A 54820-nucleotide genomic window follows, 5' to 3' on the forward strand; every position below is an offset into this window, starting at 1 on the left:
GACAACCCCGACGAGCCGCCGCTGTTCGTCAGCGTCAACGTGGCGGTCCGCCAAGTGTGGGACTCCGACCTGGTGACGGACGTGGCGGAGATCCTCGCCGAGACCGGGCTCGCGCCGCACCTGCTCCAGCTGGAGCTGACCGAGTCCGCGGTGATGGGCTCGGCGGGACGGCCGTTGCAGGCGCTGCAGGCCCTCAGCGACATGGGCGTGGGCATCGCCATCGACGACTTCGGGACCGGGTACTCCAACCTCGCCTACCTCAGCCGGCTGCCGGTCTCGGTGCTGAAACTGGACGGGTCCTTCGTGCGGGGCTTCCAGTACGAGGGCCAGGGCTCCCCGCCCAACCCGGCCGACCAGGTCGTCGTCGAGGCGATGATCGACCTCGCCCATCGGCTGGGGCTGACGGTCACCGCCGAGTGCGTGGAGACGTCCGCGCAGGCGACCCGGCTGCGCAGCATCGGCTGCGACACCGGGCAGGGGTGGCTGTACTCCCGTCCGGTGTCGCCGGATCGTATCTCCGAGCTGCTGGGCACCGAGTCGCACGGCACCGAGTCCTACGCGGTCGGCAACCCGTAGGCGTCCGCGACCAGTTCGTAGGAGCGCAGCCGGAGTTCGCCGCGGTGGGCGTGGCTGGTGAGCATCAACTCGTCGGCGCCGGTGCGCTTGTGGAGGTCGTCGAGGCCGGTGCGGACCTCGTCGGCCGTGCCGTGGACGATGTTCGCGGTCCAGGAGTCGACGAACTCCCGCTCCAGCGGGCTGAACTCGTGGGCCTCCGCCTCCTCCGGGGTGGGGAACAGGCCGGGGCGGCCGCCGCGCAGCCGGACCATGTTGAGGCCGGTGGCCAGGATCTGACGGCGCGCTTCGCGCTCGTCGTCGGCGGCGAGCACCGAGACGCCGATCAGCGCGTACGGCTCGGCGAGCGTCTCGGACGGCCGGAAGGACTCCCGGTAGAGGTCGAGGGCCGGGACGGTGTTCTGCGCGGAGAAGTGGTGCGCGAAGGCGAAGGGCAGCCCGAGCAGTCCGGCGAGGCGGGCGCTGAAGCCGGAGGAGCCGAGCAGCCAGATCGGCGGCCGGTGCGCCGACTGCACCCCGCCGGGGGAGGTGCCCTGGATCGGGCCCGGGATCGCGTGGATCCGGCGGTAGCGGTGGCCGTCGGGGAAGTCGTCGTCCAGGAAGCGGGTGAGCTCGGCGAGCTGCTCGGGGAAGTCGTCCGCGCCCTCGTGCAGGGTGGCGGTCCGGCGCAGGGCGGCGGCCGTCGCTCCGTCGGTGCCCGGGGCGCGGCCGAGGCCGAGGTCGACGCGGCGCGGGGCCAGCGCCTCCAGGGTGCCGAACTGCTCGGCGATGACGAGGGGCGCGTGGTTGGGCAGCATCACACCGCCCGAGCCGAGCCGGATGCGGTCGGTGTGGGCGGCGAGGTGAGCGAGGATCACGGCGGGCGAGGAGGAGGCGACGCCCGGCATCGAGTGGTGCTCGGCGACCCAGTACCGGTGAAAGCCCCGCGACTCGGTGAACCGTGCGAGGTCGACGCTGGTGCGCAGGGCGTCGGCGGCGGTGCTCCCGGAGCCGACGGTGACCAGATCCAGCACGGAGAGGGGCACCGGGGCGGTGCCCCGTACGACACCGCGAATCCCGTCCGCCACCGTCGCCGCGTTCCCGCTCGGGTCCGCCGCCGTCTCGTCCGCCACCGTCTCGTCTGCCGCCACGGGGGTCCTCCTGTTGTGGGCCGTGTGCTGTCCTCGGGGCACTAACAGGAGGCTGTCTCCGTTTATTCCCGGGAAGGCGTCAGACCTGTACGAGCGGCTCGCGGGTGAACAGCGTGCCCAGCTCAGGCGCGTTCACACGGCGGTCGGTGAGGCGTAGGGCCTCCCAGACCGTGACCTGGCTGGCGGTGAGGATCGGCTTGCCGAGTTGCTTCTCCAGGGCTGGGAGGAACGCGGCCGTGTGGAGGGCCGTGTCGGGGAGGAGGACCGCCTGGGCGTCCGGGGAGTCGGCCGACCGGGCCAGGGCGGAGACCTCTGCCGCGCCCCAGGTGCTCACCTCGGCCGCGGTGGCGATGCCGGCGCTGTGGACGCCGGTCACCTCCAGGCCGCCCGCGGCCAGGAAGTCGGCGAACAGGGCGGCCGTGTCCTGCGGGTAGGTCGCCCCGACCGCGACCCGGACGGACCCGAGTTCGCGGGCCGCGTGCACGAAGGCGAAGGAGGTGGAGGAGGCCGGCATCCCGGCGGTCGTGGCCAGGGCGCGCACCTGCTGCTGGGCCCCTTCCCAGCCGGGCACGAAGCTGCCGCTGGTGCAGGCCCACACGATCGACTCCACGCCCGCGAGCCGCAGCTGCTCGACGCCCTTCGCCAGCCGCTCCGGCGCGCCCTCCACCGAACTCTCGTCCGTGTGGACCAGATCCAGCCGGACGTCGCTGCCCAGGAGCTGTTCGATGCGGGGGTAGTCGTCGTCGGCCGAGTGGCCCGGATAGAGGAAACCGAGTGCGGTCATGTCCAGCTCCAGCCTTCCTGCTGCCGACGGCGCTTGATACCGTCCCACCGCCCGGGTACCCAGTCGGCGCAGCGTCGCCCACATGGTCACCTGGTTGGCCGAGACGGTCGGCAACGAGTCGTGGGCGCGGGCGTGTTGACGACGGCCTGCTCGGGTGCGAACGTGGTCAATCCGTGCACGTCAGGGATCACGTCAGGCACGTGCTCACCAGCGAGCTCACCGGCGAAGGGGCACCGGATGGCCGACGTCCCCACGCTCCTCGTCCTCGACGCCGAACCGCTGCCCCGGCTCGGGCGGCTCACCGGGCAGGTCCGGGTGCTGCACACCGACGAGGCCTCGCTCCCCGCGCGACTCCCCCAGGCGGACGTCCTGCTGGTCTGGGACTTCGCCTCGCAGGCGGTGCGCGCCGCCTGGCCCGGCGAGGGGCCCCGGCCGCGCTGGGTGCACACCGCGAGCACGGGCGTGGACCATCTGATGTCCCCCGAGCTCGCCGCGTCGGACACCGTGGTGACCAACGCGCGCGGGATCTTCGAGGAGCCGATCGCCGAGTACGTCGCCGCGCTGGTCCTGGCGATGGCCAAGGACCTGCCGCGCACCGTGGAGCTTCAGCGGCGGGGCGAGTGGCGGCACCGGGAGAGCCGGCGGGTGGCCGGGACCCGGGCCGTGGTCGTCGGGTCGGGGCCGATCGGGCGGGCGATCACCCGCACGCTGAAGGCGCTCGGCATGACGACCGCGATCGTCGGCCGGGTCCCGCGCACCGGCATCCACGGCCCCGAGGACCTGGACCGGCTCCTCGCCCGCGCCGACTGGGTGATCGCGGCCGCCCCGCTCACCGAGCAGACGGCCGGCATGTTCGACCTGCGCCGGTTCGGCGTGATGCAGCCCTCCGCCCGGTTCGTGAACATCGGCCGCGGGCAGCTGGTCGTCGAGGACGCGCTGGTACAGGCACTGGAGCGGCGCTGGATCGCCGGCGCGGCCCTGGACGTCCTCACCGCCGAGCCCCTCGCTCCCGACAGCCCGTTGTGGCAGGTCCCGGGGCTGCTGATCTCACCGCACATGAGCGGCGACACGGTCGGCCGGCGGGACGAGCTCGGCGCGCAGTTCGTGGATCTGTTCGAGCGGTGGGCGGCGGGCCGGCCGCTGAAGAACGTCGTCGACAAGCAGCGCGGATACGTGCCCGGACACTGACGGTGACGCCGACGGTGACCCTGACGGTCCCCACACTCCCCTCACAGAGCACCACCGCATAAGTCGTGTGGACCCGGGTAGCCGCGCCGCCATGGCTCCACCGACCAGACACGCAAGTCATCGCACACACACGACCAAAACCTCACGCCGATCGCTGCTCGCGGGGGTGGCGGCGCTCGGCGCACTGGGCACGGCAGGCTGCTCCAGGGTGGCGACGGCGTCGTCCGCGCCCGGCGGCGATCTGCTGGAGCGGCTGCGCGCACAGGGCGTCGTGCGGCTCGGGATCGCCGGTGAGATCCCGTTCGGCTACATCGACAAGGACGGGCAGCTCACGGGTGAGGCACCCGAGCTGGCGAAGGTGATATTCCAGCGGCTCGGGGTGGCGAAGGTGCAGCCCGTGCCCACCGAGTTCGGATCGCTCGTCCCGGGGCTCGGCTCCCAGCAGTTCGATGTCGTGGCCGCCGGGATGTACGTCAATCCGGAGCGCTGCGAGCAGGTGATATTCGCCGACCCGGACTATCAGATGCTGGATGCCTTCATCGTCCGCAAGGGGAACCCGAAGGGGTTGCACACCTACCGGGACGTGGTGGAGAAGGGCGCGAAGTTCGCCACCGGGACCGGGTACGCGGAGATCCGGTACGCCGTCGAGGCGGGGTACGCGGAGGGCGACATCCTCATCGTGCAGGACCAGGTCGCCGGGCTGAACGCGGTCGAGGCGGGGCGGGCCGACGTCTTCGCCGGGACCGCGCTCACCACCCGCGAGGTCGTCAGGAAGTCGTCCAAGGCCGAGTCGACCGAGGGCTTCGCCCCGCTCGTCGGCGGCAAGCCGCATGTCGACGGGGGCGCGTTCGCGTTCCGGTCCACCGAGACCGGGCTGCGGGACGCCTTCAACGTCGAGCTGCGGAAGCTGAAGAAGAGCGGGGAACTGCTGCGGATCCTGCGGCCCTTCGGGTTCACCCGGGCCGAGATGACCGACCTGACCGCGAAGGAGCTCTGCGGCCGATGACCTCGGGACTCTGGGAACTCGTCCTCAAGGGGATCTGGACGACCGTCCAGCTGCTGGTGTTCAGCGCCCTGCTGGGGGCGGCCGTCGCCTTCGTCGTCGGGATCGCGCGCCTGCACCGGCGGTGGGTCGTCCGCTTCCTCGCGGGCTTCTACATCGAGGTGTTCCGCGGGACCTCGGCCCTCGTGATGATCTTCTGGGTGTTCTTCGTGCTGCCGCCCGCCTTCGGCTGGCAGCTGGTGCCGATGTGGGCGGGCACGCTCGCGCTGGGGCTGACGTACGGCGCGTACGGCGCGGAGATCGTGCGCGGCGCGCTGGGGGCCGTCGACCCGGCGCAGCGGGAGGGCGGGATCGCGCTCGGGTTCACGCCCGGGCAGCGGATGCGCAGGATCCTGTTGCCGCAGGCGGTGCCGGAGATGATCCCGCCGTTCTCCAACCTCCTCGTGGAACTGCTCAAGGGCACCGCGCTGGTGTCCGTCATGGGCATGGGCGATCTGGCCTTCAGCGGCAATCTGATCCGCCTCGCCCTCCAGGAGAGCGCGGAGATCTACACGTATGTGCTGCTCATCTATTTCGTGATCGCGTTCCTGCTCACGCGGGTGATGCGAGGGCTCGAGAACCGGCTGAAGGCGGGTGTGCGATGAACTGGGACTGGGACGCCGTCCGCGACTTCATGCCGTTGTTCCGGGACGGACTGCTCGTCACCCTCCAGGCGCTGGTCCTCGGCTCGCTGATCTCGTTCACGCTGGGTCTGGTGTGGGCGCTGCTGATGCGGCTGCCCAGCCGGTGGGTGCAGTGGCCGGTCGGGATCGTGACCGAGTTCGTGCGGAACACCCCGCTGCTGGTGCAGTTGTTCTTCCTCTTCTATGTGCTGCCCGAGTGGGGGCTGACGCTGTCGGCGATGACCACCGGGGTCGTCGCGATCGGGCTGCACTACTCGACGTACACGATGCAGGTCTACCGGGCCGGCATCGAGGCGGTGCCGGCCGGCCAGTGGGAGGCGGCGACCGCGCTGAACCTGCCGAGGGCGCGGACCTGGCGTGTGGTGATCCTGCCGCAGGCGGTCCGCCGGGTCGTTCCGGCGCTCGGCAACTACGTCATCTCGATGCTCAAGGACACGCCGCTGCTGATGGCGATCACCGTGCTGGAGATGCTCGGCCGGGCCCGCCTCTTCTCGCAGGAGCACTTCCGGTTCACCGAGCCCCTCACGGTGATCGGCGTGGCCTTCATCGTCATCTCCTCTCTCGCCTCCCTCCTTCTGCGCACCCTGGAGCGACGCCTTGTCCGTTGACACTCTCAAGCAGCCCGCCGACACCCCCGAGACCACCGAGCTGATACGGCTGGAGCAGGTCACCAAGCGGTTCGGCGACAACACCGTCCTCGATCACCTCGACTTCTCCGTGCGGCCCGGCAGGCACGTCACGCTCATCGGGCCCTCCGGCTCCGGCAAGACCACGATCCTGCGGCTGCTGATGACCCTGACCAAGCCCGACGAGGGCACGATCACCGTCGACGGGCAGCAGTTGTTCCCGGCCCCCGAGAAGCGGGTCCGCGAGATCCGCAAGAAGATCGGGATGGTGTTCCAGCAGTTCAACCTGTTCCCGAACATGAGCGTGCTCAGAAACGTCACCGAGGCCCCGATGACCGTGCTCGGCCTGTCCGCGGACGAGGCGGAGGCGCGGGCGCGGGAGCTGCTGGACCTGGTGGGCCTGGCCGACAAGTGCGACGCGAGGCCGTCCCGGCTGTCGGGCGGACAGCAGCAGCGGGTCGCGATCGCGCGGGCGCTGGCGATGCGACCGCAGGTGCTGCTCCTGGACGAGGTCACCTCGGCTCTGGACCCGGAGCTGGTCGCGGGCGTCCTGGACGTCCTGCGGGACATCGCCCGCACCACGGACATCACGATGCTCTGTGTGACCCACGAGATGAACTTCGCCCGGGACATCTCCGACCAGGTCCTGATGTTCGACGCGGGCCGGGTCGTCGAGGCGGGCCCGCCGGAGCAGATCTTCGGCTCGCCGGAGCAGGAACGGACACGGGAATTCCTCAGCGCGGTGTTGTGAGGCCGCGCGTTCGCCGCAAAGCAACCTGCCCGTAGCATATGCCAATGGGTCAGTACCGCAGTTGGGCGAGCCGAAGCTGCAACACATTCTCGCCAACAACCCCTCCCCCCGGCCCCCTTGGCCGTTATCGTGGAAGGTGATTCGCTGCCAGAAAAGCGACCAGGGGGGAAACCGTGGCGCTGAAGCACGAGCCGACCGCGCCGTCCCACTCGACCCAGGAAGCACTGCGCGTCCTGGAGACGGTGGCGCGGCACTCCACCGGCGTCACCGACGCCGAACTCGCCCGCCAGACCGGCCTCGCCGGGGAGCGCCTGACCCCGCTGCTGCGCATGCTGCGCCGCGAAGGCTACGTCGAGCAGATCGCCGACGGGGCGTACGTCACCGGCGACGCCCTGACCCGCCTGGGTTCCGCGCACCAGCGCGAGCAGGCCGTGCACGACAAGCTCCAGCACACGCTCGACCGGCTCCGCGACTCCGTCGGCGCGGCCGTCTACATCAGCCGGTACGTGGACGGCGAGGTCACGATCACCCAGTACGCCGACGGCCCCGCCACGCCGTCCGTCAACGAGTGGGTCGACTTCCGCTACTCCGCCCACGCCACCGCGCTCGGCAAGAGCCTGCTCGGTCAGCTCGACCACAACGGCCGGCGCGACCACCTCTCCCGGCACAAGATGGCCCGGCTCACCTCGCGCACCATCACCAGCGACAAGCTGCTGCTCTCCCGCCTGGAGTCCCAGCCGCCGACGGTCCCGGTGCTCGACCTCCAGGAGTACGCGATCGGCACGGTCTGCGCGGCCGTCCCGATCACCGCCGGCTCCACCGCGGGCTGCCTGGCCCTCTCCCTGCCCGTCGCCCACGCCCACCGACTCCGCCAGGCCGCCGAGACCCTGAACAGGAACGCGGCACCGGTACTGCTGTCGCTGGCGATCTAGGGCCTGCCGTGGGACCTGCCCTATGGCCTGCCCTATGGCCTGCGCGGCCGGCGGTCAGAAGCACCCCTGAGAACCGGGTAGTATTTTCTCCGTCGCCAGCCGCCGCAAGCGGAGGGCGAGAGTCATGCGCCGCTAGCTCAGTTGGTTAGAGCAGCTGACTCTTAATCAGCGGGTCCGGGGTTCGAGTCCCTGGCGGCGCACAGATGAAGGGCCTCTCGTGAAAACGAGGGGCCCTTCGGCTTGCCCCCGGCTTCTCCGACTTGCTCACCGGCCTGCTCGCCGACTCGCTCGCCGACTCGCTCGCGGGCTCGCTCGCCGACCTGCTCCGCCGCCTCCCGCTCCGAGAGCCTGCGGTAGACGGACTCGCCCGGCGGTCGCCACCACACCGGCTCCGCGCACCGCACCCCCTCCCTCCGCAGCCGCGCCCGGTGGATCTTGTTCGTGGCCGTGACGGGCATCCGCTCCACCACCCGCACGAACCGGGGGGCCATCTTCGTCCCCAGGTCGGGCTGGGCCAGCAGGAACTCGGCGAAGCCGAGCGGATCGAAGGTCCCGGCCAGCGTCGCCATCACCTGGTCCCCGGTCACCGGGTCCGGCACCGCGTAGACGGCGACGGCGACCGCCCCCGCGTAGCGGGCGAGGATGTTCTCGATCATCGCCGCGGCCAGGTTCTCGCTGTCGACCCGAAGCCGGTCGTCGGTACGGCCCGCGAAGTAGAGGAAGCCGTCGGGGTCCCGGTAGAAGAGGTCGCCGGTCCAGTACTCGCCGTCGGCCCGGCGTCGCTCCGCCTCCGCCGCCGGGTTGCGCCAGTAGCCCTCGAAGGGGTTCGGCCCCCGGTTGACCAGCTCCCCTATCGCCTCGTCGCCGTTCAGCAGCCGGCCGCTCGCGTCGAGAACGGCCGGCGGACACTCGGCTCCCGTCTCCGGGTCGAGGACGACGAGCCCGGGCCCCGCCCGTCCCACCGCGCCCGTCGGCGTCCCCGGCGACCACTGCACGGCCGCCCCGCCCTCCGACGAGCCGTACCCCTCGACCAGCCGCACCCCGAACCGCCGTTCGAAGGCCGCCGCGTCCACCGCACCCGCCTCGGTGCCGAAGCCGAGCCGCAGCACATGGTCCCGGTCCTCGGGCCCCGGCTCGGTGGCCAGGACGTACTGGATCGCCCGGCCCACGTACGTGAAGTACGTCGCCCGGTAGCGCCGGACGTCCGCCAGGAACCGCGACGCCGAGAAGCGCCGGCGCAGCGCGACCCCGGCCCCGGCCGCCAGCGCGGGTGCCCAGTCGGCGATCACCGCATTGCCGTGGAACATCGGCATGCAGACGTAGTGGACGTCGTCCGGGCGGACGGAGAACTGCCCGGCCAGCGAGCGCCCGGCGGCGGCCAGCCGGCCCTGGGTGCAGATCGCGGCCTTGGGCGCGCCGGTCGAGCCGGAGGTGAAGTAGAGGAGGAGCGGGTCGGCCGGGGCGGCTCGGGAGGGGTCGGGGCGGGCGGCGGCGTACGGGGCGAGGAGGGCGTCGTACTCCGCGGTGCCGGTGATCAGCAGCCGGACCCCGCGCAGGTCGAGGCCCTTGAGGAGGGAGAGGTGGGCGGGCTCGGTGATCAGCAGCCGGCACTCGGTGTGCAGGATGTCCCGGGCCAGTTCGGGGCCCCGCCGGGTGGGGTTGATCCCGGCGACGGCCGCGCCGGCGAGGGCCGCGGCGGACAGCCAGAGCGGGAACTCCGGGGTGTTGTCGAGCAGCGCCCCGAGGTGCGCCGGCCCCTCCCTGGGCAGCAGCTCGGCGAGCAGCGCCGCGCGGGCGGCGGCCCCGGCCGCGATCTCGTGGTGGCTGAGGACCAGGTCCTCGAACCACAGCCCCGGACGGTGGTCGTCCCACCGCGCTGCCAGCAGTTCCGCGACGGACTCCATGGCGGGCACGGTAACTGACATGCCGTCAGATGTGGAGGGGGCCTGTCCCTGTGACCTGTCCCTGTGGCCTGCCCCTGTCCCCTAGGTGACCGCCAGGAGGACGATGACGCCGGTGACCACCGCGAGGGAGGCCAGAGCGATCGCCGTGCCCGCGATGTCCCTGCCGGGCTGCGGCGCGGACGCGGTGGCCCGCTCCGGCTCGCGCGCCGCGTAGTGGACGAGGATCTCGTCGCCGACGGCCCGCTCGCGGGGCCCGCCGCTCTCCTCGAAACGGACGGTGCGACCGTCGCGGGCGGTGAACTCGTACGCGTACCACCGCGTCCGGGTGGCCACGGTGCTGATCATCTCCGTGGTCTCCCAGGCCCGGACCACCCGGCCCGGCGCGGTGAGCCCGCTCCGCCAGGCGGCACGCCGCTGCCGGACGCGGCGCACCAGCGCGACCGCGGCCACGAGATAGAGGGCGATCATGAGCGCGACGAACAGGCCGGTGGCGTCCACTCGGTAGGCACCCCCGCTCCGACGGAGAGATCCGCGTGCGCCGGCACACGGCCGACGGCCCTGGACGGCGCACGCGGAGGCTACCCACGCGGGGTCAGAACGTCACGTCCGAGCAGGCGTAGAACGCGTTGGTCGTGTCGGCGATCGTCCACACCGCGACGATCATGTGACGTCCGCTGAGCCCGGACGGCAGCGTGCCGCTGTGCGAGAGGGTCGAAGGGGGCCGCTGACCGTTGTAGGGCACGGTCAGGAACGGGGTGAGGTTGAGGTCGGAGCGGGCCAGGTTGTGGTTCTGGTTCCAGCCCGACTTGGTGACGTAGTACTTGAAGTCGGTGGTGGCGTGCATCGCGGTGAACTGCCAGCGGAAGGTGTAGCTCTGGCCGCCGGTCACCTTGGTGGTCGGCCACGCCCCGCCCGAGGGGGTCTTCGGGCTGTCGAGCTGGGCGAAGCGTGTGTTGTTGCCGGAACAGATCCGGCCGTCCGCCGCACCGGAGCCCGGGAAGCCCTTCGGGCCCTCGACGCTCTGCGGTTCCCACTGGATGTCGCCGCAGTTGGTGACGGAGCCGTTCTGGCAGAGCTTCTGCCGGCTGATGGGGAGGTCGGTGTAGCCGTGGCCGCTCGCGCCCCCGGCGGTGAGCACGAAGGCTCCCGCCGTGGTGAGCCCGAGCGCGGCCGCGTACCACTTGGTCTTTTTGCGCATGCTGCCGCTCCTGGAGAACGTGGGGAGTTCAGTGAGGAGTTCCTGCGGAGCTCCGCGGGAGTTCGGTGAGGAGCTCCGTAGGCTGTGCGCGCACACGTCTTCAGGTCTAGACCAAGTCTGAGGTTATGGGCGTTTCTTGAACATGTCCATACCAATCACAGGACCCGATTCAAGAGGACCCGATTCAAGGGGTCTGCTCCTGCCGTCCCGAGCAGAAGGCGACCGTCAGGTCCTTCACCAGCGCCTTGCGCTCGTAGTCGTCGAGTTCCACGAGCCCCCGCATGGTCAGCCGCGTCACCGTGTCCTCCACCGAGTCGACGACCGACGTCAGCACGGTCGCCCGCTGCTGGGCGTCGAGCGCCGCGATCCGGCGGCGGTGCATCGCGGCGGCGACCTCGGGGGCGTACTCGACCCGGACCGGCCGCACCGAGAACACCTCCAGGCCGATCGCGCCCGCGTCCCGCGCGACCAGCCGGGTCAGCGCGTCCCCCGCCGCGTCCGCCGAACCCCGCCCCGCCCCCGGCGTCTCCACCGGGATCCGGGCCAGGGCCGCCTCGACGCACTCGCGCAGATACGTCTCGTGGTCCTCGAGACCGAGCGTGGCCCGCGCGGTGTCCCGCACCCGCCACACGACCAGGGCCACCACCCGCAGCGCGACCCCGCTGCCGTCGGCGGCGGGCATCGGCTCGCTGCGCCAGTGCCGCAGCCGCACGTCCACCCGGCGGCGCAGCAGCAACGGGTTCACCCACAGCAGACCGGTGCGCCGCACGGACCCCCGGTAGCGGCCGAACAGACCGAGCACCCAGGCCCGCCCGGTCCGCCCCCGGGCGAGGCCGCCGAAGCCGAACAGCCCCAGCGCGCCCGCACCGGCGTAGGCCGCCCACTGCTCCGGACCGAGCCCGGCCCCCGCGAACTCCGGCAGCCGCAGCGCCTGCACCACCAGCGGCGGCAGCACCCCGGCCCACCACGAGGCGGCCAGGCACCCGGCCGCCCCGCAGGTCCCGGCGAGCACGCCCACCGCGCCGGGCAGCACCCGGGCCGGCCGCTCGACCAGGTCGGGGTCGACCTGCGCCACCGGCCGGGGCTTGGCCTGCATGGGCCGGCGCAGCCGCGGCTGCTCGCCGGTGCCCGTCCGGCTGCCCACCACGGCGGGCCCCAGCGGCACCGGCCGCGGCTCGGGTTCGTCGCGGAAGAGCAGGTGGACGGGGATCTCGGTCGTCGCCTCGTTCTGGATGAGCCGGGTGGGCCTGGTGGGCCCCTCGGGCTCGGGCGTCTGTGAAGTGGTCGTGTTCATTGCGTGCCTCCAGCCTCCGCGCCAGATACGCCATGAGTGTGAGTGGAACTACAGGGGCGAGTGATTCAGCGAGTGGTTCAGCAGGTGGTTCGACGAGTGGTTCGACGTGTGGTTCGACGTGTGGTTCTACGAGAAGAGCCGACGCCAGGTCTCCGGGCCCGGGTAGCCGTCCGCCGCGCCGCCGCGCCAGCCCTGGGCGCGTTGGAAGGCCTCGACTCCGCGTCGGTCCGGCTCGCCCCAGCGCGGTCCCGGACCCGTCGTGTAGTACTTGCCGAACCCTTTCTTCACCAGCTGTCGCCCCAACTGCGCGACATAGGGGCTCTGCGCGCCGGGCCGGAACACACCCCGGCCCGGGTACGGGGGAACGCGCGACGCCGAGGGAGGGGCGGGCGCGGAAGAGGCGGGCGGGGCAGAAGCGGGCGGGGTAGAGGCGGGCGGTCCGGCCACACCGGTCGCCGCGATGTTCCTGCCCTGGCCGGTGACCAGCAGCGACCAGGTCCGCGGGCCGGGCAGGCCGTCCGCGTCGGGGCCGCTCCAGCCCTGGGCGCGTTGGAAGGCCTGGGTGGCCCGGCCGTCGGCGTTCGACCAGCGGGGTCCGGGTCCCGCGGGGTAGAAGCGCCCGCCGCCGCGCTCGATGAGGAACTTGCCCAGCAGGGTGACGTACGGGTTGTTCGCGCCGGGCCCGAAAGCGCGCCGCCCCGGGAACTGCGTCGTCGTCATGGCGACCCCGGAGCCGGGCCGGTACCCGCCACCGCCACCGCTCCCGCTCCCGTTCACGCTCTCGCTCCCGTTCACGCTCAGACTGCTGTTGCTATTGCTGCCAACGCTGCTGTTGCCATTGCCGCTGTTGGCCACCTGCTGCGCGGTGCCCGGCGCGGGCGTCGTCAGGCCCTTGTAGCGGTAGGGGATGTAGCGGTCGGAATTGCTCCAGTACGCGTATGGCGTGGCCTGGCGGCGGGTGGTCGGACGGGTCTGCTCATAGACGATGTAGTAGCTGTGCGTGTAGTCCGTCCAGCCGCCGAAAATGACGACGTGCGAGCCTTTCTCGGGGTCGGACGGATTGTGGAACAGCAGAATGTCGCCGGGCTGGAGTTCCTTCCTGGAAATCCGCGTCCCGTACTGGTGGAGACTGCCCGTCCACTCGTTCCCCGACAGGTTCCAGGCCATGGAGACGAAGCCCGAGCAGTCCTGCCGGTAACCGTCGTACCAGTAGGTGCTCATGCTGTACGGCACCTGCGCCAAAACCCAGTCCTTGGCCCTTCTGATGATGTCCGACCGGGTCGTCGGGGGCGTTCGGACCGGTCCCGCGAGCCCGCCGGGCCGGGCCGGCTGCCCGGCCGGGCCGTGCAGCGGCGCCTTGCGGCCCTGGGGGGTGTCGGGCTCGTCACCTGCGGGAATGCCGGGCCGGTCGGGGGTCTGCGGGGCGGCGAGAGCGGGCCCCGCGTGGACGGCGGTGAAGGCCGCGGCCGTCGCGGTGGCGACGACCAGAGCGCGGTGGGCGACCGGGCGGCCGCCGAACGGGGCGGGCGGTGAATTCGGGTTCGTCCGACGTCGCGATACGCATCCGGGGCAGTCGCAGTCGCTCTCGGGATCGAATTCCTCGAATACCGGAGTCTCCATGCGATTCCCCTCACACTCCAGATGGAAATGTCCGCGCCTGTGCACGTTCGCCAGTTTCTCAACTGTCTTCCCGACGCGCATGCTGACGGTCCGAATGATGTACGCGGCACCCGCCCGGCCCAGTGGCCCGGCGGGAGGGGCCAGGGACTCGGGGCGGGATGGTCCTGGGCACCGTCGGGGGTCCTGTAGAGTTGTCGCGTCAGCAGGCGCCGCTAGCTCAGTTGGTTAGAGCAGCTGACTCTTAATCAGCGGGTCCGGGGTTCGAGTCCCTGGCGGCGCACCGACACCGAAGGCCCCTCGCGAAAGCGAGGGGCCTTCGGCATTGCCGGCTTTCTTTCCGCTCCCGTGGCTCGGGCGGCTCCCGTGGCTCGGGCGGCTCGCGTGGCTCGGGCGGCTCCCGGGGCTCGGGCGGCTTCCGTGGGCCCTTCGCCATCTAGGCCCCGGCGTACATCCGTTCTACAGTCGACTGGACGGCCCCGACCTCTGGTGGGCCCTTCACCTACCGTGACTTCGCAGCCTCCCGCGCCGGACGCCCGGGTTACTCCCGCAGCCCGGGCGCGCGCGGTCGAGGACCGGTCCGGTCGGCGGTTTCGGGGGAGCGGGCCGCCGACCGGGCCTGGTGGCCGCGGAGTCGGTGCCCGGACAGGCCCTAGACAGCCGTGCCGGTCAGGTACGCGGAGACGATCACGTTGGCCGTGTAGCTGTGGCTGACCCGGTCGAAGGCACCGCCGCAGGTGATGAGGCGCAGTTCGGCGCGGCCCGACTGACGGGGTCCGTAGGCCTGCCGGGCGTCGAAACGGTCGCGCTGGACGACCGTGACGTCGTCCACGGTGAATTCGGCGACCTTGCCGTCGTCGCGGACCACCCGTACCGTCTCGCCGGCCTTGAGCGTGCTGAGCTTGTAGAAGACGGCGGGCCTGGTCTCGGTGTCGACGTGCCCGACCAGCAGGGCGGTGCCCTTGGCGCCGGGTTGCGCGCCGTCGGCGTACCAGCCGACCACGCCCGCCTGGTCGAAGGGCGGTGGGTCGACGGCCCCCTCGGCGTCCAGACCGCGGGCGACGACCGGAGCCTGCACGCCCAGTTCGGGTATGTCTATGCGTTGCGGCAGCGCCTGTCCCAATGGGTGGGCGGCGGGCGGGAGTTCGACGTCCGGCGGACGGCCCACCGCTGCGATGTCGCCGGTGGCCGGGGCGGATATGCCGTGCCGTACGTCGGTCGCCTCGCGCCCCCACAGCCACAGCCCGAGCAGCAGCATCGCCCAGGCCAGGCCCGTGAGGAAGCGACCGGAGGAACGTTCGCGGTCGGACATGGCTCAGTCCGCCCTGTGTCTCCGGCGCAAGCCGCGGAACACGACGGCGGTCGCGGCGACGCCCACGAGCACCAGACCGATGACCGCCTGCACGGTTCCGGGCCCGCGGCTGTCCACCCGCACCCGGGCGTCCTCGGCGGCGGCGAGCGGGGCGGTGCCGCCGCCTCCGGCGTGGACCGGGGCGACGGGGGTGGCGGTGACGGGGGAAGTGCCGGGCGGGGTCAGCCCGTCCGGCTCCGACAGTCCGGGAGACGTCAGTCCGGGAGACGTCGGCTCGACGATCTTGATCCGGCCCTTCACCTTGAAGTCGACGCAGGTGATCTGCACGTCGTAGGTGCCTGCCGTGATCGAGGAGCGGACCTGGGTGTCGCCGGAGAGCGTGCCGCCCGAGCCGACGAGCCGCACGTCCGTGACGAAGACGGCGGAGACCGCGGTGGCCGTCCTGCCGACGCAGCCGCTGACCTTCAGCGTGACCTGGGCGCCGGGTTCGGGCGTGGACGGTGTGACCGAGACGCTGCCGCCGCCGTCCGCGCCGCCTTCGCCCGAGGCGTAGGCCGTGGGGATGAGCACCGCGGCGGCGACCGCGACACCCGCACAGAGAGTGACTTTCAGTGAACTCATCGTGAACCTCCAGCTATCTGGAGACTCCCCCGCCCCGACCCGATGCGCACCCTCAGGCGGGGTCTCGCTACTCCGTACGGGTCCGATTCGCTCCGTCACGGGTTTCGGAACCGTCCATGACGGGTGTCGGATCCGTCCGGGTTTTTGGTTCCGTCCGGGTTTTTGGTTCCGTCCGTGCCGGGTTTCAGATCCGGTCGACGAGGTCCGCGATCGAGTCCACGATCTTCGACGGACGGTACGGGAAGTTCTCGACCTGCTCGGGCCGGGTCAGACCGGTCAGCACCAGGTAGGTCTGCATCCCGGCCTCGATGCCCGCCAGCACGTCGGTGTCCATGCGGTCGCCGATCATCGCGCTGGTCTCCGAGTGGGCGCCGATGGCGTTCAGCCCGGTGCGCATCATCAGCGGGTTGGGCTTGCCCGCGAAATACGGGTTCTTGCCCGTCGCCTTGGTGATCAGCGCGGCGACGGCTCCGGTGGCCGGCAGCGGGCCCTCGGTGGAGGGGCCGGTCTCGTCCGGGTTGGTGCAGATGAAACGGGCGCCGTCGTTGATGAGCCGGACGGCCTTGGTCATCGCCTCGAACGAGTAGGTGCGGGTCTCGCCGAGCACGACGTAGTCCGGCTCGTGGTCGGTGAGGATGTAGCCGATGTCGTGCAGCGCGGTGGTCAGGCCCGCCTCGCCGATGACGTACGCCGTACCGCCCGGCCGCTGGTCGTCCAGGAACTTGGCGGTGGCCAGCGCGGAGGTCCAGATGTTCTCGACCGGCACGTCCAGGCCCATGCGCTGGAGGCGGGCCTGCAGGTCGCGCGGGGTGTAGATCGAGTTGTTGGTCAGGACCAGGAACGGCTTGCCGGACTCACGCAGCTTCTTCAGGAAGGCGTCGGCGCCGGGGATCGGCACACCCTCGTGGATGAGCACACCGTCCATGTCGGTGAGCCACGACTCGATGGGCTTGCGGTCTGCCATGTGCGGGATCTCCCTGCCGTACGCGAGTACGCGGTCGTTGCGTGTGTACGCGGTCGTTCGCGTGTACGCGGTCGCTGCGTGCGCCCCACCCTAATCACAGGCCGGATCTTGTGGGAATGGCCGCTTTCGGACCGTCCACGGGCTGGGACGCGGGCAGGGCTCGGGCAGGGCGCGGGCAGGGCTCGGCCCCGGTTCAGCGGCGTCGGCGGGCCAGGAGGAGAGCCGCGCCCGCACCGAGGAGACAGACGGTGCCGGCGATGAGGGCGGCGGGTGAGGAGAGGCCCGTCATGGCGAGCTCCTCGGCCTCCTCGGCGAGGGAGAGCCGGCCGGTCTCCGTGGCGGAGGGCCCGGGGGTGGGGGTGCGGGTGGAGGGAGCGGTGGGGGTCCCGGCTGCGGCGGGGGCGGAGTCCGAGGCGGCCGGGTCGGGGACGGCCGGGGCGGGATCGGGCTCGGGCTCGGGGTCGGAGTCCGAGCCGGAGTCGGAGTCGGAGTCGGAGTGGCGGTCGGCCTCGACGGCGAAGCGGTAGTCGTTCGACTGCCCGATCCAGTCGCCGTCGTCACCGTGCCGCTGGACGACGGCCGCGTTGGCGGTGACGGCGTTGGGCGCGGTGTCCGAGGTGAGGGCCAGGCGCAGCTTGACGGTGAGGGTCCGACCGGGGCCGACGGTGAAGCCGGGGAAGGGGGGAAGGTCGTCCGGGTCGGCGTCGGGTTCGGCGTCGGGTTCGGCCTCGGGGTGGTCGGAAGCGTGGTCGTCCACGTCGTCGTCGGTGAAGGCTCCGACCAGCTCGTCGTCGTCCGTGGGCTCGAAGCGGACCGGGTGCGGTAGTCCGCCGGCGTAGAACTCCAGGCGGGGCTGGGTCGGCTTCAGGGCGCGTTCGGCGTCGACGAGGACGACGACCGGGTGGATCTCGGTGCAGGTACGGCGGGTGGTGTTGGTGAGATCGAGGTACCAGACGCCGAATCCGCCTCCGGCCCGGTAGGAGTCCGGGCCGCCGTGGAGGCGGGTGGTGAGGGGGAAGCCACCGGCTTCGGGGCCCGAGCAGCTCGGGCCGGCTTCCGCGTGCGCGGGCGCGGGAAGGAGGGCGGCGGCCGCGGCAAGACAGAGGGAGACAGGCGGGCACAGTCGCATGAACACGTGAGCCTGCCGGAGGAATAGGCACAAACAGCGACGGCACACCGCACGACCGTACGAATCCCCTCGTTCAGGCGTACCCCCTCCGGGAGGCGAGGCGGGGTCGGGACGTGCGGTCGGCGTGGGGGTGGAGGTGGAGGTGCGGTCGATGTGGGGTGGGGTGGGGGTGGGGTGATGGTGGGGCGGGGGTGGCCGGGGGTCAGCCGTCGGGTCTTCCGAATACCGGGGCCAGGAGGAGTTGGGCCGCTCCCTCCGCCACGCCGCGCGCTCCGCCGGGGGCGAGGCGTACCGGTACGGCGGCCTGCGACGACCCCTCGCGGCGGGCGCGCGCGTCGAGGACGGTGGCGACTCCGCGGACGAACCGCTCCGGCGCCGCCGCGATCGTGCGGCCGCCCAGCAGTACCGCGTCGATGTCGAGCAGGCCGGCCAGGTTCGCGGCGCCCTCACCGAGCACGCGTGCCGCCTCGGCCACGTCACCCCGGGCGATGGCCGCGAGGCACAGCGCCTCGATGCAGCCGCGGTTGCCGCAGGGGCAGGGCGGCCCGTCCAGCTGGATGACCTGGTGTCCGAACTCCCCCGCGCCGGTGCGCGCGCCCCGGTGCACGGTCCCGCCGATGACCAGGCCGGCGCCGAGGCCCGTCCCGAGGTGGAGGCAGGCGAAGGAGCCCTGCGCGCGGCCGCCGCGTTCACCGCCGCCCTCCTCACCACCGGCACCCTCACCACCGGCACCCTCACCTCCGCCATGCCCGGCGAGGCCTTGCTCGCCGCCGCCGCGCTCACCGCCGACAGCGAGGCGGAGCGCGGCCGCGTTGGTGTCCTTGTCGACGACCACCGGCATGCCGAGGCGCGCCGCCAGCACGTCCCGCAACGGGAACCCGTCCCACTCGGGGAAGCCGGTGACGCGGTGCAGCACCCCGCGGGCATGGTCGAGCGGGCCGGGCAGGGCCACGCCGACGCCGAGCAGGGACGACGCGACGGCCCCGGCGACACCGGTCGACCGGATCGAGGCGTCCTCGACGGCCTCCCCCACCTCCCGCACCACCGCTCCCAGCACGGCCTCCGCCCCCGCGCCCAGGAACAGCGGGACGCACCGCTCCCCGACCACCCGCCCGTCGAGGTCGGCCAGGACCACCCGCAGCTCGTCCCGGTCGAGGTGGACGCCGACCGCGTGGCCGGCCTCGGGGACCAGTCGCAGCACCGTGCGCGGCTTGCCGCCGGTCGAGGCGCGGCGGCCCGCCTCCGTGGCCAGCCCCTCGTCCCGCAGCCGGGCGGTGATCTTGCTGACGGCCTGCGGGGTCAGCCGGGTGCGCTCGGCGAGTTCGAGGCGGCTGATGCCGTCCGGCCCGGCCGACCGCAGCAGATCCAGCACCAGCGCGGTGTTGTGGCTGCGCAGGGCCAGCAGGTTCACACCGGTCGTGCGGTCCGGGCGGTGCGCGCCCTCCGTGCCGTCCGGGCGGGCGCCTCCGTTCGTCAGGTTCACGCCCCCATTCTCTCTCCTGCTTGCACTTTGGCAACAGCGTTGCGAAAGTGGAGTTCATGAGTGCTACTCCCCTCCGCGTGGGCCTGATCGGCTACGGCCTCGCGGGCTCCGTCTTCCACGCCCCGCTGATCGCCGCGACCGAGGGCCTCACCCTCGACACGGTGGTCACCTCGAACCCCGAGCGGCAGGAGCAGGCCCGCGCCGAGTTCCCGGACGTCCGCGTCGCCGCCACGCCCGACGAACTGCTCGCCCGGGCCGACGAGCTGGAACTGGTCGTCATCGCGTCCCCGAACAAGACGCACGTCCCGCTCGCGACCGCCGCCCTGAAGGCGGGCCTGCCGGTCGTCGTCGACAAGCCGGTGGCCGGGACCGCGGCCGAGGCCCGGGAGCTGGCCGCCCTCGCCGAGGAGCGCGGGCTGCTGCTCTCCGTCTTCCAGAACCGCCGCTGGGACAACGACTTCCTCACCCTGCGCCGACTGCTGGACGAGGGCGAGCTGGGCGACGTGTGGCGCTTCGAGTCCCGGTTCGAGCGGTGGCGGCCGCTGCCGAAGGGCGGCTGGCGGGAATCCGGCGATCCCGCAGAGATCGGAGGTCTCCTCTACGACCTCGGCAGTCATGTCGTCGACCAGGCGCTGGTCCTCTTCGGCCCGGCGGTCTCCGTCTACGCCGAGGCGGACATCCGCCGGCCCGGCGCGGAGACCGACGACGACACCTTCATCGCCATCACGCACGCGAACGGCGTCCGCTCCCACCTCTACGTCTCCGCGACGACCGCCCAACTCGGCCCGCGTTTCCGGGTGCTGGGCTCGAAGGCGGGATATGTGAAGTACGGCCTGGACCCGCAGGAGGCGGCGCTGCGAGAGGGCGAGCGCCCTGCCGGCCCGGCCGATTCCGCCGACTCCGTCGCCTGGGGCACGGAGCCGGAGGAGCTGTGGGGCCGCCTCGGCTCCGGCGAGTCCCCGCTGACCGGCGGCGGAGAACCCGTACGGACCCTCCCCGGCGACTACCCGGCCTACTACGCTGCGGTGGCCAAGGCACTGATCGACGGCGGCCCGGGCCCGGTGACCGCCGGCGAGGCGGCCGCCGCCCTCGACGTACTGGAGGCGGCCCGCCGTTCGGCACGAGACAAAATGGCGGTGACGCTGTAATGGGCACCCACGAGATCACCCCGAAGTTCACCCCGGAGATCACCCCGACCCTGGAGGAGCTCCAGGGTCAGGAACGGCGACTGGTCTTCCGCCAGTTCACCCACGACGACGCGTGGGCGCTCGGCTCACTGCTGGTGGAGCTGGCCCGCGAGCGCCAGGCGCCGGTCGCCGTCGACATCCACCGCTCCGGTCAACAGCTCTTCCACGCGGCCCTGCCCGGCTCGGCCCCGGACAACGACGCGTGGATCGCCCGCAAGCGCCGGGTGGTGGAGCGCTTCGGCGCCTCCTCCTACCTGGTGGGCGCCCGCTGCCGCGCCAAGGGCACGACGTTCGAGGACTCCTCCCGCCTGGACCCCGACACGTACGCGGCCCACGGCGGCTCCTTCCCCATCAACGTGGAGGGCGTGGGCATCGTGGGCGCGGTGACGGTCTCGGGCCTGCCCCAACTGGAGGACCACCGCTTCGTGGTCGAGGTACTGGAACAGTTCCTGGAGAAGTACCTGGGCTGACGCGCCCCTTCAGGGGCGCGGGGAACTGCGCGACCAGCCACCGACGGCCTTGGCGTCGACGAACAGCCGCAGTTCCCCGGCCCCACAGCGGAGCGCTTACGCGTCTTTGAATTCCTGGCGTTGCCGGCCCAACCCGGAGATCTCCAGCTCGACGACATCCCCGGCCCGCAGGTACGGCTTCGGCTCAGGCGCCCCCAGCGCCACCCCCGCCGGCGTCCCAGTGTTGATGACGTCACCGGGGTACAGCGTCATGAACTGGCTGACATACCGCACGACCTCCCCCACCGGGAAGATCTGCTCGGCGGTCGTGCCGTCCTGCTTCAGCTCCCCGTTGACCCAGAGTTTCAGGGAAAGCCCCTGCGGGTCGCCGACCTCGTCCGCCGTGACGAGCCACGGCCCCAGCGGATTGAACGTCTCGCAGTTCTTGCCCTTGTCCCAGGTCCCGCCCCGCTCGAGCTGGAACTCCCGCTCGGACACATCGTGCGCGACGGCGTACCCGGCGACATGCGCGAGGCCTTCCTCCGCCGACTCCAGGTAGCGGGCGGTACGTCCGATGACGACCGCCAGCTCCACCTCCCAGTCGGTCTTGGCGGACCGGCGCGGAACGAGCACGGTGTCGTACGGGCCGACGACCGTGTCCGCCGCCTTGAAGAAGACGACGGGCTCGGGCGGCGGCTCGGCCCCGGTCTCGCGAGCGTGGTCGTGGTAGTTGAGCCCGATGCACACGATCTTGCCGATCCGTGCCAGCGGCGGCCCGATCCGCAGCCCGGTCGCGTCCAGCGCCGGCAGCTCCCCCGACTCGGCGGCGGCCCGGACCCGGCCGAGCGCGGCCTCGTCGGCGAGCAGCGTGCCGTCGACGTCCGGGACGACCCCGGAGAGATCCCGCAGAATCCCCTCGGGGTCGAGCAGCGCGGGGCGCTCCGCTCCCGCCGTACCGACTCGCAGCAGCTTCATGGTGACTGTCTCCCTCGATCGCGAGCGCCGTCCGACGGGTGCAGCCATCGGATGACTGGTCGATCCTCCAAGCTGGACGTCCGCTCCGCAATACCCGGTTCACGTACTGGACCGTCACCGGCGCCGCCCGGTCCCGGCACCGCTCCCGGCACCCGTCCCGGCCCCGTCCCGTCAGCGGTACAGGAATGCCCGTTCGACCGCGCTCCACGTCGTGCTGGTGATCACGTACAGCGCCGCGGCCAGCGGTACGACGGCCACGGTGACCAGCGTGAAGAAGGACAGGAACGGCATCACCTTGGTGACCGTGCCGAGCCCGGGCACCTCCTGACCGGCGGCGGGCTGGGGCAGCGGCGTCCGATTCGCCCGGACGAAGTTGAAGGACGCGACGGCCGCGACGACGGCGAACAGCCCGAGGTAGACCAGCCCGGCCGCGCCGAACATCCCGTCGCCGGTCAGCGCGTCCGTCCAGCGGCCGCCGAGGGGCGCGGCGAACAGCTCGTGGCTGAGCAGTTCGTTGCTCGCGCCGCCGATCGAGGAGCTGGAGAAGAGGTGGTAGAGGAGGAAGAAGGCGGGCAGCTGGCAGAGGCTGGGCAGCAGTCCGGACAGCGGCGACACCTTTTCCTCGGCGTGCAGCTCCAGCACCGCCCGCTGGAGCCTCTCGGGGTTCTTGGCGTGCTTCTTGCGCAGTTCGGCGATCCTCGGCTGCAACGCCGTCCGGGCCTTCTGCCCGCGGGCGGCCGCCCGGGACAGGGGGTGGACGAGGAGCCGTACGAGCGCGGTGAACAGGACGATCGCCGCGGCCGCGGCGGCGGCGCCGAACAGGGGCTGGAGCAGGTCCGCGAGCTGCTCGACCAAACTGGCGAAAACGGACATGGGTGAGGAGCCCTCCGGGGGTCTCGTCGTGCCGGACGTCGACTTCGTGGCGGCATGACGACCCGCGCGGGGTCACGGAGTTGAGCCGGGCGGGCCGGCGAAGGGTGCCCTACGCGACGGTCGTCGGGAGGGCGTGACCGGGGGCCCTGGGGCGGGGCCGGCCCGAGGCGTCGGGGTCGCGTTGCGGCAGGAAGGCCGTCCGCCTGGCCCGGTCCCTGATGGCCGTACGCACCCGGGTGGGCGGGACGGCGGGGGCGCTGCGGGCGGCGACGAGCGTGCAGACGGCGAGCGCGGAACCGGCGGCGGCGGTCGCGGCGAGCGCGACGGCGGCGGAGAGGCCGCCGGCGTCCAGCAGCAGGACGTCCACGAGGAGGACGAACAGGAGCAGGGCGGGGCGCGGCACGAACCGACTGCGCGTCACGTTCCCTCCCTTCCCTCGGCCCTCGGCCCTCGGCCCGTGGTCCTCGGTTCTCGGTCCTTGGTTATACCTGACCGGCCGGATCCGTTTCGAGCGGCTCCAGGAGCTTCTTCGGCTTCAGCAGCGCCCGGCTCACCGGATCCGCCGGGTCGGGGTCGGCCCCCGGTCCCGGCACCATGAGGACGTCCGGGACCGGCACGACAGTTCCGCAGACGGGACATTCGCCGTACGGGCCCAGCTCGGTGCCGCAGTCCGCGTGCCGGAAGATCCGCAGCTGGGCCTCGCCGAAGTGCTGACGGCCCCACAGTCCGAGCGAGCGCAGGGTCGGCCACAGGGCCGTGCCGCGGTCGGTGACGATGTACTCGTCGCGCGGCGGGGACTGCTGGTACCGGCGCTTCTCGAGGATGCCCTCGGCGGTCAGCGCCTGGAGGCGGGCGGCCAGGACGGCGCGCGGGATGCCCAGGTGGACGAGGAAGTCGTTGTAGCGCCGGACGCCGTAGAGCGCGTCGCGGACGACGAGGAGCGTCCAGCGCTCGCCGACGATCTCCAGTGCCCGAGCGATCGAGCACTCCTGTGTCGCGTAGTCCTTGCCGAGTGCCATGACGTCCACTGTAACCAGTTTCCGACCGTAGGTTCAATGAACGAACCTACCGTGCTAGCCTTCCGACACATGAGTGGGTTCATTGAACGAACTAAGCTTCCGGAGCGCGACGCGCGGGCCGAACGGGGTGTGCGGGCCGAGCGAGGCATGCAGGGCGTGCAGGGTGCGCAAGGTGCGCGGGGCATGGGGGCCGAGCCGGTGCCCGCGTCCCGCCCCGGCGCCACCCTCGCCGTGACCAGCGCGGCCACCGCCCTCGCGCTGATGACCTACACCGCCCCGGCGGTCACGCTCGTGGACACCGCCGCCGAGCTGCACACCGCGCCGTCGGCCCAGGCCTGGCTGCTGAACGGCACCCCGCTGGGACTGGCCGCGGTGCTGCTGGTGGCGGGCAGCCTGGCCGACGACCACGGCCGGCGCCGGGTGTTCGTGTGGGGGACGCTCGCCCTCGCCCTCACCACCCTGCTGGGCGGCCTCGCGACGACGACCCTGCAGTTCACGCTGACCCGGGTCGCGCAGGGCGCGTCCAGCGCGGCGCTGCTCGCGAGCAGCCTGGGCCTGCTGGTGCACGCCTTCCCGGCCCCGCGCGACCGACTGCGGGCGACCGGGGTGTGGGGGGCGTTCGTCAGCGCGGGCATCGCGGTGAGCCCGCCGCTCAGCGGCTCGCTGCCCGACTGGCGGCTGGTCTACTGGCTGCTGGGCGCGGCCACCCTGCTGGTCGCCGTCGTCGCCTCCGGCGTCCTGACGGAGTCCCGCTCCCCGCGCGGCGGCCGCCCGGACCTGCTCGGCGCGAGCGCCTTCGGAGCGGCGACGGTCGCCCTGATCGCGGCGCTGACCCTCGGCCGGGACGGCTGGCTGCGGGCGCCGGTGGGGCTGTTGCTGCTGGCGTCGGCGGTGCTGCTGACCGCGTTCGTGCTGGTGGAACGGCGGACGGCGACCCCGATGATCGACCTGGGCCTGCTCCGCAGAGCGGACTTCGTGGCCTCCTCGCTCGGCGGGCTGGTGACCGGCCTGGCGGTGATCGGCCTGTTCACGTTCCTGCCGACCGTGCTGCAGCGGACGCTCGACATGTCCCCGATGGCCACGGCCTGGCTGTTCCTGCTCTGGTCCGGCCTGTCCTTCCTCGTCGCCCTCCAGGCCCGCCGACTGGCCGGCCGCGTCGCACCGCGCACCCAACTCGCCCTCGGCTTCGCCCTGCACGCGGTGGGCACGCTGACCCTGCTCGGCGCGGTGGACGCGGGTTCCTGGCGCCGGATGCTGCCGGGCCTCGTCCTCGCGGGCATCGGCAGCGGCCTGCTGAACGCCGCGCTGCCCCACCTCGCGGTGGAGTCGGTGCCGACGGCCCGGGCGGCCATGGGCTCGGGGGCCCAGCAGACGCTGCGGTACGTCGGCTCCTGCGCGGGCGTGGCCCTGACGATCGCCATCGCGACCGGCACCGGCGGCGGCCTCGCCCACGGCGCGGACCTGGCGATGACGGTGTCCGCGGGACTGGCGACGCTGGGCGCGGTGGGGGTGATGGCGGTACGGGGGCGGGGGTGACGCGGGCACGCTTGTATCAAGGGTTTGACACAAGATCTCGCTCACGGCATCTTGTACTCACCCTTTGATACAAGTGCTCACCGGGGGATCCGACATGCTCGACACCGTCTCGCCCGAAAGACTCCTGGCCCGTGCCGACCTCTGCGCCCGCTGGGCCGGACTGGCCCTGGGCTTCGTCGTCGTCCAACAGCTGCTCACCATGGGCGGCGACGAGCTCGCCATGCCCTTCGTCTCCGCGGTCACCGCCTTCGGTCTGTGCGCCGTCGGCGGGGTCCTGCTCGGCGACTCCCTCACGCCCGCCCCGCAGGAAGCGGTCCGCACCGCCGGGCTCGCCCCGCGCCGGGTCCGGGACCACGTGCCGCCTCGCATGGCCCCGCTGCTCGTCTTCCAGACGGCCTGCATCGTCGTCCTGCTGACGATCGGGGCCGCCGCGGCCTCCCCCGACAAGGCCGGCCGGACGGGCCGCAGCCTCGCCGTCACCTGCTCCACCGTGACCAGACACCTCGGCCCGTGGCCCGGCCTCTACTACGCCGCCCCGGTCCTCGTCTCCCTCACCCTCGGCACCGCCGCCTGCGTCTGGTCCCTGCGCCGGATCGCCCACCGCCCCGGGGACAACCAACAGCGCCACGACCGCAGTTGGGCGATCACCGGAGCCTGGGGACTGCTGGTCTCCAGCCAGCTGCTGCTCGTCGTCGGGATGATCGCGCGAGTGCTGTTCTACTCGAAGTGCGCCGGAATGCTGGGCAACGTCACGGCCCTGGTGATCTACCCCCTCGGCCTGCTGAGCCTCTTCGCCCTCGGGTGGTCCCTGTTCACCATCGTCGCGCCCCGGGCCGTGGACGATGAGTGAACCCGCCGTCCGCGTCGACACCACCAGCCAGGTGCCGCCGTACGAGCAGATCCGCGCCCAGTTGGCCTCGCTGATCGTCACCGGCAGGCTGGTGGAGGGTGAACGCCTGCCGACCGTACGGCAGTTGGCCGCCGACCTGGGCCTGGCGCCGGGCACTGTGGCCCGCGCCTACCGTGAGCTGGAGGCCGCCGAGCTGATCCGCACCCGCCGGGGCGCGGGCACCCGGGTCGCGGCCCTCCCCGCCGAACCCCAGCACCCGGACGCCGACCGGCTCACCACCCTGGCCCGCGACTTCACCTCGGCGGCACGCGCCCTGGGCGCCGGCACCGAGACCATCCTGAACGCGGTACGGGAGGCTCTGGAACAGCGGTCGTAGGTCTGGAAAGAGCCGGCTCAGGACTTCGGCTTCGTCGAGGTCAGTTCCCCCCAGACCACCAGCCGATAGCGCGAGGTGTACTCGGGCGTGCAGGTGGTGAGGGTGAGATAGCGGCCGGGGGCGTCGTAGCCGTAGGCGGGCTTGGTGAGGGAACGGGGCACGGGCCGGATGACGCCCGAGTCGCGGGGTGAGGTCTGCGGCAGGATCTCGTCGACGGTGTAGACGTAGGTCGCGTTCCTGGTCTCCACCTCCACCTTGTCGCCCTTCTTGAGGCGGTTGAGGTACCGGAAGGGCTCACCGTGCGTGTTGCGGTGCCCGGCGACCGCGAAGTTCCCGTTCTGGCCCGGCTGTTGGGTGCCGGCGTAGTGGCCGACGTACCCCTTGTTGAGGACCTTCTGCTTGCTGGTGCCCTCGGCGACGGGGACCCGGAGGTCGAGGCGGGGGATGCGGAGGACGGCGTAAGCCTGGGACGACTGCCGACTGCCGCCACCGGAGTCGTCTCTCGTGCCACTGCCGTCACCGTCGCTGTCACTGTCACTGTCACTGTTTTTCTTGCTGTCGCCGGCGTTGTCGCCGCTGCCGTCGGTATCGGCGCCGGTGTCGGTGCCGGGGGCTGCCTCCCACTCCCGTTCCAGCGCCTCGACCCGCCGCTCGGCGCCGTCCTTCGCCTCCCGGTTGGTCCACCACAGCTGATGGACGACGAGGAGCAGGACCAACACCCCGGCGGTGACGAGGAGTTCCGCACCGCTCCACAGCACCCGCCGGTACCGGGCGCGCCGTCGCCGGGTGCTGTGCTGTACGAGGGGAATGCGCACGCGGGCACGATAAGGGCAAGGGAACGAGGTCTCCAGAGCGGCGCCCGTACGACCTGGCCGTTCGCCCCCTCGAACCCGTGCGGAGCCAGTTACCGAACCGGGTGCGGAACCGGGTGCGGAACCGGGTGCGGAGTCGACCCCTCCCCCTTTCTCCACAGGTTGGAGAAAGGGCTGTCAGAACTCTCGACAACCCCAGGCGCCACCCCCGATGCTTCGATTCGGCCGAACGGGACCGGCCACGAATCGGAGTGGAGTGACCATGATCCGACGTAGAACACTGCTGGCCGCCTCCGGCGGTGCACTGTTCGGAAGCGCCCTAGCCGCAGGCACAGCTCACGCCGACGCGACGATCTCCGTCAACCCGTCGACGACGTACGGAACTTGGGAAGGCTGGGGCACCTCCCTGGCCTGGTGGGCGAACGTCTTCGGCGCCCGGGACGACTTCGCCGACATCTTCTTCACGACCAACTCGGTGTCCTACAACGGCAAGACCCTGCCCGGCCTCGGCCTGAACATCGCCCGCTACAACCTGGGCGCGTGCAGCTGGAACTCGGTGAGCGGCTCGAGCATGGTGGCTTCCGCCAACATCCCCGGCTTCAAGCAGATCGAGGGCTTCTGGCAGGACTGGAACAACGAGGACCCGACGTCCTCGGCCTGGGACTGGACGGCGGACGCCGCCCAGCGCGCGATGCTCCAGAAGGCGACGGCGCGCGGCGCGACGACCGAGCTCTTCGCCAACTCCCCCATGTGGTGGATGTGCCTGAACCACAACCCGTCCGGCGCGTCGGACGGCGGCAACAACCTCCAGTCCTGGAACTACCGCCAGCACGCCTCCCACCTGGCGGCCGTGGCCCTCTACGCCAAGAACAACTGGGGCGTGAACTTCGCGACGGTCGACCCCTTCAACGAGCCGTCGTCGTCCTGGTGGACGGCGGCCGGCACGCAGGAGGGCTGCCATATGGACGCGACCGTCCAGTCGGCCGTACTTCCGTACATGCGCAGCGAGTTGGACAAGCGCGGTCTGACGGCGACGAAGATCTCGGCGTCGGACGAGACGAACTACGACCTCGCCCGCACCACCTGGAACTCCTTCTCGTCGACGACGAAGGGGTATGTGAACCGGGTCAACGTCCACGGGTACCAGGGCTCGGGCGGCCGCCGCGACCTGCTCTACACCGACGTGGTGACGACGGCCGGCAAGGCGTTGTGGAACTCGGAGACGGGCGACAACGACGGCACGGGCCTGTCGATGGCGAGCAACCTGCTCTACGACTTCCGCTGGCTGCACCCGACGGCCTGGGTCTACTGGCAGGTCATGGACCCGTCGACGAACTGGGCGATGATCGCGTACGACGCGAGCACGCTGGCGGCGGGCGCCGTCACGACGAAGTACTACGTGATGGCCCAGTTCAGCCGTCACATCCGCCCCGGCATGACGATCCTCGACACGGGCGTCAGCTACGCGGCGGCGGCGATCGACAAGACGGCGAAGCGCCTGGTGATCGTGGCGGCGAACACCTCCACCTCGGCCCAGACCCTCACCTTCGACCTCTCCCGCTTCACGACGGTGACGGGCGGCTCGTCCGGCCTGGTCCCCCGCTGGAACACGGTGACGAGCGGAACGGGCGACCTCTACACGGCCCGCTCGGACACCTACCTCAGCGGAAAGACGATCAGCGTGCCGTTCGCGGCGGGCGCGGTGCAGACGCTCCAGGTGGACGGAGTGACGATCTAGCTCGGCTGGGAGCGCTGAGGCAGGCCCGATGCCTGCCCCGGCTCCCCTGGCCTGCAGATATCTCTCCTTTGTCACCCGGCGGCGCTACCGTGTCCCCCATGCGCCCCGACACGCCTGCCGAGAACGTCGACCACACCACCGAAGCGGCACGCCTGGAGCGGACCGCCGGCCTGTATCCCGAGGACGCGGAAGCCCTGCTGCTGCAGGCCGCGGCCCATCTGGAACTGGCCGGCGACCGCCCCGCCGCGACGACCCTCTACGACCGTCTGCTGTCCGCCCCCGAGGGGCTGGACAACGTCCATCTGGTCCGAGCGCTGAAGGCCTCGAACCTGTGGGAGTACGGCCACGAGGCGGAGGCCCGAGCGATCATCGACGGCATCCGCGCCGCGGCGCCCCGCGACCCGGCCCCCTGGGTGATCGTCGCGGAGTCGCTGGAATCCCACGACGAGCTGGAAGCGGCGCAGGAGACGTTCACGGAGGGGACGACGGCACTCCTCACGAACGGGGCGGAGCCCCCGCACGCATCCCACCCCCTCCTCTTCGGCCGCCACCGCGTACGCCGCATGCTGGGCGCCGCCCACGACGACTGGGACGTCCTCGCGGACACCCTCCACTCCTCCCCCGTCTCCCTGGACGAGCTCCACGACCCCAAGCGCGTCTGGTCCCTGGGCTCGGACAACCCGGCGGAACTGGAGGCGGAGATCTCCCGCCTGCGCGCCGAACTGGGCGCATACCGCGAGGAACTGTCCCGACCGTTCCCGGTCGCGGTCCTGCACTGGCCGACGGGCGAACTGGCGGAACTGGTGGCCGCGTACCCGACGCTGGGGGAGGAGTACCCCTCCCACGAGGAGCACCTGGCAGGCATAGAGGAGTCGCTGACCGAACTCGCCGCCTCGGGCACGGCCAACCTCGGCATCGTCACCGGCACAGTGCCGTCCTACGAGGCCTTCGCGGCTTCGGAGGGCACGTCCCCCGCCGACTCGGACCTGCTGCCGCAGTACGCGACGACGCTGGCGGCGCGAGGGCGGGCTGTGGCTTGGCCTCCGGAGCGGGGGGCTGGGTGTTGGTGCGGGTCGGGGTCGGCCTATGAGAGCTGCCACGGGGCCTAAGCGGTACGGGAGGGGGCGTCGTCGCCTCACCCGGATTCGCCGGATTCGTCGATCCGTCGACCGACGAGGGGCGTTGACGGTTCAATGGCGTGGCTGAAGATCCGTCACTCAACCGGTCATGGGGGCTCTGGATGTTGTCGGAAGTGTTGGTCGCGCTTGCCGCTTCGGGCGGAACGGCAGTGGTGACGGCGGCGGGAACAGACGCCTGGGGCGAGACCAGGACGACGGTGGCCCGGCTCCTGGGCCGAGACGGCCAACGGGAAGAGGCGGTGCTCCAGCGCCTCGACCGGACGGCCGCCGACCTCGCCCAGGCAGCCGCCGCAGACGCACAGGGAGAGCTGGAACGGCTGCGCGCCGACGAGTCCGGGTCCTGGACGACACGTTTCCGGGACCTCCTCCAGGACCTCCCGGAGGAGGAAAGGAAGGCAGCCGCCAGGCAGCTGGAGTCGCTGGTCAAGCACGTCCTGCAGCACGGCCCCAACTCCGGCGCCTCCGCCTCGGCCGGCGACGGTGGCGTGGCGGTCGTAGGCGGCGACGTGACGGTCAGGGCGACACACGGGTCGATGGCCGCCGCCGTGGTCCACGGAGGCATGCACATGGACCCTCCGCAGCCGGGGCCGGCCCAGGACTGACCGCCCCCGGCTTGTCAGGTCCACAGCGAGGCAGCCGCAGCGCGCTTCTGGAACGACTGCGGCACGTTCTGAGCTTCGGCGCGCCCAGCACCAGCACCAGCAGTGAGGCGAGGGCCCCACAGACCGCCGCCGCCCACACCACCGCCGTCGCCTCCCACGGGGGCGTGGCAATCGGCCACGTCGACCGCGTCGACATCCGCGAGCGACGTGCCCGGCGCGTGCGGCTGCTGATAGTCCCCATCGTGGTGACGGCCGGAACGATCACGGCCATCGCCCTCCTACCGGACGCACGGGACTCACCCCCTCAGACGGCCCCGGACCGAACCTCTCCGGCACCTTCGCTCTCGACATCGACGTCGGCGCCGCCTTCCGGATCGCCGTCCGCCACCAGCTCCCCGTCGGCGTCTGCCGCGCACGCGACCGACTCCGCGGAGGCGGTGGCCAAGCCGGTACAAACGAATGCCGGGAGCACCCGTGACGCCGGGACCCCGTCCTCCGAGAAGTCCGAGGCCGCCACCCTCTCCCCGGCTTCCGCGTCGACCCTCCGCAACACCTCCAACGGCCAGTGCGTCTTCGGCGACGAGGACGACATCTACCCCGGCTTCGGAACCTGCAGTTCCAGCGACACGTACGCGTGGACGTTGCGCTCCACAGCCAGCGGCACCTTCGAGCTGGTCAACCGGGCAAGCGGCAAATGCCTGTCGGCGCCGTTCAACAACGACTACGCGGCCCAGCTGGAAGCCTGCGCCGGCCCCGGCGGAACCGGCTACGTGCAATGGCAGTTCGGGGCGACCACCTCAGCAGGCAAGACCCTGAAGAACACGACGACCGGACACTGCCTGGTAATCGCCGCCCCCGCCTTCGGCGGCGCGAAGCAGGTGATGGTGACCACGTGTGATGACGGCGAGCCCGAACAGTTGTGGAGGACGGGCGGGACGGCTGCCAGTGGCTAACGGTGGCTGACAGTGCTTCGCCCAGGGGCGTTGACCTGCCCCGAGAGCAGTCGTCGTCTTCGCATGCCGCTTGCCCTGCCCGTTGCGTGCGTCTGATCATGAGTACGCATCGCAGCATGCCGGGAACCGTCAGAATGGGAGGACGCAGACCGGTTCGTATGCCTGCGGGTGCGTATGGCTGCGGGTGGGTATGCCGGTCTGCCTCGCGCCGGGCGTCACGGCCGCGAAGAACAGGGGGGTTTAAGCAGTATGGAAACCGACGATGCGGCGCCCTGCCGCCATGCGGGAGTGCCGCCGACCGCCGTGGTGGGCTCTGTGGTCCGCCTCATCGAGAACTTGGGGGCGCATCCCGAGCTGCTCGCCAGTCATGGGCTGAGCCAGCAGGAGTTCGCAGCCGCCCTGCCCGCCGCCATCGAGCAGATCCGGGGCCGCAAGAGCGCCGGGATCGCCGACCGCCGTGAGTTCGTGACGGCGATGCTGCAGGGGCTCGTGGACAGGGGAGTCGCCACGGCGCTCGAGGTGCCGAAGCCGGGGGACGACACCGTCTACCGGCTGGCGGTCAAGGGGCTCGGGAATGTGGCGATCATCCAGAAGGGCGCCCCCGACGGCGTGCACAGCAGCGTGAACTGGACAGTCCCCGACTGGGCGCAGGAGGCCTACCTCTGGTGGGTCAGCGACGGTATGACGCGCAACCCCGGCAGTGACGTGGTCAAGGGCGTCGGCCGGCTGCGCAAGGTGTTCTTCGAGGATCCCCGCAGGACGCTGGACGGAGTGATCTTCCAGAGCGGTCTGTGCGGCACCGCCGGTCGACGCTGCCCCAAGTCGGAGTACGCCGCGGACTTCGGCGGCCAGAGCGTGCCGCCGCCGTGCGTCTACGTGATGCCGGACCACACGTCGGAGGGATCGTCCTGGAACTGGGACGGCGCCACCCGGCGACAGTTCCCCGAACTGCTGCTCGGCGCCTTCGGCATCCCTGCGGACAAGGCCTCCCTCTTCACCGGCCACGTGGGGTTCCAGAACGGCGAGCGCGCGACCAAGCGCACGGTGATCACCTCGCGGTTCGGCCCCGCCCAAGTCACTACGTTCAGGAGCTGAGCTGTGCACATTCCCCTGGGAGACCCCGACCGCCGCTCCTTCCTGGCCGCGCGTCAGGAGATAGGGCATGTCCCGCTGTCGGCTTGGCCGCGAACGAGCAACAGCATGCGTCTCGTCGAGCTCGACACCGAGTGGGTCCGCTTCTCGACGCAGAACCACCGCACGAAGGCGGAGCAGCAACGAGAGGCCCAACAGCGCGGCCAGGACGACCTGTTCACCTCGGATCCCCTCGGTTCGGCCGCGCAAGAGCTGCAGTTCCTCATCCTGGCCGGGCAGTCGAAGTTCGACGAGCTGACGGGCGACCTTCTGGCGCGCGGCCAGAAGGAGCCGGCGATCGTCACGGCCGACGGCGTGCTGATCAACGGAAACCGCAGGACGGCCGCGCTGCGCACGCTCAAGCGCGACGGTCACCCGCAGTTCGGCTATGTGCGCTGCCTCGTCCTCCCCGCGGACGCGACCCCCGAGGAAATCCTGATCCTGGAAGCCGAGCTCCAGGTCGCGAAGGATTTCCGGGAGGACTACTCCTGGATCAACGAGGCGATGATGATCGCGGAGCTCTATGAGCTGTCGGGCCGCGACTGGGAGCGAACCGGCCAGCGCATGCACCGCAAGTCCGGCGAGGTGCGCACGCAGTACGAGAAGCTCCTGCTGGTGCACCAGTTGGTGAACCAGTCGCAGGGCACTCGGCTGCCCATCGACTTCACGGACAACGAGTCCGCGTTCGACGAGCTGGCCAAGCACATCCGCAACAAGCCGCGTGAAGAGGCCGAGGGAGTCAAGAACGCGTACTTCCTGGCCATAGTCTCCGGCGTCAACTACCGCCAGATGCGGCATCTGCGGTGCGAGGACGCGCAGTCACTGGTCAGCAGGGAACTCGAGAGCGAGCCCGCTCTCGAATCGGTGCTCGCCACCGCGAGCGGGGCGCACGCCGAAGCCGACGAGAACGACCCGCTGAGCGACCTCATGGGAGGCCACGAGCCTCAGGGGTCAGTCGTCGAGGACGTCCTCAGCCTGGTCCTCACCCACCGCCCCGAGGCCGTCGTGCAGTTGTCCGACGGCTCCGCCGTTCCCATGAAGAGGGTGCTGAGCAGTCTGTCCGGTGCGGTCAACGCCGCCGCGCGCGAGGCCGAGGAGAGCAACCGCGAGCAGAACACCGTGGACGCGCCGTTCCAGCGGGCGGAGAAGGCTCTGAAGGAGCTTGAGCGCATCCCCGCGCTGCTGGGCAGGGCGCGCTCCCACTCCGCATGGGACGAGGAGAAGTTCCAGGCCGAGATCGACCGGATCGACAAGCTCGTCGCGGAGCTCCGGGAGACTTCGTGATCTCTGCCGAGCTGGAACTGCACAACCGTCCGGTCGTCGTCCTGCGCCGGCACGAGGGCGCGAACGCCGGCGCCTGGGCACTCCTGGAGGAAGCCCTGCAGCGAGGGGTCGTAGGCGGCTCGCATGACGTGATCGAATCCCGCGTCGACGTCTTCTTCGCCGAACTGGAAGCCGTCGCGGACGCACGTCGGCGCTTCCGCCAGCCCATCGACTTCGGCGACGAGCTCACTCGGCAGCTGCGCGCGCTCGCCGAGGACCGCAAGAAGCGGGACAGGGTCCTGGACGGCGTGTCGGCTGCCGTCCCGGGCGACTTGACGGCCGAGCTCGTCGCGGCCGGGTTCCGACGCGAGCTGAAGCCATTCCAGCTGGAGAACCTGGCACGGCTGACGAGCCTCCCGCACGGCGCCGACTTCTCGGTTCCCGGCGCGGGCAAGACGACGGTCGCGCTCGCCGGGTTCGCGCTGAACCGGGCGCGCGGCGAGGTCGAGCAGCTCCTGGTGATCGGGCCCATCGCCGCTTTTCAGGCGTGGAAGGAGGATGCGGCCGCGTGCCTGAGCCCGGAGCCGGTGCTGGAGGTCCACACCGGACCGCGCACCCTGCTGCGGGACGATCTGGACATCCTGGTGACCAATTACAACCGGGTGGCGTCTGACTACGACCGTATACGCGCCTACGTCAGCCGCCGTCCGACCCAGGTCGTGCTCGACGAGGCGCATCGCATCAAGAAGGGCGAGGCCGGAGTGCACGGCCGTGCCGTGCTCGACCTCGCCTTCGCCGCCCGTCGGCGCGACGTGCTCACCGGCACGCCCGCACCGCAGGGGGCGAACGACCTGGTGGCGCCCATACGCTTCCTCTATCCCGGTCAGGACCGCAAGATCCTGCCCCGTGGCGCGTACACCGAGGCGAACGGTCGGGAACCCGACGTCGTCGCCGAGACCAGCGCCGCCATCCACCGGTACTTCGTCCGCACCCCGAAGTCCCGGCTGGGGCTGCCTCCCACCGAGTTCGAGATCGTCGCCGAGCCGATGGGAGACATCCAGAGGGCGATCTACGAGGCGCTGGAAGGCCGCTACCGGGGAGAGTTCGCGCTGGCGACGAAGGACCGGCGCGACTTCACCAGGCTCGGCCGGATCATGATGTACCTGCTCGAAGCCGCTACTAACCCGGCGCTGCTGGTCGCCGGCTCGGACGAGCACGACCAGTCGGAGTTCGCCCATCCACCGCTGGAAGTGCGCGGCGACGAGGCGCTCGCCGATCTGCTGCGGCAGTACGCCGCATACGAGTCGCCCTGGAAGTACCGCAGAGCCCGGCAGATCGTGGAAGAGGCGGCCGCCCGCGGCGAGAAGGTCCTGATCTGGTCGACCTTCGTGCGGAACCTGAAGCTGCTGAGCGGCGAGCTGAGGGAGTTCAACCCGGCGGTCGTCCACGGCGGGGTGCGTCCCGCCGACGGTGCGCCGCCCGGCGCGCTGACCAGGGACGCGGAATTCGACCGTTTCCGCAACGATCCCGAGTGCCTGGTGCTGCTGGCGAACCCCGCCGCCTGCGGCGAGGGCGTGAGCCTGCACCACTGGTGCCATCACGCCGTGTACCTCGACCGCACCTTCAACGCCGGCCACTACCTGCAGAGCCAGGACCGCATCCACCGGCTCGGCCTTCGCGACGACGTCGTCACCCGCTTCACTCTCCTGCTCAGCCAGGACAGCGTCGACGAGACGGTGAACGGCAGGCTCCGGGAGAAGATCGTCGTCCTGTCCCAGCTGATGAACGACCCCGGCCTGGTGGCGGCCGCCCTGCCCGAACCCGACACCGACGAGAGCGTCCCCGCCGTCATGGACGACGACGCGACGGCGCTCGTACGAGCGTTGCAGCGACGGTCATGAGGCTGCTCCCGAGCCACGGCCTGGCCTTCAGCACGCTGCTCTTGGCCCACGCCGCAGTCCGGGCCCCCCGGACCGACGTCGACGCATGGGCCCACGCGGCGGCCGACCACGCTCCCCACTGGGCTCGCTCGCTGGATCTGCGCGCGACGGCCCGTGCCCTCCTTCTGCACGACCTCGCCCAGCCGACCGACACGGGCGTACAGACGGCAGAGCAGCTGCACGCCGTGGCACTCCAGGAGTCGGGCGCCCTGCAGGCGGCGGCACGCGTGCTGCTGACGACCTCCCCTCCGGCCTGGCTGGCGCTGGCCGTCCGTTCCGGAACCGTCGTACGCGACTACATCCCGGCGGCCGACCTCAGAGCCCTCGCCTGGCTGGAGCCCGACCTGGACGCCTTGCTGCTCGACGCCGCCGCCCAGCAGCGCTGGGCAGACGAGGAGGCCTGGCGCGAGCGTCTGGGAGCGGCGGCTGAGGCGGCGGTCCTGTCCGCTCTGCGCCGAGCAGGCCGCGACGCCGTGCAGGTCTCCCTCGTCTCCGACGCCTACGGCTACGACATCGAGGTGCGCGATCCGCCTGTCGGACAGATCGAGGTAAAGGGCGCGGGGCCGGAGACCCGGGGAACGTTCCACATCACGCGCCATGAGTTCGAGACGTCTCAGCGTCGTCCCGACACCTGGCGCCTGATGCAGGTCGTCTTCCAATCTTCCGCGTTCAGCGCCGACGTCCTGGGCGCCGGACACATCGCGGAGGTGTTGCAGCTCACTCCGCGAGCACTGCGCGAGGTCGTCCCCGAGGACACTCGCGCCTTCGTCTGGGAGCAGTCCGCCCTGCTCACACCGCCCGCGACCGCCTGGAGGCCGGCGGACCTGACGCCGTCGGCGGACTTCAGCGCGGCCGGCCTGCGGCGCCAAGCCCTGCCAAGTCAGAGAGCGAGGCGCTGATCTTCGCGGTCAGTCGCTTTCCGGGCCGTGCGGGCTTTCCGGGCTTCGCCGGCTCTGCGGGCTCTGCGAGCTTTCCGGGGGCGTCGCGGTTCGGCGCTGCTGCGTCCGCCGTGCCTCCGCCACGCTCTTCTCGACCCGGGTGGCCGCCTGAATCGGGTCCTCGTGCTCCCATACCCGGACGACCGTCCAGCCCGCCTCCGCGAGTCGCCGGTCCGTGTCCACGTCGCGCGTCCGGTTGCGCTCGACCTTCGACGCCCAGTAGCCGCCGTTGCGCACGGCGACGGTGTGGTGCTCCGGGCAGCCGTGCCAGAAACACCCGTCGAGGAAGACTGCGACCCGCGCCTTGGTGAACACCAGATCCGCGGTGCGGCGCAGTTCCTTGATCGGGCGGGCGGCGACGCGATAGCGCAGCCCGCGCGCGTGCACCGCCCGCCGCAGTGCCAGCTCCGGCTTGGTGTCGCGGCTCTTGTTGGCGCGCATGCTGGCCCGCACAGCGTCGGAGGAGGCCCAGGATCCCCTCGCGGCCATCGTGCCCTTCTCAACGGCCTCGGACTCTTCCCCATCCATGACCACACCGTAGTCCGGGCCCCAGGCCTGCGTCCCAGGAGACTCCCGAAAACGGTCGGTGCTCGCCTTGCACGCCGTGATTGTCGGTGCCCTCCCGTACCATCGCCGAGTGACCACAGTGCTCCCGTCTGATCTTGATTCCACCGCCTCGACCGCCGCGTCCGCGCCCTTCGAGGTCGCCGAGTTCTTCGCCGGAATCGGCCTCGCCCGGCTGGGGCTGGAGCGCGCGGGAGGCTTCAAGGTCACGTGGGCGAACGACCTGGACGCCCAGAAACACGACATGTACAAGGGTCACTTCACCGACGACGAGGATCACTACGTCCTGCGAGACATCCGTGAGATCGCGGGCGACATCGATTCCGAGCAGGCCCCAGGAAACGTCGACCTCGCCTGGGCCTCCTTCCCCTGCACGGACCTCTCCCTGGCCGGGGGCCGCTCGGGCCTCGCTGGAAAGCACTCCAGCACGTTCTGGGACTTCACCGACGTCATCAAGGCCATGGGCGAGCGCAAGGGCGGCAAGCTGCCTTCCGTGATCGCGCTGGAGAACGTGAACGGCTTCGCAACGAGCCACAACGGCGCCGACATGAAGGCCGCGATCGAGCGCTTGAACGACCTCGGCTACTGGGCCGACGTGGTCACGCTGGACGCGCGTCGCTTCGTCGCACAGTCCAGGCCTCGCCTCTTCGTCGTCGCCGCACAAGAGGAACTGGCCAAGCCCCGCACTGACGATCGCCGGGACACCTCCCTGCGCCCCTCCTGGCTCGACCGCGTTCTCGACGACAAGGATCTGAAGACCCACCGCACCCTCCTGCTCGACGAACCCCCTGCCCTGCGCACCACCGGCTGGACCGATCTCGTCGACCCCGACGTCGACACCGTTGACGATTGGTGGGACGACGAGCGGGTCGCTCACTTCAAGAGCCAGCTCTCCGACGTCAACAAGGCCCGCGTCGAGCTGCTCAGCCGCGAACCCGAACCGTCTTACCGAACCGCGTACCGTCGTACCCGGAACGGCATCCCCGCCTGGGAGATCCGCGACGACGACGTGGCCGGCTGCCTTCGCACCGCCCGCGGCGGCTCCTCGAAGCAGGCCGTCGTCCGCATGCAGAAGGGCAAGGACATGCGCGTGCGCTGGATGACCGCCCAGGAGTACGCCAAGCTCATGGGCGCCCCGGAGTACACCCTGCCTGAGAAGCGCAACCAGGCGATCATGGGCTTCGGAGACGCGGTGTGCGTGGACGCGGTGGCTTGGCTCGCGAAGAACTATCTCAAGCCGCTGCTATCCGGCACCTGGAGTCACGAGCCGGTTCCGGCGCAGCGAGCCGCACTCCCCCAGTAAACGACCCGGCTACGGCTGCTACGCCGTAGCCGGATGTCCATCATCGTTCGCGGCTACCCGTAACAGTCAACGTGAGCAGCTTCTAGGCCAACGCGCATGCGGAAGAGCTAGTCTCGGTTCGATCCGATCATCTGATTTCCGACAGCCGTGAGGACTGCACCGCATGACGAAGCGTTCCGTCCCCAAGCGCTCTGAGCTGCCTGCTCCACAGGTCCAAGACTTCCGGGACCTGCTCAACGGAGCCCTCAATGCGGCGGACCCGCAGGGTAGGAAGTGGTCCGACGCCCAGTGGGGCTGCTATGCGTTCTACGACTATGACGGTGAGCCGATCTACGTCGGGCAGACCAACGAGAAACTTCGCGCGCGGGTGCGCCGTCATCTGACGAACCAGAGGACGGACGCAGTGGCGATGCGCATCCTCGACGTCTTCGAGGTGGCGGAGATGGAGCTGTGGCCGCTCTGGGAGTTCGAGGGGGTCAAGGCGAATGACAGCGATGCCAAGAAGCACCTCGACGCGGTCGAGTACTCGGCTTACCTCCAGGCCATTGAGAGAAGCCGCTTCCACGCGATCCTCAACGAGAAGATCCCGCCACGCTCCCAAAGGGTCGAACTACCGCCGTCTGAACGGTTCGACCTGATCAGCGAGGAAACGCGCCGCGAGCGCGGGCATCCAGACATTCGGATCGCCCGTCGAGCCGAAACGATTTCCCGTCTCGCGGCTGTGGCGCACGAGCGGGGCGAGGTTTCAGAGGGTCTGCGTCGAGCGCTCGTCATCCAAGCAGTGCGCCTTGCTTATCTGGCAGCTTCAAGACTCGCCTTCGTGGAAGGACGGCCTGAACCCGACGCTGCCGCGATCAGCGTCGAAGGACTCGTGGGAACCGTCCTCCAAGAGCACCGGGCACAGCCGACCTTGGACGACGCCGAGTAATGTTCGAGGCCGACACGTCCCTGAAGATCCTTCTTCCGGAGACCCTCCGATCCGCCCGGCCCACCGAAAAGGGCACGCCCCAGACCACCGAACACTCATACGATATCGAGCATGCGAATACCTGCGTGGACTGAGGACGAACTCGTGCTGGCCGGCGCGCTCGTAGTGAAGAACGGCTGGCGCGAGTTGCGGACCAGCGATCCCAGGGTGCAGGAACTGTCGGATCTCCTCCGCTCACTTCCCATCCACGATGCCGAGGCACTCGCGCTGCCGAGCTTCCGCTCTCCCGACAGCGTCAGCCGCAAGACGACCGACTTCATGACCAACCACAAGCCCTACACCGGCAAGGCCACGCGATGCGGCAAGCCTACGCTGGTCATGATCGACGCCTTCACCGTGCGCGAGGCCGAGATGCTCCAAGCCGCTCAAGCTATCGAAGAGGGCATCGGCTCAGGCGAGTTGCATCTCATTCCCCCGCAGCCCGACGAAGTCGACGAGACGGGTGCCAGCGCCGTCGAGGGACGCCTCCTCGCCCGCCGGGCGCTCTCCCGCGAACGAAACCCGAAGCTCCGCGCTCAGAAGATCGCCCAAGTGCGGCAAGGCGGGGGCCCACTCCGATGCGAGGTGTGCGACTTCGATTTCGCCCGCGCATACGGAGACCTGGGCGAGGGCTACATCGAAGTGCACCATGTCACCCCCCTCTATATCTCTGGCAGCCGAGAGACCAAGCTCGACGACCTGGCATGCGTATGCGCCAACTGCCACCGCATGTGTCACAGGTCCAGTGCCGGAGAATCATGGCGCACGCCGGCTGTTCTGCGGGAGTTGATACGCAAGTCCGGTACCGAGGAGGCTTTCTAGACTAATCGATCGCCACCGTCAAGGAACGATCGAGAAGGTCTCGGAGCTCGGAAAGGGAATCCTTGACAGCGATCCACCTCTCCCATGCGTCTCCAACAGACATCTGCTGATAGATCGGGCTGGGGAGACTTTGATAGGGATACTTTCCAGCTGTTGTGGATCTGTGTGCCGCTTCACCTCGACCCGCAGCCAGGCTCTGAAGAGCCGCAACGAGGTTTGAGCATTCTTCCCGCACCAAGGCCTTGCTGAACCCCAAAGGCTCAAGCAAGCGACACAGATCATAGTCCGATATCCCGTGACTGACACCAACCACGTCATCCCGATACCAGTTGCTAACCCGCCCGATCAGCGTCTTCCTGTTCAGTATGGGGACATCGTCGACATCGGCCCGCTTGGGCTTTCCACCACCAGATCTCATCTTCCTCACCTGAGCTGGAGAGGCATAGAAGTCGACGAAATATCCCTGCCCTTCCAACATATTTCCGATGTTCCTCCGGAAATGAATGGTCAGGGCATGGAGACAATGATGCTGCATGGCCTTGTCGTCATCTTGCGCCCAACGAGCTAGGTATTCCAAACACTGCGTCTCCACGAACTCCTCCAGTTCGGAGCTGCAGAGAATAAGGAAAGCCCTGACTCGGACGCGGACATCATCAAAGTACTCGTCCGTCATATCGACTGGATCAGATGCCACTCCACCATCGCTGGTAAGCATCCGCAGTTCCCGTGCGACGGCGTTCACGTTCGACTCAAGCGAGGAAACAGCTTCCCACTCAGTCACCTACGACACCTCGGACAGCGCGATGACACTTCCAGGGAGCTCCGCTTCCAATCCTGACAAAACATGAAGGCGCTGACCCCAGGCCTTAAATCGAGTTTTCACCGCGAGCGGTGTCTTCGTTGTACTGCTGACTGCATCAACGAAGTCGCGATCTCCCTCGCAGAGCAATTGGAACTCGGCTTTCACATCCTCCGCGTGATCCAACTGCCACTGCCTGAGGCCGGAATTGACCAAGAAGTGAATTTGAACGTCAAAGATCGCCCTGTTGAAGGAGCGTTCAAACCTGCCGCGCGTGTACTTCCTGCACGCATCATCACCAAAAATCTGGCGGACAGCGTCGATGGCGGAATCCAGCGCGTCAGCCGCCTTGCGGACCGTCGCGCCTGAATCCGCGTCCCAGGAAGCCGTCAGAGCCCTTGCCGTCCCATCCAGGAAATTCTTAAGATTCCCCTCGTAGGGTTGAACCCCAAAATTAAATGCAAGGAACCTCAGGAGTAGCTCCGCGTCCACCATGCGACGATCCGGCTTGCTCTTATTCAAGAGGGACCTAAGTGCGAGGCTGGCACCAGAACGCTCGTCTACAAAGTCCATAAACTTACCAGGAAAGAGCGCCTGTCGAAGCTCTTGCGGTGAAAGCTTCAGGCTTCCAGAATTGAGGCGATAGAAAACCGTGTACAGGAAATCCTGACTGTGCCACTTGCGTAGCAAAACGGCCCGGATCGTGGCATTTTCAAATCTGACAGCCTCAACCGGATACCCGTCCTGCATCTCATCATAAGTTATGCCGTTGAGCTTCTTGGTCTCCGTGAGGCCGGTGAGCTTCAGCCGCTCGGGAAGCCACTCGACATCTCGCGGGTCAGCCGGGTCCGCGCAGAATTGCCGAATCGCCAAAAGACGCTGCTTGCCATCGATGACCATATACCGGCCAGGCGTGTTCTGATCTTCGGCCAGAACGATCTGCGGTACCGGGTAACGCTGAACCAGTGACTCTATGTACCTGGACTTGGCAACCTTCGTCCACGCGTCTCGACGTTGAAAGCTCGGGTTGAGGTCGATGCGGCCTTTGCGCATCTGACTCACGACGGTCTCAACCGTCCAGTCGACCGTCGTCGTTGCGGCCTCGTCATCGTCCCAAGCGGAAAGGTCCTGCTCGTCCTCGCCGGACTCATCGACGTATTCGTCCAAGTCAGTCATAGCGTGGAGTGTATCTGTCACTGGTTTGCTGCTGTCACTGAACGGCAGGAACAAGCAGCCGCCAACCGCGGCTCAACGTCACGCTCCGACTCGCGACGTTGAGCTCCGGCGATCGTCGAGTGAGCATTGGTCATTGCGGCAGGACGGCGCTCTCCACCTCGAAGTGCGTTTGCGCCTAGTCCAAGGCTTCGTCCACGTCGCGGCCTTGAGCGTGGAGCCAGTGAAGGAGGTCGACGATGGCATCGATCGCCGCCATCTCTGCCACGGTCGCGCGAAGCCGGCTCCGCTGCACCGTCCGGATCAGCTGGCCCTCGCGGTAGAGATCAAGAACCCTCTCGGCTCTTGAGACATGGAGGGTGCCGCGGTGGCCGTAGGGCACTGCCAGCCCAGTGGCCAACTCACACCACGTCACCTTTCGGTCAGCGTGCAGCTGGACGCCCCAGCGGTCAGCGATTGCGTCCACGAGCGCCATGCCTCGCCCGGCCTCGCAGTCGGTGCTCGCATCGAGGAGCGTGGGCAAGGCGCGGGCATCGGTACGGCCAGTGACGACGGTTACTGCCTCACCCGGTACAACATCGAGCGCCGCGCCGACGCACGTCGTCACACTCCTTGCTCCGGTGACGCCGGGGTCCTCTCAAAGTGACCCCCGCCTAGCCTCGGGCACCCCCAAGGTCGGCGTCCCCTGCCCCTCCTCGATCAGCGGCTGCGACCCCAGTACCGCCAGCAACTCCAAGCGTTCCGCGTCCTCCGTTCCCGGTTCCGCTGTGTACAGCATGATGCGGAGGTCGCTGCCGGCGACGGTGAGGACGTCGCAGTCCAGGGTGAGGGGGCCTGCCTGGGGGTGGTCGATGGTTTTGCGGGAGGACTGGTGGTGGGCGACGGTTCCGGAGTCCCATAGTTCCGCGAAGCGGGGGCTTTTCGCTCGGAGGTCCGCGATCAGTTGGCGTAGGTGTTGGTCCGCCGGGTAGCGGGTTGACGCTGTGCGTAGGTCGGCGGTTACCGCGGCCTCCAGTGCTCGGCGGGACTCCGGTGTGTGGCGGACGCGGTCGTCGGAGCCCAGGAACGCGCGCCAGGCGCCGTTGCGTTCGCGGCCGTGGCGTTCGCCCATCAGGGCCGTGTAGAGGGGGTTGGTCAGGAGGAGCGTCCATGACGCGTCCGAGACCGCCACCGGGGTTCCCGTCAGGCGGTCCAGCATGCGGTGCACGCTCGGTGCGATGTACGCCGGCACCGTGCCCTGGCCGGGTGGGACCAGGCCGGCCGTGTGGAACAGGTGTTCTCGTTCGGTCGGGGAGACTCGGAGGGCGCGGCCGAGGGCCTCTACGACCTGTTCCGAGGGGTTCGTCGCCCGGCCCTGTTCCAGGCGGGTGACGTAGTCGACCGAGATCCCGGCCAGCATCGCCAGTTCCTCGCGGCGAAGGCCGGGGGCGCGGCGGTGGCCGCCCGAGGGCAGTCCCGCCGCCACCGGGGAGACCCGGTCCCGCCACCGTCGTACCGTCCGTCCGAAGTCCGTGCTCGCCATGTCACCACTGTGCACCGCCCGCGCCGGGTCTTCCTGGTACCGGCAGTCCCAGGAAGACGGGGCTCCTGGCTGCTCCTCCGCCATCGCCCGCAGCCTGGGGTCATGACCTCAACGAGCGACACTTCAACGAGCACCACCACTACGACGCTGATCACCGGCGGCAACAAAGGGCTCGGGTTCGAGACCGCCCGGCGGCTCGTCGGTGCGGGGCACATCGTCTACGTCGGGAGCCGTGACGCCGAGCGTGGGCGGCGGGCTGCCGAGCGGCTGGGGGCGCGGTGGGTCCGGCTGGACGTCACCGACGACGGCTCCGTCGAGGCCGCAGTCAAGGTCGTCGAAGCCGACGGCGGGCTTGACGTGCTGATCAACAACGCGGGGATCGAGAGCCGGGGCGCCGACAACGGCATCGTCGGCGCCGCGGAGGTGACCGCCGAGCACATGCGGGAGGTGTTCGAGACGAACGTCTTCGGCATGGTGCGCGTCACCCACGCGTTCCTGCCGTTGTTGCGACGCTCGGCCGCTCCGGTCGTCGTCAACGTCGGCAGCGGGTTGGGCTCCCTGAGCCGGGTCACGGACGCGAGCACTCCGGCGTACGCGTATCCCGGCGTCGCCTATCCCGCCTCGAAGGCCACGGTCAACATGATCACCGTGCAGTTCGCGAAGGCGTTCCCGGGCATGCGGATCAACGCGGTGGAGCCCGGGTTCACGAAGACCGACCTCAACGGGAACACCGGCGTCCAGAGTGTCGAGGAGGGCGCTGAGATCATCGTCCGGATGGCACAGCTGGGTGCCGACGGTCCGACCGGCGGGTACTTCGACGCGGCGGGGTCGCTTCCCTGGTAGGTGTGAGTAGGTGTGAGCCATGCCACGGGAACTCCGCCGGGGGGCCGGAGAGGTACAGGTGTGAGCCCCAACGATGACGACGACGGACGTTTGCGCGAGCGGGTGCGGGGCGGGGAGCGTGCGGCGTTCTCCGAGCTGTACGAGCTGTACGCCACGGCCGTGTACCACCATGCCCTTCGGCTGACCGGTGACTGGTCGGTGGCCGAGGAGGTCATGTCCGAGACGTTTCTGGCTGCCTGGCGGGGGCGGGGGGAAGTGGCCGTCGAGGGTGGGTCGTTGCGGCCCTGGTTGTTCGGGATTGCTACCAATAAAGCGCGCAACGCCGACCGGGGGCTTCGGCGGCGGCTCGCCTTTCTTGCTCGGCGGACCGAGGCCGAGACGATCGACGACTTCGCCGAGGACGTCGTCGGGCGGGTCGACGACGCCCGGCGGCTCGCCGAAGTGCGGCGGGTGCTGGGGCGGTTGCGGCGGCACGAGCGGGAGGTCATCGCCCTGTGCGTGTGGGGCGGGCTCGACTACGCGCAGGCCGCCGAGGCTCTCGGGGTGCCCGTGGGCACCGTCCGGTCGCGGCTCTCGCGGGCTCGGGCGCGGCTTCGGGAGATCGTCGGGCGTACGGAACAGCGTATGGAACGGCGCACGGAACTCCGGGGGCGTCGCGGAGAGGTAGAGAGTGAGACCGCGTTCGCGGTCCTGCCCATTCAGGAGGAAGCCCGATGAACTCCAATCCGGAGGAACTCGACGAACTCGGGGAACTGGCACTGCTGTTGCCGGCCGATCCCGTCGAGCAGGGGCTGCCGTCCGGGCGTCACTCCCATCACAAGGACGTTCTGATGCAGCTCATCGACCGTGACACAGCCCTGCCCGGAAGGCGGACGTTCGTGCGGCCCGCCCTGATCGCCGGTGCCGTCGCCGGCGCCGTGGCCGTCGCGCTGGTCGCCGGGGTCGGGGTGGCACGCCACGGTGACGGCGGTACGTCGTCGGTGCGGGCCGGTGCCGGCAGCGCGCCCTCGGGAGGCAGCACCGGCGCCGTCGTGACCCTCGACCGGATCGCCGCCGTCGCCCTGCGGACCGACGTCGAAGCAGTGGGCGAGGACCAGTTCGTGTACGTGCGGAGCAGGACCGCACACAACGAAGGCGTCTTCGAGGGGCCCGTCGAGCTGGGGAAGCTGAAGGAGCGGCAGGTGTGGTTCTCGCAGCAGGCGGGGGCCACGATCGATGTCGGGCTGATCCACGAGGACGGGCAGGACTGGCCGATCGAGGTGGGCGTGGTGGACGGGACCGATCCGAAGGACGCCGGCATCCCCGCCGGGATCGACCGGCCCACCTACGCCTGGCTCGCCTCCCTGCCCACCGATCCCGAGGCGCTGCTGCAGCTGCTCTACGCGGAGACGCCCGAGGACGAGACCCGTAACGACCGGGGCCAGGCCGTCTTCAACGAGATCGGCAACCTCATCGGGGAGCAGATCATGCCCCCCGCCACCGCCGCCGCCTTCTACCAGGCCGCCGCGCGGATTCCCGGCGTGACCGAGCTGCCCGACGCCGTCGACGCGGCGGGACGGCACGGGATCGCGATCGCCCGTGAGGACACGGTGGACGGGACCCGCACGGAGTGGATCTTCGACCGCACCACCCTCGGCTACCTCGGCGAACGCACCGTCTTCAGCCGGGACACCGAGCGGGCCGAGGCGGGGACGGTCCTCTTCACCAGCGCGGTGCTGGAGCGCGCCGTCGTCGGCAAGCGGGGGCAGGAGCCGGGCGAGCGCCGGCGGGCGGGGAGGAGTTAGCCCCAAGGGCCGTCCGGCTCCGTCCTCGGACGGCGCCTCGCCGCCGCGCGGACGCGTTTCGTGCGGCCGTGTTCCGCCAGGAACGCCAGTACGGGGGCCGGGACGCCCGGGGTCTCGGTGAGTCTGCGTTGCAACCAGTCCGAGGCGGCGGACACGGTGGACGCGCTCCAGGAGTGGGCGCTGATGGCCTGCTGGACGAGCGTCCACTCCTGTAGGCGGAGGGTCAGGAAGGGGTCGTCGCCGATGGCCTCCGGCAGTGGGGCTGTCCAGGTGTGCCACGTCCGGTCGTCGGTGCCGGCCAGTTTCGCCGCCCTTGCGTCCAGGTGTCGGACCACCGCCGCTCGGGCCATCTGGCGGTCCGGGTCCTCGGTGAGGATGCGGCGGATCAGCGGTGCCTCTTCTGCCGCCGGGGCCGCGTCGAGGGCCCGCACGTACTCGGCGAACCTCGCGTGTTCCGGGGGTTCGGACGGCTCGGAGGGCTCTGAGGGTTCTGATGGCTCGGAGGGTTCTGATGGCTCGGACGGTTCTGAGGTGGCGTCCAGGAAGTTCTTCATCGCCTCGCGCAACGGTTGTGGGATCGCGGTCGACGCCCCCGCGAGTCGGGGGTGTCATGCCTGCGCGTTAGCCTCGCAGACGTAGGGGATACGGGACCGACCAGGAGGCAGACAGGCATGACAAAACTCGCGAAGGTCGCGAAGGTCGCGAAGGTCGCGGACGTTCCCGGTGCGGTGATCGCCGCCGGTGGACTGGTCGGCGGGTACGGCGTGGCCCGGTGGACGAAGCAGCGGCCGCTGGGCGGGGCCGTCCTCGCCGTCGCGGGGGCCGCTGCGGCGCGGCAGTGGCAGCAGCGGGCGGGCGGGAAGACGGCCGGGGCGCTGACGGTCGTGTACGTCGCCGCCTTCGCGGGGTCGCATCCGCTGGCGAAGAAGGTGGGCGCGTGGCCGGCCGTCTTCGGCGTGGCGGGTGCGGTGGCGGTCGCGTCGTGGGCGGTCGCGGACCGGAAGGGCGCCTGATCGGCCGACGGCCCCAACCTCGGCCTCGGCCTCAACCTCGGCCTCGGCCTCAGGAGGAGTGCGGCGGGTAGGCGCCGTACAGGGACGAGGGCGCCCCGTGACCGGCGGCCTGGCCCGGCATCAGTGGCGCCGGTTCGACGCCGGTTCCTGCCCCGACCGGAACGCCCGCCGGTACCCCTGCGGGCTCGTCCCCACCACCCTGCGGAAGCGCTCCCGGAACGCCGTCGGGGAGCCGAACCCCGCCTGGGCGGCGATGCGTTCGACCGGGTACGCCGTCGACTCCAGCAGGTACTGCGCGCGCCGCACCCGGGCCCGGTGCAGCCAGCTCAGCGGCGTCGTCCCGGTCTGTTCGCGGAAGCGGCGGTTGAGGGTGCGGGTGCTCACGCCGGCCCGCTCGGCGATCCGGTCGAGCGTCAGATCGCCGCCGCAGTTGTCCTCCAGCCAGACCAGCAGGGGTTCGAGGGTCGCCCCGGCGGGCGCCGGTGACAGGTCCTGGACGATGAACTGGGCCTGGCCGCCCTCCCGTTCGAGCGGCATGACCGACATCCGGGCCGCCTGTGCGGCGACCGCCGAGCCGTAGTCGCCGCGGATCATGTGCAGACACATGTCCAGGGCCGCGGCCGCGCCCGCCGAGGTGAGGAACTGGCCGTTGTCGACGTAGAGGACGTTCGGGTCGACCACCAGCTTCGGGTAGCGCTCGGCCAGCTCCCGCGCCGCGATCCAGTGCGTGGTCACGCGCAGCCCGTCCAGCAGGCCCGTCGCGGCGAACAGGAACGCGCCGACGCAGACCGAGGCGATCCGCGTGCCGTTCGCCGCCGCGTCCCGCAGCGCCTCGGCCACGCCGGGCGGTAGCTCGTCCGGCGGGCATTCCACCCCGGGCAGGATGATCGTGTCCGCCTCCGCCAGCGCCTCCAGCCCGTACGGCGCCCGCACGGTGAACGCTCCCGCGCTCACCTCCCCGGAGGCGGAGGGCGAGCAGACCCGCACCCGGTACGCGGGACGGCCGTCGGGCATCCGCGCCCAGCCGAAGGCGTCGATCGGGGCGGACAGATCGAACGGGATTACCCCGTCCAGGACCAGTACGGCGACGGTGTGCATGGCAAAAGCGTAGGCATACGACGGAATACCGCTGGCGAGAATCCGTCGGCCTCTGGCATTTCCGCCGCTTCTGCGAGTTCCCCGTGCCGCCTAGCGTCGGTCCGTGACCAAGTTCCTCCTCGCCGTCCATGTCCTCGCCGCGATCGTCGCCGTCGGGCCCGTCACGGTCGCCGCCAGCATGTTCCCGCCCGCCGCACGCCGCGCCCTGGCCGCGCCCGAGGACGTGCGCGCGAGTGAGACCGTGCGGCTGCTGCACCGCATCTGCCAGGTGTACGCGGCCGTCGGCATCGCCGTCCCCGTGTTCGGGTTCGCGACGGCGGGCGCGATGGGGGTGATGGGCGATCCCTGGCTGATCGTGTCGATCGTGCTGACCGTCCTGGCGGCGGGGGTGCTGCTGGTCCTCGTCCTGCCCCGGCAGGAGGTCCTCGTCGAGAGCAGCGGCGAGGGCGACGGAGGCGGGACACGGGAGACGACCGTCCAACTCGGCATGTTCACCGGGGTGTTCAACCTGCTGTGGGCGACCGTGACGATCCTGATGATCGTCCGGCCGGGGTCGACCACCGGCGCGTAGCCGGGGGCACGGGCCATCCGACTTTTCGTTATCCCCGCGCCCCGCGCCCGTCTCCCGGTCATGCACCTGACTCGACCTCGACAGAACAGCGTCGGCACGGGCGTCGGCACGGGCGTCAGCCGCCGGAGCGTGCTGAAGGCCGCGGGCGTCGCGGGCGGGGCCGCCGCCCTCGGTCTCGCCGCGGCTCCGACCGCCACCGCCGCCGGCTACGCCCACCCCGGCCTCCTGCACACCGGCGCCGACCTGGCCCGGATGGCCGCCAAGGTGAAGGCCGGCGCCGCGCCCTACACCGCCGGCTACGCCAAGCTGACCGCCAACCGGCATGCGCAGAGCGGCTGGACGGCCAACCCGCAGACGACCGTGTACCGGGGCTCGGGCTCGCCCCAGAACTACACGATCCTCTACAACGACCTGCACGCCGCCTACCAGAACGGCCTGCGCTTCCACGTCAGCGGTGAGAGCCGGTACGCGGACACGGCCGTCGCGATCCTCAACGCCTGGTCGGCGAAGCTCACCTCGCTCGCGGGCTCGGCCGACCGGTTCCTCGCGGCCGGGCTGTACGGCTACCAGGCCGCCAACGCCGCCGAACTCGTCCGCGACCGGCCCGACTTCGAGCTGGAACGTTTCCAGAAACTGCTGAGCGGCGTCTTCTCCCCGGTCAGCGAGAGCTTCCTCGTCAACCACAACAACGCGGTGGTCACGAACTACTGGCCCAACTGGGACCTGACCGCCATGGCCTGCGTCCTCGCCACCGGCATCTTCTGCGACGACAGCGCCAAGGTGGAGCAGGCCGTCGAGTACTTCAAGAGCGGCTCGGGGCTGGGCGCCGTCAAGAACGCCATCCCCGTCGTGCACGACGACGGCCTCGCCGAGTGGCTGGAGGCCGGCCGCGACCAGGGCCATGCGCTGCTCGGCGTCGGCCTCATGGGCACCTTCTGCGAGATGGCCTGGAACCAGGGCATCGACCTCTACGGCTACGACGACAGCCGCTTCCTCAAGGGCGCCCAGTACGTGGCCAAGTGGAGTCTCGGCGGTGACGTCGCCTACACCGCCAACACCCGTAAGAAGGGCGCGATCGGGGGCTGGTCGGGCAGCGAGACCGCTTCCGACGCGGCCGCCGTCGACCCCACGATGACCCGGCCGATCTGGGCGATGATCTCCAACCACTACACCAAACGCCGGGGGCTCTCCGCCCCCTACCTCACCCGCATCGCCGCCAAGGCGGCCCCCGAGGGCGGTGGCGGGGACTACGGCCCCAACAGCGGCGGCTTCGACCAACTCGGCTTCGGCACACTGGCGTTCACCCGGGACGCGGAGAGCAGGGCGACGACGGCCGTCCCCACGAAGCCCACCGCCTCCGCCACTGCCTCGGCCACCGCCACCGCGGACGCCTCGGACACCTCGGGCAGCTCCGCCACCCCCTCCCCCACCTCAAGCCCCACCGCGAGCCCCGCCGCCGGCCTGTCCGCCGCCGGGAAGAGCGGCGACCTCGCCTCCACCGGCTCCACCGACCTCGTCGCCTGGACCGCGACCACCGGTCTCACCGCCCTGGCCGGCGGCCTGCTGTTGCTGCGCCGCCGCGCACGGACCCGGGACGCGGCCGAGTAGGAGACCCCGAGCCCCCGAGGGCCCGAGGCCAGGCAGGCACCCAAAACCCTCGCCCGCCAAGCCCCCTACGCCCCCAGCCACCGCGCCACGGTGTAGATCAGCAGCCCCGCCAGCGAGCCCACCACCGTGCCGTTGATCCGGATGAACTGCAGGTCACGGCCGATGTTGGCCTCGATCTTGCGGGTGGTGTGCTCCGCGTCCCAGCTCGCGACCGTGTCGGTGATCAGGGAGGTGATCTCCTTCCGGTACGTCGTCACGACGTGCACCGCCGCGCCCTCGACCCAGCTGTCGACCTTGTCCTGGACCTTCCGCTCGGTCGCCATCCGCGCACCCAGCGACAACAGGGAGGCCCGCACGCGCAGGCGCAGCTCACTGCGCTCGTCCTCCGCCGCCGCGACGATCATGGAGCGGACGGCGGTCCAGACGGACGCGATCAGGTCCTGGACCTCGCCCCGGCCCAGGACCTCGCCCTTGAGCCGCTCCACCCGCGCGCGGGTCTCCGTGTCGGACTGCAGGTCGGAGGCGAAGTCGGTGAGGAAGCGGTCGAGGGCGCCGCGGGCGGGGTGGGTGGGCATGTCCCGCATCTCGGCGCAGAAGCGCAGCAGCTCCTTGTAGACGCGCTCGCCGACCTTCTTGTCGACGAATCTCGGGGTCCAGCCGGGCGCGCCGCCCTGCACCGCGTCCATCACCGAGTCGGCGTGCAGCACCAGCCAGTCGTGCGCCCGCGTCACCACCAGGTCCACCGCCCGCCGATGGCCGCCGTCCGCGACTATCCGCTCCAGCAGCTTGCCGATGCCCGGCGCGATCTCCTGGGCGTCGGCGCGCCGGGTGATGGCCTCCGCGACGACCGCCTGGACGTCGGAGTCGCGCAGCACCGTCAGCGCGCCCCGCAGCGCCGTCGCCAGCTCCGCCGTCACCCGGTCGGCGTGCGCCGGCTCCGCCAGCCAGGTGCCCAGCCGGGTGCCGATGCCGACCGCGCGCAGCCGCTGCCGTACGACGTCCTCGGAGAGGAAGTTCTCGCCGACGAACTCGCCCAGCGAGACGCCCAGCTGGTCCTTCTTGTTCGGGATGATCGCGGTGTGCGGGATGGGCAGGCCGAGCGGGTGACGGAACAGCGCGGTGACCGCGAACCAGTCGGCGAGCGCGCCGACCATGCCCGCCTCCGCGGCCGCCGCCACATAGCCCGCCCAGGCGCCCGCGCCGTGGTGGGAGGCCAGCTCGGCCAGCACGTACACCACGGCCACGAAGAGCAGCAGCCCGGCCGCGGTGAGCTTCATCCGGCGCACCCCGCGCTGCTTCTCCTCGTCGGCGGGGGTGAAGGAGGTCATGGCTTTGTAGGACGTCTTCCGGTCCGGCGTCCCGTCCGGCGCCCCGTCCGCCGCCGCTGCCGCTGCTGCTGCCGCTTCGGTTCGTTCCATTTGCTCCACCCGTTCGGTGATCCCGCGCACATTGTCCCTTCCTGACCGACTCCCGGAACGAATCAAGAGTTCCCGGCGTCTGTCAGGGGGTGACCGTCAAGCACCAGGGCTATGCCCTCCTGTCGGCGATCGTCGCCCTTGTCGTGGCCCTGTCCGCGGCCATATACGTCGGGGCCGCCGCCGATCACGGTCGGGGGCACCGCCGGAGCGCGGACACGGCCGCCGGGGGCCCCGGCCGCGCCGCTCCCGTCTCGACCGGCCTCTGGGCCGGCAGCTGGGCCGCCGCGCCCGTCGGCGGCGAACCGGGCACCGAGGCCGACGGCATGGCGGGCCGCACGGTCCGCAACGTCGTGCACACCAGCGTCGGCGGGACGAGCGCCCGGGTCACCCTGTCGAACCTCTACGGCACCCGCCCGCTGACCGTCAGCCACGCCACGCTCGCCGTCGCGGCCGCCGAGAACAGCGCGGCGGCCGACCCCGAGCGGCTGCGCCGGCTCACCTTCGGCGGCGCCACGACCGTCGTCGTCCCGGCCGGCGAGCAGGCCGTCAGCGACGCCGTGACCGTCGCCGTCCCGGCCGACGCCGACGTCCTGGTCAGCATCTACTCCCCCACCTCCGCCGGCCCGGTCACCTACCATCCGAACACCCGGCAGACCAGCTACGTCGCCGTCGGCGAGGCCACCGAGGACGTCACCGGCGCCGCGTTCACCGCGACCAGTACGCACTGGCGCTATCTGACCGCGCTGGACGTCCTCGGCAACGAGGCCGACGGCACCGTCGTCGCGTTCGGCGACTCCATCACCGACGGCGTCACCTCCACCGTCGGCGAGAACCGCCGCTGGCCGGACGTCCTCGCCGACCGACTGCGCACCACCGCCGACGCCCAGGGGGACGCGCCCCGCTACGGCGTCGTCAACGCCGGCATCAGCGGCAACCAGGTCCTCGTCGACGACGACGCCCGCGGCGCCAGCGGCCTGAACCGCTTCGAACGCGACGTCCTCGACCGGGCGAACGTGAAGGTCGTCGTCATCGACCTCGGCGTCAACGACATCCTGCGCAGCCGGACCCTCGCCGACCCGCAGCGCATCGTGGCCGGACTGCGCACCCTCGTCGACCGCGCCCACGCCCGCGGCGTCAAGGTCGTCGGCGCCACCCTCACACCGTTCCGCGGCCACGCCCGCTACACCGACGCCCGGGAGGGCGTCCGGCAGCAGATCAACCGGGCGATCCGGACCGGCGCACTGTTCGACGAGGTCGTCGACTTCGACAAGGCCCTGCGCGACCCGTACGACCCGCGCAGCTTCCGCTCCGAGTACGACTCCGGCGACCATCTGCACCCCAGCGACCGGGGCTACCGGAAGATGGCGCAGACCGTCGACCTGGCCGAGCTGACGGGGTCCGCACCCGCCCGGCTGTAGGGCGGAGGGGACCGAGAAGGAGCTGCGGGGCTCAGTCCTCGCCGGAGCGCAGCTCGCGCTTGGCCGCCTTGCGCGCCAGCTTCTCCTGCCGCCGGGCGGCCCGCGTCTTCTTGCGCTCGATACCGACCCCGCCCCAGAAGGCGAACCCGGTGACGATCACCCGCGGCGCCCCCGGATCCCCCAGGACACCGCTCTCCCCCTCGTCGAAGCCGCCCATCACACCGATGCCGCGGACCGCCACCTCGACGCCCGGCGGCACGGTGATCTGCATCCCGCCCATGATCGCGACGCAGTTGATCACGACCTCGTCGGCGGCGAAGTCCGCCTCGCGCAGGTCGATCTCACCGCCGCCCCAGAAGGCGAAGCAGTTGAAGCGCCGCGGGACCGTCCAGCGGCCCCTGCGCTGGAAGCCGGACATCACGGCCACGCCCCAGGTCGACGAACCATTGCCGCCCACCACCCGCCCGGCCCAACTCCCGTCCGCCGCCGGCTCCTTGCGCAGCGACGGGACCGGCGGGGGCGCGACTCCGGCGACCGGCAGGTCCCGGGTGATCGGCGCCAACTCCCCGTAGGTGCGCGCCTTGTACGTCTGATCCAGCCGCTCCTCGAACTCCGCCATGTCGAGACGACCCTCCGCGAGGGCGTCCCGCAGGACCTCGGAGACCCGCTCACGATCGGCGTCGGAGGCGCGAAGGTCCGGGGGGCCCGGCACTGCGTCGTCGGTCATGTCAGCAGCCTACGATTTCCCGGGCCCGGGCACTACGGTCGACCGCCCGGCCGCCGGCCCGTCGTGCCGGCGCTCCGCGTACATCTTCGCGATCACCGCCTCGATGTCCGGCTCCCGCACCGACAGGTCCACCAGGGGATAGTCGGCCGCGATCCGGGCGACCAGCGGCGCCGCCGAATCCGACGCCGGGAACGCCAGCCACTGACGCGGACCGTCC

General features: G+C 70.7%; 56 protein-coding genes, 2 tRNA genes and 1 pseudogene (2 of these 59 only partly in view). 32 read left to right on the forward strand and 27 right to left on the reverse strand.

What is annotated here, in order from left to right:
* A protein-coding gene (locus ACWD4O_RS17240) for a putative bifunctional diguanylate cyclase/phosphodiesterase (protein ID WP_451280604.1) crosses the window boundary here: on the forward strand, positions 1–576 show its final stretch. Its footprint begins 1260 nt before the window's first position; 576 of the gene's 1836 nt are visible here — the last part of the coding sequence; its start codon lies beyond the left edge, outside the window; the stop codon is at positions 574–576.
* On the opposite strand, the gene ACWD4O_RS17245 is transcribed toward ACWD4O_RS17240, so the two are convergent.
* Positions 555–1703, reverse strand: coding sequence for an LLM class flavin-dependent oxidoreductase (locus ACWD4O_RS17245; RefSeq protein WP_451280606.1), 1149 nt, complete (start codon positions 1701–1703; stop codon positions 555–557). The two genes, ACWD4O_RS17240 and ACWD4O_RS17245, sit on opposite strands and share 22 nt — an antisense overlap.
* A gap of 79 nt (positions 1704–1782) precedes the next feature.
* A complete protein-coding gene (locus ACWD4O_RS17250; protein ID WP_451280608.1) occupies positions 1783–2487 on the reverse strand; it encodes a maleate cis-trans isomerase family protein in 705 nt (234 codons plus the stop codon).
* Positions 2488–2724: 237 nt separating this feature from the next.
* On the opposite strand from ACWD4O_RS17250, the gene ACWD4O_RS17255 reads away from it, so the two are divergent.
* The 7 genes from ACWD4O_RS17255 to ACWD4O_RS17285 all read left to right on the forward strand — a co-directional run bounded on the left by ACWD4O_RS17255 (position 2725) and on the right by ACWD4O_RS17285 (position 7870).
* Positions 2725–3675, forward strand: coding sequence for a D-2-hydroxyacid dehydrogenase (locus ACWD4O_RS17255; RefSeq protein WP_451280609.1), 951 nt, complete (start codon positions 2725–2727; stop codon positions 3673–3675).
* A 91-nt stretch (positions 3676–3766) separates the two neighbouring features.
* Positions 3767–4681: an ectoine/hydroxyectoine ABC transporter substrate-binding protein EhuB gene (gene ehuB / locus ACWD4O_RS17260; RefSeq protein ID WP_451280611.1), complete on the forward strand. Its 915-nt coding sequence runs from the start codon at positions 3767–3769 to the stop codon at positions 4679–4681.
* Positions 4678–5322, forward strand: coding sequence for an ectoine/hydroxyectoine ABC transporter permease subunit EhuC (gene ehuC / locus ACWD4O_RS17265; protein ID WP_451280613.1), 645 nt, complete (start codon positions 4678–4680; stop codon positions 5320–5322). The genes ehuB and ehuC overlap by 4 nt, the downstream gene beginning before the upstream one ends.
* Positions 5319–5969: an ectoine/hydroxyectoine ABC transporter permease subunit EhuD gene (gene ehuD, locus ACWD4O_RS17270; RefSeq protein WP_451280615.1), complete on the forward strand. Its 651-nt coding sequence runs from the start codon at positions 5319–5321 to the stop codon at positions 5967–5969. Before ehuC ends, ehuD begins: the two co-directional genes overlap by 4 nt.
* Positions 5959–6738 carry an ectoine/hydroxyectoine ABC transporter ATP-binding protein EhuA gene (gene ehuA / locus ACWD4O_RS17275; protein ID WP_451280617.1) on the forward strand — a complete coding sequence of 260 codons (780 nt, stop codon included), beginning with the start codon at positions 5959–5961 and terminating at the stop codon, positions 6736–6738. The genes ehuD and ehuA overlap by 11 nt, the downstream gene beginning before the upstream one ends.
* A gap of 173 nt (positions 6739–6911) precedes the next feature.
* Complete coding sequence (locus ACWD4O_RS17280) at positions 6912–7670, forward strand: IclR family transcriptional regulator (RefSeq protein WP_451280619.1); 759 nt, start codon at positions 6912–6914, stop codon at positions 7668–7670.
* A gap of 126 nt (positions 7671–7796) precedes the next feature.
* Positions 7797–7870: transfer RNA gene (locus tag ACWD4O_RS17285), tRNA-Lys, on the forward strand.
* Here the strand turns inward: ACWD4O_RS17285 and ACWD4O_RS17290 are convergent.
* From ACWD4O_RS17290 to ACWD4O_RS17310, 5 genes and pseudogenes are all read right to left on the reverse strand, one after another.
* Positions 7836–9595 (reverse strand): annotated as a pseudogene (locus ACWD4O_RS17290) (AMP-binding protein). The gene ACWD4O_RS17285 and the pseudogene ACWD4O_RS17290 sit on opposite strands and share 35 nt — an antisense overlap.
* A gap of 60 nt (positions 9596–9655) precedes the next feature.
* On the reverse strand, positions 9656–10072 hold the full coding sequence (locus ACWD4O_RS17295) for a DUF3592 domain-containing protein (RefSeq protein ID WP_451280621.1): 417 nt from the start codon (positions 10070–10072) through the stop codon (positions 9656–9658).
* A 94-nt stretch (positions 10073–10166) separates the two neighbouring features.
* Positions 10167–10772: a lytic polysaccharide monooxygenase auxiliary activity family 9 protein gene (locus tag ACWD4O_RS17300; RefSeq protein ID WP_451280623.1), complete on the reverse strand. Its 606-nt coding sequence runs from the start codon at positions 10770–10772 to the stop codon at positions 10167–10169.
* A gap of 184 nt (positions 10773–10956) precedes the next feature.
* Positions 10957–12066, reverse strand: a complete 1110-nt coding sequence (locus ACWD4O_RS17305) for an SPFH domain-containing protein (RefSeq protein ID WP_451280625.1) — start codon at positions 12064–12066, stop codon at positions 10957–10959.
* A gap of 126 nt (positions 12067–12192) precedes the next feature.
* Positions 12193–13686 carry a peptidoglycan-binding protein gene (locus tag ACWD4O_RS17310; protein WP_451280627.1) on the reverse strand — a complete coding sequence of 498 codons (1494 nt, stop codon included), beginning with the start codon at positions 13684–13686 and terminating at the stop codon, positions 12193–12195.
* A 206-nt stretch (positions 13687–13892) separates the two neighbouring features.
* Between ACWD4O_RS17310 and ACWD4O_RS17315 the strand changes: the two genes are divergently transcribed.
* A tRNA-Lys gene (locus ACWD4O_RS17315) sits at positions 13893–13966 on the forward strand.
* Between the two features lie 369 nt (positions 13967–14335).
* Here the strand turns inward: ACWD4O_RS17315 and ACWD4O_RS17320 are convergent.
* The 5 genes from ACWD4O_RS17320 to ACWD4O_RS17340 all read right to left on the reverse strand — a co-directional run bounded on the left by ACWD4O_RS17320 (position 14336) and on the right by ACWD4O_RS17340 (position 19192).
* Entirely contained in the window at positions 14336–14995 is a 660-nt protein-coding gene (locus ACWD4O_RS17320; RefSeq protein WP_451280628.1) for a class F sortase, read from the reverse strand.
* A 3-nt stretch (positions 14996–14998) separates the two neighbouring features.
* The gene (locus tag ACWD4O_RS17325; RefSeq protein WP_451280630.1) at positions 14999–15616 is read right to left on the reverse strand and encodes a hypothetical protein; all 618 of its coding nucleotides are present in this window, start codon (positions 15614–15616) and stop codon (positions 14999–15001) included.
* Positions 15617–15800: 184 nt separating this feature from the next.
* Positions 15801–16580 carry an HAD-IIA family hydrolase gene (locus ACWD4O_RS17330; protein ID WP_363174178.1) on the reverse strand — a complete coding sequence of 260 codons (780 nt, stop codon included), beginning with the start codon at positions 16578–16580 and terminating at the stop codon, positions 15801–15803.
* Positions 16581–16773: 193 nt separating this feature from the next.
* On the reverse strand, positions 16774–17709 hold the full coding sequence (locus ACWD4O_RS17335; RefSeq protein WP_451280633.1) for an LPXTG cell wall anchor domain-containing protein: 936 nt from the start codon (positions 17707–17709) through the stop codon (positions 16774–16776).
* 202 nt (positions 17710–17911) lie between these two features.
* Complete coding sequence (locus tag ACWD4O_RS17340; RefSeq protein WP_451280634.1) at positions 17912–19192, reverse strand: ROK family transcriptional regulator; 1281 nt, start codon at positions 19190–19192, stop codon at positions 17912–17914.
* Between the two features lie 56 nt (positions 19193–19248).
* Here ACWD4O_RS17340 and ACWD4O_RS17345 point away from each other — a divergent pair, with 56 nt between their 5' ends.
* Both ACWD4O_RS17345 and ACWD4O_RS17350 read left to right on the forward strand, forming a co-directional pair.
* Positions 19249–20340, forward strand: coding sequence for a Gfo/Idh/MocA family protein (locus tag ACWD4O_RS17345; RefSeq protein WP_451280636.1), 1092 nt, complete (start codon positions 19249–19251; stop codon positions 20338–20340).
* Complete coding sequence (locus ACWD4O_RS17350; RefSeq protein ID WP_358805166.1) at positions 20340–20849, forward strand: heme-degrading domain-containing protein; 510 nt, start codon at positions 20340–20342, stop codon at positions 20847–20849. The genes ACWD4O_RS17345 and ACWD4O_RS17350 overlap by 1 nt, the downstream gene beginning before the upstream one ends.
* A 96-nt stretch (positions 20850–20945) precedes the next feature.
* Here ACWD4O_RS17350 and ACWD4O_RS17355 read toward each other — a convergent pair whose 3' ends face one another.
* From ACWD4O_RS17355 to ACWD4O_RS17370, 4 genes are all read right to left on the reverse strand, one after another.
* Positions 20946–21803 carry a fumarylacetoacetate hydrolase family protein gene (locus ACWD4O_RS17355; protein ID WP_451280639.1) on the reverse strand — a complete coding sequence of 286 codons (858 nt, stop codon included), beginning with the start codon at positions 21801–21803 and terminating at the stop codon, positions 20946–20948.
* A 171-nt stretch (positions 21804–21974) separates the two neighbouring features.
* Complete coding sequence (locus tag ACWD4O_RS17360) at positions 21975–22676, reverse strand: YidC/Oxa1 family membrane protein insertase (RefSeq protein ID WP_451280640.1); 702 nt, start codon at positions 22674–22676, stop codon at positions 21975–21977.
* Positions 22677–22785: 109 nt separating this feature from the next.
* Positions 22786–23097: a DUF6412 domain-containing protein gene (locus ACWD4O_RS17365; RefSeq protein WP_351911707.1), complete on the reverse strand. Its 312-nt coding sequence runs from the start codon at positions 23095–23097 to the stop codon at positions 22786–22788.
* Positions 23098–23158: 61 nt separating this feature from the next.
* Positions 23159–23695, reverse strand: coding sequence for a winged helix-turn-helix transcriptional regulator (locus tag ACWD4O_RS17370; protein ID WP_451280642.1), 537 nt, complete (start codon positions 23693–23695; stop codon positions 23159–23161).
* 183 nt (positions 23696–23878) lie between these two features.
* On the opposite strand from ACWD4O_RS17370, the gene ACWD4O_RS17375 reads away from it, so the two are divergent.
* From ACWD4O_RS17375 to ACWD4O_RS17385, 3 genes are all read left to right on the forward strand, one after another.
* Positions 23879–25231 carry an MFS transporter gene (locus ACWD4O_RS17375; RefSeq protein ID WP_451280644.1) on the forward strand — a complete coding sequence of 451 codons (1353 nt, stop codon included), beginning with the start codon at positions 23879–23881 and terminating at the stop codon, positions 25229–25231.
* Positions 25232–25325: 94 nt separating this feature from the next.
* On the forward strand, positions 25326–26081 hold the full coding sequence (locus tag ACWD4O_RS17380) for a hypothetical protein (protein ID WP_451280645.1): 756 nt from the start codon (positions 25326–25328) through the stop codon (positions 26079–26081).
* The gene (locus ACWD4O_RS17385) at positions 26074–26457 is read left to right on the forward strand and encodes a GntR family transcriptional regulator (protein WP_351911711.1); all 384 of its coding nucleotides are present in this window, start codon (positions 26074–26076) and stop codon (positions 26455–26457) included. The genes ACWD4O_RS17380 and ACWD4O_RS17385 overlap by 8 nt, the downstream gene beginning before the upstream one ends.
* Positions 26458–26474: 17 nt before the next feature.
* Here the strand turns inward: ACWD4O_RS17385 and ACWD4O_RS17390 are convergent, their stop codons facing one another.
* Positions 26475–27272 carry a class E sortase gene (locus ACWD4O_RS17390; protein ID WP_451280647.1) on the reverse strand — a complete coding sequence of 266 codons (798 nt, stop codon included), beginning with the start codon at positions 27270–27272 and terminating at the stop codon, positions 26475–26477.
* A gap of 259 nt (positions 27273–27531) precedes the next feature.
* Here ACWD4O_RS17390 and ACWD4O_RS17395 point away from each other — a divergent pair, with 259 nt between their 5' ends.
* The 8 genes from ACWD4O_RS17395 to ACWD4O_RS17430 all read left to right on the forward strand — a co-directional run bounded on the left by ACWD4O_RS17395 (position 27532) and on the right by ACWD4O_RS17430 (position 36934).
* A complete protein-coding gene (locus ACWD4O_RS17395) occupies positions 27532–29007 on the forward strand; it encodes a beta-1,6-galactanase (RefSeq protein ID WP_451280648.1) in 1476 nt (491 codons plus the stop codon).
* Between the two features lie 98 nt (positions 29008–29105).
* Positions 29106–30116, forward strand: coding sequence for an SEC-C domain-containing protein (locus tag ACWD4O_RS17400; protein WP_451280650.1), 1011 nt, complete (start codon positions 29106–29108; stop codon positions 30114–30116).
* Positions 30117–30259: 143 nt separating this feature from the next.
* Positions 30260–30748 (forward strand): hypothetical protein, encoded by a 489-nt coding sequence (locus tag ACWD4O_RS17405; RefSeq protein WP_451280652.1) that lies wholly within the window; start codon positions 30260–30262, stop codon positions 30746–30748.
* Between the two features lie 437 nt (positions 30749–31185).
* Complete coding sequence (locus ACWD4O_RS17410) at positions 31186–31701, forward strand: RICIN domain-containing protein (protein ID WP_451280654.1); 516 nt, start codon at positions 31186–31188, stop codon at positions 31699–31701.
* A gap of 249 nt (positions 31702–31950) precedes the next feature.
* Entirely contained in the window at positions 31951–32796 is an 846-nt protein-coding gene (locus ACWD4O_RS17415; protein ID WP_451280656.1) for a hypothetical protein, read from the forward strand.
* A 105-nt stretch (positions 32797–32901) separates the two neighbouring features.
* Positions 32902–34116 carry a hypothetical protein gene (locus tag ACWD4O_RS17420; protein WP_451280658.1) on the forward strand — a complete coding sequence of 405 codons (1215 nt, stop codon included), beginning with the start codon at positions 32902–32904 and terminating at the stop codon, positions 34114–34116.
* Positions 34113–35996, forward strand: a complete 1884-nt coding sequence (locus ACWD4O_RS17425; protein ID WP_451280659.1) for a DEAD/DEAH box helicase — start codon at positions 34113–34115, stop codon at positions 35994–35996. The genes ACWD4O_RS17420 and ACWD4O_RS17425 overlap by 4 nt, the downstream gene beginning before the upstream one ends.
* The gene (locus ACWD4O_RS17430) at positions 35993–36934 is read left to right on the forward strand and encodes a protein NO VEIN domain-containing protein (protein ID WP_451280661.1); all 942 of its coding nucleotides are present in this window, start codon (positions 35993–35995) and stop codon (positions 36932–36934) included. Before ACWD4O_RS17425 ends, ACWD4O_RS17430 begins: the two co-directional genes overlap by 4 nt.
* A gap of 9 nt (positions 36935–36943) precedes the next feature.
* Here ACWD4O_RS17430 and ACWD4O_RS17435 read toward each other — a convergent pair whose 3' ends face one another.
* Positions 36944–37501, reverse strand: coding sequence for a very short patch repair endonuclease (locus ACWD4O_RS17435; RefSeq protein ID WP_451280663.1), 558 nt, complete (start codon positions 37499–37501; stop codon positions 36944–36946).
* 109 nt (positions 37502–37610) lie between these two features.
* Between ACWD4O_RS17435 and ACWD4O_RS17440 the strand changes: the two genes are divergently transcribed.
* The 3 genes from ACWD4O_RS17440 to ACWD4O_RS17450 all read left to right on the forward strand — a co-directional run bounded on the left by ACWD4O_RS17440 (position 37611) and on the right by ACWD4O_RS17450 (position 40629).
* Positions 37611–38840, forward strand: a complete 1230-nt coding sequence (locus ACWD4O_RS17440) for a DNA cytosine methyltransferase (protein WP_451280665.1) — start codon at positions 37611–37613, stop codon at positions 38838–38840.
* 163 nt (positions 38841–39003) lie between these two features.
* Complete coding sequence (locus ACWD4O_RS17445) at positions 39004–39768, forward strand: GIY-YIG nuclease family protein (RefSeq protein ID WP_451280666.1); 765 nt, start codon at positions 39004–39006, stop codon at positions 39766–39768.
* A 111-nt stretch (positions 39769–39879) separates the two neighbouring features.
* Complete coding sequence (locus ACWD4O_RS17450) at positions 39880–40629, forward strand: HNH endonuclease (RefSeq protein WP_451280667.1); 750 nt, start codon at positions 39880–39882, stop codon at positions 40627–40629.
* 1 nt (position 40630) lies between these two features.
* On the opposite strand, the gene ACWD4O_RS17455 is transcribed toward ACWD4O_RS17450, so the two are convergent.
* From ACWD4O_RS17455 to ACWD4O_RS17470, 4 genes are all read right to left on the reverse strand, one after another.
* Positions 40631–41410 (reverse strand): hypothetical protein, encoded by a 780-nt coding sequence (locus tag ACWD4O_RS17455; RefSeq protein ID WP_451280668.1) that lies wholly within the window; start codon positions 41408–41410, stop codon positions 40631–40633.
* Positions 41411–42604 (reverse strand): DUF262 domain-containing protein, encoded by a 1194-nt coding sequence (locus ACWD4O_RS17460; RefSeq protein WP_451280670.1) that lies wholly within the window; start codon positions 42602–42604, stop codon positions 41411–41413. It abuts the gene before it with no gap.
* A 175-nt stretch (positions 42605–42779) separates the two neighbouring features.
* A complete protein-coding gene (locus ACWD4O_RS17465; protein WP_451280672.1) occupies positions 42780–43208 on the reverse strand; it encodes a hypothetical protein in 429 nt (142 codons plus the stop codon).
* A 30-nt stretch (positions 43209–43238) separates the two neighbouring features.
* The gene (locus ACWD4O_RS17470; protein WP_451280674.1) at positions 43239–44123 is read right to left on the reverse strand and encodes a helix-turn-helix transcriptional regulator; all 885 of its coding nucleotides are present in this window, start codon (positions 44121–44123) and stop codon (positions 43239–43241) included.
* Between the two features lie 102 nt (positions 44124–44225).
* Between ACWD4O_RS17470 and ACWD4O_RS17475 the strand changes: the two genes are divergently transcribed.
* From ACWD4O_RS17475 to ACWD4O_RS17485, 3 genes are all read left to right on the forward strand, one after another.
* Complete coding sequence (locus ACWD4O_RS17475; protein WP_451280676.1) at positions 44226–44966, forward strand: SDR family NAD(P)-dependent oxidoreductase; 741 nt, start codon at positions 44226–44228, stop codon at positions 44964–44966.
* Positions 44967–45056: 90 nt separating this feature from the next.
* Positions 45057–45683 (forward strand): RNA polymerase sigma factor, encoded by a 627-nt coding sequence (locus ACWD4O_RS17480; protein WP_451280870.1) that lies wholly within the window; start codon positions 45057–45059, stop codon positions 45681–45683.
* Positions 45680–46750, forward strand: coding sequence for a CU044_5270 family protein (locus ACWD4O_RS17485; RefSeq protein ID WP_451280678.1), 1071 nt, complete (start codon positions 45680–45682; stop codon positions 46748–46750). Before ACWD4O_RS17480 ends, ACWD4O_RS17485 begins: the two co-directional genes overlap by 4 nt.
* Here the strand turns inward: ACWD4O_RS17485 and ACWD4O_RS17490 are convergent.
* Positions 46747–47181 (reverse strand): hypothetical protein, encoded by a 435-nt coding sequence (locus ACWD4O_RS17490; protein ID WP_451280679.1) that lies wholly within the window; start codon positions 47179–47181, stop codon positions 46747–46749. The genes ACWD4O_RS17485 and ACWD4O_RS17490 overlap by 4 nt on opposite strands.
* A 240-nt stretch (positions 47182–47421) precedes the next feature.
* Here ACWD4O_RS17490 and ACWD4O_RS17495 point away from each other — a divergent pair, with 240 nt between their 5' ends.
* On the forward strand, positions 47422–47763 hold the full coding sequence (locus ACWD4O_RS17495; protein WP_451280681.1) for a hypothetical protein: 342 nt from the start codon (positions 47422–47424) through the stop codon (positions 47761–47763).
* Positions 47764–47883: 120 nt separating this feature from the next.
* On the opposite strand, the gene ACWD4O_RS17500 is transcribed toward ACWD4O_RS17495, so the two are convergent.
* Entirely contained in the window at positions 47884–48861 is a 978-nt protein-coding gene (locus tag ACWD4O_RS17500) for a GlxA family transcriptional regulator (protein WP_451280682.1), read from the reverse strand.
* A 103-nt stretch (positions 48862–48964) separates the two neighbouring features.
* Between ACWD4O_RS17500 and ACWD4O_RS17505 the strand changes: the two genes are divergently transcribed.
* Positions 48965–49432: a DUF2269 family protein gene (locus ACWD4O_RS17505; protein ID WP_451280684.1), complete on the forward strand. Its 468-nt coding sequence runs from the start codon at positions 48965–48967 to the stop codon at positions 49430–49432.
* A 60-nt stretch (positions 49433–49492) separates the two neighbouring features.
* The gene (locus tag ACWD4O_RS17510) at positions 49493–51040 is read left to right on the forward strand and encodes an alginate lyase family protein (protein ID WP_451280686.1); all 1548 of its coding nucleotides are present in this window, start codon (positions 49493–49495) and stop codon (positions 51038–51040) included.
* Between the two features lie 65 nt (positions 51041–51105).
* On the opposite strand, the gene ACWD4O_RS17515 is transcribed toward ACWD4O_RS17510, so the two are convergent.
* Positions 51106–52488 carry a DUF445 domain-containing protein gene (locus ACWD4O_RS17515; RefSeq protein ID WP_451280688.1) on the reverse strand — a complete coding sequence of 461 codons (1383 nt, stop codon included), beginning with the start codon at positions 52486–52488 and terminating at the stop codon, positions 51106–51108.
* Positions 52489–52547: 59 nt separating this feature from the next.
* Between ACWD4O_RS17515 and ACWD4O_RS17520 the strand changes: the two genes are divergently transcribed.
* Complete coding sequence (locus ACWD4O_RS17520) at positions 52548–53876, forward strand: SGNH/GDSL hydrolase family protein (RefSeq protein WP_451280690.1); 1329 nt, start codon at positions 52548–52550, stop codon at positions 53874–53876.
* 31 nt (positions 53877–53907) lie between these two features.
* Here the strand turns inward: ACWD4O_RS17520 and ACWD4O_RS17525 are convergent, their stop codons facing one another.
* Both ACWD4O_RS17525 and ACWD4O_RS17530 read right to left on the reverse strand, forming a co-directional pair.
* Complete coding sequence (locus ACWD4O_RS17525) at positions 53908–54603, reverse strand: DUF1707 SHOCT-like domain-containing protein (RefSeq protein WP_451280691.1); 696 nt, start codon at positions 54601–54603, stop codon at positions 53908–53910.
* 9 nt (positions 54604–54612) lie between these two features.
* Positions 54613–54820, reverse strand: partial view of an ABC transporter ATP-binding protein gene (locus ACWD4O_RS17530; RefSeq protein ID WP_451280693.1) — the final stretch only. 860 nt of this gene lie beyond the right edge of the window; the window shows 208 of its 1068 coding nt (coding positions 861–1068); its start codon lies off the right edge, out of view — the gene reads right to left on this strand; its stop codon occupies positions 54613–54615.

The organism is Streptomyces sp. NPDC002623 (assembly GCF_053592635.1).

Bases quoted from the DNA above. Each gene is read 5' to 3' on its own strand.
- ACWD4O_RS17415 (WP_451280656.1), top strand. From the start codon at position 31,951: ATGGAAACCGACGATGCGGCGCCCTGCCGCCATGCGGGAGTGCCGCCG.
- ACWD4O_RS17305 (WP_451280625.1), bottom strand. From the start codon at position 12,066: ATGAACACGACCACTTCACAGACGCCCGAGCCCGAGGGGCCCACCAGG.
- ACWD4O_RS17460 (WP_451280670.1), bottom strand. From the start codon at position 42,604: ATGACTGACTTGGACGAATACGTCGATGAGTCCGGCGAGGACGAGCAG.
- ACWD4O_RS17500 (WP_451280682.1), bottom strand. From the start codon at position 48,861: ATGCACACCGTCGCCGTACTGGTCCTGGACGGGGTAATCCCGTTCGAT.
- ehuD (WP_451280615.1), top strand. From the start codon at position 5,319: ATGAACTGGGACTGGGACGCCGTCCGCGACTTCATGCCGTTGTTCCGG.
- ACWD4O_RS17430 (WP_451280661.1), top strand. From the start codon at position 35,993: ATGAGGCTGCTCCCGAGCCACGGCCTGGCCTTCAGCACGCTGCTCTTG.
- ehuC (WP_451280613.1), top strand. From the start codon at position 4,678: ATGACCTCGGGACTCTGGGAACTCGTCCTCAAGGGGATCTGGACGACC.
- ACWD4O_RS17325 (WP_451280630.1), bottom strand. From the start codon at position 15,616: ATGAGTTCACTGAAAGTCACTCTCTGTGCGGGTGTCGCGGTCGCCGCC.
- ACWD4O_RS17420 (WP_451280658.1), top strand. From the start codon at position 32,902: ATGCGTCTCGTCGAGCTCGACACCGAGTGGGTCCGCTTCTCGACGCAG.
- ACWD4O_RS17250 (WP_451280608.1), bottom strand. From the start codon at position 2,487: ATGACCGCACTCGGTTTCCTCTATCCGGGCCACTCGGCCGACGACGAC.
- ACWD4O_RS17475 (WP_451280676.1), top strand. From the start codon at position 44,226: ATGACCTCAACGAGCGACACTTCAACGAGCACCACCACTACGACGCTG.
- ACWD4O_RS17375 (WP_451280644.1), top strand. From the start codon at position 23,879: ATGGGGGCCGAGCCGGTGCCCGCGTCCCGCCCCGGCGCCACCCTCGCC.
- ACWD4O_RS17300 (WP_451280623.1), bottom strand. From the start codon at position 10,772: ATGCGCAAAAAGACCAAGTGGTACGCGGCCGCGCTCGGGCTCACCACG.
- ACWD4O_RS17395 (WP_451280648.1), top strand. From the start codon at position 27,532: ATGATCCGACGTAGAACACTGCTGGCCGCCTCCGGCGGTGCACTGTTC.
- ACWD4O_RS17435 (WP_451280663.1), bottom strand. From the start codon at position 37,501: ATGGATGGGGAAGAGTCCGAGGCCGTTGAGAAGGGCACGATGGCCGCG.
- ACWD4O_RS17335 (WP_451280633.1), bottom strand. From the start codon at position 17,709: ATGCGACTGTGCCCGCCTGTCTCCCTCTGTCTTGCCGCGGCCGCCGCC.
- ACWD4O_RS17380 (WP_451280645.1), top strand. From the start codon at position 25,326: ATGCTCGACACCGTCTCGCCCGAAAGACTCCTGGCCCGTGCCGACCTC.
- ehuB (WP_451280611.1), top strand. From the start codon at position 3,767: ATGGCTCCACCGACCAGACACGCAAGTCATCGCACACACACGACCAAA.
- ACWD4O_RS17495 (WP_451280681.1), top strand. From the start codon at position 47,422: ATGACAAAACTCGCGAAGGTCGCGAAGGTCGCGAAGGTCGCGGACGTT.
- ACWD4O_RS17370 (WP_451280642.1), bottom strand. From the start codon at position 23,695: ATGGCACTCGGCAAGGACTACGCGACACAGGAGTGCTCGATCGCTCGG.
- ACWD4O_RS17310 (WP_451280627.1), bottom strand. From the start codon at position 13,686: ATGGAGACTCCGGTATTCGAGGAATTCGATCCCGAGAGCGACTGCGAC.
- ACWD4O_RS17400 (WP_451280650.1), top strand. From the start codon at position 29,106: ATGCGCCCCGACACGCCTGCCGAGAACGTCGACCACACCACCGAAGCG.
- ACWD4O_RS17345 (WP_451280636.1), top strand. From the start codon at position 19,249: ATGAGTGCTACTCCCCTCCGCGTGGGCCTGATCGGCTACGGCCTCGCG.
- ACWD4O_RS17255 (WP_451280609.1), top strand. From the start codon at position 2,725: ATGGCCGACGTCCCCACGCTCCTCGTCCTCGACGCCGAACCGCTGCCC.
- ACWD4O_RS17350 (WP_358805166.1), top strand. From the start codon at position 20,340: ATGGGCACCCACGAGATCACCCCGAAGTTCACCCCGGAGATCACCCCG.
- ACWD4O_RS17485 (WP_451280678.1), top strand. From the start codon at position 45,680: ATGAACTCCAATCCGGAGGAACTCGACGAACTCGGGGAACTGGCACTG.
- ACWD4O_RS17320 (WP_451280628.1), bottom strand. From the start codon at position 14,995: ATGTCCGACCGCGAACGTTCCTCCGGTCGCTTCCTCACGGGCCTGGCC.
- ACWD4O_RS17450 (WP_451280667.1), top strand. From the start codon at position 39,880: ATGCGAATACCTGCGTGGACTGAGGACGAACTCGTGCTGGCCGGCGCG.
- ACWD4O_RS17355 (WP_451280639.1), bottom strand. From the start codon at position 21,803: ATGAAGCTGCTGCGAGTCGGTACGGCGGGAGCGGAGCGCCCCGCGCTG.
- ACWD4O_RS17385 (WP_351911711.1), top strand. From the start codon at position 26,074: ATGAGTGAACCCGCCGTCCGCGTCGACACCACCAGCCAGGTGCCGCCG.
- ACWD4O_RS17525 (WP_451280691.1), bottom strand. From the start codon at position 54,603: ATGACCGACGACGCAGTGCCGGGCCCCCCGGACCTTCGCGCCTCCGAC.
- ACWD4O_RS17470 (WP_451280674.1), bottom strand. From the start codon at position 44,123: ATGGCGAGCACGGACTTCGGACGGACGGTACGACGGTGGCGGGACCGG.
- ACWD4O_RS17445 (WP_451280666.1), top strand. From the start codon at position 39,004: ATGACGAAGCGTTCCGTCCCCAAGCGCTCTGAGCTGCCTGCTCCACAG.
- ACWD4O_RS17510 (WP_451280686.1), top strand. From the start codon at position 49,493: ATGCACCTGACTCGACCTCGACAGAACAGCGTCGGCACGGGCGTCGGC.
- ACWD4O_RS17360 (WP_451280640.1), bottom strand. From the start codon at position 22,676: ATGTCCGTTTTCGCCAGTTTGGTCGAGCAGCTCGCGGACCTGCTCCAG.
- ACWD4O_RS17330 (WP_363174178.1), bottom strand. From the start codon at position 16,580: ATGGCAGACCGCAAGCCCATCGAGTCGTGGCTCACCGACATGGACGGT.